We start from the raw sequence: 55195 nt of genomic DNA, 5'->3' as shown, positions 1-55195 counted from the left end.
CCGATATCGCCGGGCAGCTCTCGGATATCACCACGGCACGGGATGCCCTCTATGCACAGGAAAAGAAGCTGTCCGCGGGGTTGGGGCAGCTGCAGACTCGTGTGGAAGGCTTCCGTCTGCGCGCGGAGACCATTAGGGCCACGTATACGGCAGCCGAGGCGCAAAGCCGCATCGGCGAATCGCTGGGCGGTCTGAACAAGGAAATGACCGACGTCTCCTTGGCCATGGGGCGAGCGGAGGAGCACGCCCAACGGATGCAGGCCCGGTCGGCGGCGCTGGAGGAAATGTTCAGTACCGGTGCGCTGGAGGATCCGGCGAGACCGTTCCGAGACCCCGTGGCGCGCGAGCTCGATCGGGTCAGTGCCGACCACGATGTAGAGAGGGAGCTGGCCCGGCTTAAGGCGGACCGTCAGCTCAGGACGCTCGGCCCTGTCGGCACCGCCTCCGTCGGGCAGGGCGGCGCCGGACAGGACGCCGTGGGACCGGACGCCGTCGGGAGGGGCCCCGTCGGGCCCGGCGACGGCGGACGGCTCAATTTGTGATGCGCACGTCTCCTCTGCCGGTATCGAAACGGAAGGTCCGGGCACGCCTGACAGGGGAGCCCGCCGGGCCCGCTGTCAGCGTGAAGGAGACCATCGCACAGCCGGCCGCAACATCGGCCGCCGTCACGGTGTAGGTCAGGGACGGAAACAGCACGGGCCTGCCAGGTTCCACGGCGGCCGCGCTGCGGATGGGAGCGCCGGCGAAGTTCCCGTCCAGCAGCACGGCCCGTGCCCGGCCGCCGAGGGTGGCGGCCCGGCCGGAAAAGGCCAGGATGTCTCCGCTGAGATAGCCAGGCCGTGGCGGCCCATAGTTCAGCTCTTGTGATCTGCGGTCGGAGAGCACCTGAACCGCTTCCTCGGAGTAGCCCTGACCCATTTCCTTCCACACGGAGGAGGAAAAGCCGTCCTGCGGACCGGCCAGGGTGACGCTCGGCCCCACGGTCTGCCAAATCTCCGGCAGACCGGGGGAGATCGACCGCAGCTCCATATCGAAAATCACGTCGCCGTCCGCCTCCGCTTCGCCCGGGACGGCACACCGGAAGGACTCGCCGAGCAGCTCCCCGGCGTCCGGTAGTTCCCCAGCCTCGAGCAGTTCATTGGCGTCTACGGAGGTGAAGACGATCTCGCGGTAGCCCTGGCGCTCATACAGCACGCCGATCCGGCCGTCCGGGAGTCGGGCAGCGGTGGAGTAGGCCGAGCTTCCAGGGCAGAGGACCAACGCGTGCGGCCAGGAAGCGCCGTTGTCTTCGGACAGCTTGAGCACGGTGTTCCGGCGCAGGGCGGTGTCATGATTGTGGGTGGCAATAAGCCAGCCATCCATCCGTCCGAAGCCAGCCCGGTCAGTGCTGGCAGTCCGTCGAACCTGGCCACCGATCCGTTGTCGCTGGGGTCCGGGAGTTGAGGATGCGGGCGCGGGGCCGAGTAGGAGTGCCCGCCGTCGGTTGAGATTGCCGTCAGCCGGTACGGCGTACTGCGCGAATGCAGCAGAACGCGCCCGTCCGCGAGCCCCACGACCTTGTTCTCATTGGTCCCCGGTCCGACGAAGACGCCCAAGGTCCAGGTTTCGCCGTGGTCGTCGCTGTAGGCGGAAGCGGCCAGAATTTCGCCGGCTACAAGAACCACAAACTGCTGGATCAGCCGGCCCCGGTAAGGCCCGACGTGCAGCTGGATGCCTTGTCCCGCCGCGGCAAAGATGCCGGTGATCCGGTCCCGTTTGAGCTGGCCGGTGATCCTGCGGTGCTGCCAGCTGTCGCCGTCGTCGTCCGAAAAACTGTAGTCACAGTGCTGGACGGCGTCGGACGGTTCCAGCCCGGCCACCGCCTCGAAGAAGCCCGCCTGCGTGCCCGCAGCGTGGAACATGAAAATACGGCCGGTTTCCGCGTCCACCAGCAGGCTCGGATCCCCAAATCCTTCCAGCCCGGTTCCCGTGCGGACCACCTGCTGCGGACCCCAGGTCCGGCCGGCATCGGTGCTGCGGCGCAGGAGCAGGTCGATCGGGTTGGGCAGATCATCAAGATTGGGCCGTCCGTCGTAAGCAGCCAGCAGCGTGCCTCGCATACTCACCGCCAGCGCCGGGATGCGGTACTGCCGGTACCCGCCGGTTCCACGGGTGGCCAGAACACTTTCAAAGGAGGATGCCATGGTCCAATTTTAGGCGGGCCAGCCGACGGAGGACACGGCGGGGGAGCCGGCGGTGGTTGATCTGGCGGATATGGCGGCCTTGGATGGCCGTTGTTCGCTCAGGCGACGGTAATGCCCAGATGGTCCGCGAGCAGGGGAGCCAGCAGGCCCAGCTGGTAGTCGTCGATGACGGATCCCGCCAGATTGCCGATTCCGTGGATGGCTTTGAATTCGGAACTGCGCAGATCCAGGTCCTTGAGGGTGGCCTGACCGACATCGAGGGTGCCGATCCGGCAGTTCTTCAGCGCGACCCTGTTGACCGCGCTGCCACCGAGGTCGAGCTCGTTGATGATGCAGTCACTGATCAGCAGATCGGAGATTTTCGCGGCGCGAAGGTTGACGAAGTCCAGTTTGCCACCATCAATCCGCACCGACTGCCAGGTGCTGTCGTAGAGCTCGGCCGACCCCCAGCGCAGTGCGGTGATGACCACGTCCCGCCAGCTGGAGCGCGCAGCCGTGAACACGGGGGCGAAGCTGTCGGCGAGGAGGCAATCACGGAATCTGGTCCCGCGAAGCTGGGCCTCGTGGAATGTGGCGCCATTGAATTCGCATTCGATGAAATCGGCGGCCGTGATATCCAGACCATCCAGAGCGGGTCGATCGTAGCGCTCGCCATCGTAGCTGACCCCCGACTGAAACGACGCCTGTGGAGCATCCCGGAGGTCGTGGAGCCGCACGGCGGAGAGCCGCGGTGCCTGCAGCTTGCTGGATCCGGCGGACTTCGCTGCAGCCATCAGATATCCGCTGGACGCCCGGCAATGGCCGCGGTCGCAGGGACGGGTCGGGAAGCACCGGGCCGGGAAGTGCCCGATCTGGAGCTGCTGGGTCGGGAGGCGCCCGATCTGGAGCTGCTGGGTCGGGAGGCGCCCGGTTTGGAGGCGCCCGGTCTGGAAGCACCGATGGGACCGCGGGCGGAAAGACGTAGCACTGTTCCAGCTTATCGGCCATGCCGCCCTTGCGCGTCTGCAGGTAGATGGTCTCTGCACGGTGCACGGTGCACCGCTGCCCGGTCCTGTCCTGTGTTAAAGCCCTCGGCTGTGCGCGGATCGGCGCCTGCTGCCGTCTGAGGGTCTGAGGAGGATCGGTAGCACGGTGGTTCGCCTGTACGTAGTACCGAAACTTCCTCATGGGCCACACCGCTACGTCGTTGTGGTCGGACGCCGCCCTGGAGGACGCCCCTTGAACGTCTGATCGCTCCGGGGGTACCATGCCGGCATGGGGTCGATGACGCACCTGTCCAGCATGGTGCCGGTTAGGGACTGGGAGCGAGGCATGGTGTGGTTCGACCCGGACGGGAACCGGCTGTGGACAGCAGGACCTTCGACGGTCGGCTCCAGCTGCTTGAGTACGTCCCCACGGTGCTCAGCGGTCCGCCGGGCAGCGGTCCGAAGTGAGTCAATCCGTGAGGATTCCCTCGATCTGGAAGTCTAGGGGATCGTGGGCGTCCCGGCGCAGCAGGTGGTCGTACTGGCCGGCGTCAACCTCAGACCTGAACGGTAATGCCGGCCATATGCCTGGGCGAGCATCCTAAAGCCGTCGCAGTAAGGGATGGTCTATCGGGCCTCTGCCGGCGGTACGTCGTGAGGGACTGGACGTGGCAATCGCGCGGGATGACGAGAAAGAGTGTACTCATGCCGATCCTGCCAGCCGAGCGTGACCCCCGACTGATCACTGTGCGCCGCGGCGGAACATTGACAGACGAGCAGCACCGGCTGCTTGGGGAGTGGGCCGCCCTGTGCGCCGAACATGTCCTGCACCTTTTCGAGCAGGGGCAGCCGCGCGACACCCGCCCGCGTGACGCTATCGACATTGATCGTGCTTGGGTCCGCGGCGACGTGCGCATGCGTGATGCGCACCGGCCGCTTTCGTGGCGAATGCCGCCGCACGTGGACTGCCCGACCCGGCGAAGTTCGCCGCTCCTGCGGCCGGGCAAGCAGTGGCGGTGGCCCACGTCGCAGCCCACGACCTGAGAGCTGCGGCATATGCGATCAGGGCAGCCGTTGCTTCCGCTTTCGCCAGTGAGGCAGAGTCAGCACGCGTCCGGGAACGAGACTGGCAGCGAGAAAGAATTCCCACGGAGGTTCGAGAGCTGGTCCTTGATGACCAGCGGCGTCGAAGCCCGATCTGCTGGAACGTCTTCGACGACGGACCTCTGACATTCGTGGTCTCCCACTCCGACCGCGGCAGACCACCGCGGCAAAGTGTTCCGCGTCCTCTTAGCTGCCAGCGGTAATTTTTTCGATTTTCTGAAGCGACCGTTGTTTCGGGTTCAGGAGCCTCTCCCCGTCGGGGCGCAGTTCCCCAGTTGGGGAGACATGACGGTACAAGGTCTGCCGGGTAATGCCCAGCTCCTTGCAGAGCTCGCCAACTTTGGTTTCGGGCTGGGCCATGGAAGCCATGGCCCAGCCGAACCTTCGCCGGGGTCATCTTGAACGGGCGGCCGCCTTTGCGGCCTCGGGAACGGGCGGAGGCGAGGCCGGCGATGGTGCGTTCTGAGATGAGCTCGCGTTCGAACTGGGCCAGGGCGGCAAATATCCCGAAAACCAGTTTCCCGGAACCGGTGGTGGTGTCGATGGCTGCTCCCTGACCGGTGAGGACCTAAAACCCGACGCCACGTTCGGTCAGGTCGCGGACGATGTTGACCAGCTGGTGCAGGTCGCGGCCGAACCCGGCAGCCTGCTCATCACTTAGAAAATCGACCGCCATGCGCCCAATTCATCAGCTATGTGACCCCCAAACGTGAATTTCCGTACCGATCCTCCTCATACCCAGTTTCTGCCCCGCTCGGGGACGTGCTGGCCGTTTGACGGTTCGGGCGACACAATGGTGACATGACTGCCCCCGTGAAGACCGACAACTGGTACCTGAACCCGCCAGCGCGTGAATACCGCAGTGTCAGTGCGCCGGCGGGCGTGCTCGAATTCCACCGGCGGCTGCCCGGCTATGCGCCGACGCCGCTGCGGGACTGCCCGGAGCTGGCGGCCGAGCTCGGCGTGGGGCGTGTTTTCGTCAAGGAGGAAGCCCAGCGGTTTGGCCTGCCGGCGTTCAAAATGGTGGGTGCCTCCTGGGCTGTGTACCGGGCCCTGGCGGAAAGGACGCCGGAGCCGGAGCGGTCCTGGACCTTTCACGAATTGGCGGCACATTTCGACGGCAGCATCCGGCTGGTCTGTGCCACCGACGGAAACCACGGCCGGGCGGTGGCCCATACCGCCGGTCTGCTCGGGCTGCCGGCCCACGTGTTCGTCCCCGCGTCGATCGGCCAGCGCGCCAAGGACGGCATTCTCGGGGAAGGCGCCGTGCTGAATGAGATCGATGCACCCTATGACGACGTCGTCCGCACGGCCGAGGAGGCCGCGGCAGCGGGCCCCGCGGCGCTGCTGCTGCAGGACACCGCGTGGACAGGGTACGAGCAGATCCCCGGCTGGATAGTGGAGGGATATTCGACGATCTTCCGCGAAATCGACGCGCAGCTGCTCGATGCCCGCGCCGGCGGCCCGGACGTGGTGGTGACTCCTTGCGGCGTCGGCTCACTGATCCAGGCGACCGTGGCCCACTATCGCGGGGGTGACCGCGGTGGTGACAGTAGCGGTCATCGCGGGACGGCCGCGTCCGGCCCGTCGCTGCTGAGCGTGGAACCGGTGAACTCGGCCTGCCTGCTGGAATCCCTGCAGTCCGGGCGACCGGTGGCGGTGCGTACCGGCCCGACCCGGATGGCCGGTCTGAATTGCGGCACCGTTTCCAGCATCGCGTGGCCTGTCCTGCAGGGTGGAATCGACGCGGCTGTCACGATCACCGAGGACCAGGATCTGCAGGCGGTCCTTTCGTTGGAGCGGCTCGGGCTGGACAGCGGGCCGTGCGGGGCGGCATCATTGGCCGGATTCAAGGTCGCCGCCGCCAGCCCCGCGCTCCGGCAAGGGATGGGCGTGACCGGGGCGTCCGTCGTCGTGCTGCTCAGTACGGAAAGCCGCGCGGCCAATCCGCTGTCCTGAGCCGGAGGCGGCCGGGAGCCACTTCGGCTGGGCGGAGGACGGCGTCAGTTTCCGGGGCTGCCCAGGCCGCCGGCGAGCTCGCCTTCCAGATTCCGCTGCGCGGCCCGCAGCCACAGGCTTTGCGCCGCCGGGGTATGGAACAGTGGGTCCAGTTTGAGCAGTTCCCGGACGACGACGGCGCGCCCGGTGGCGAAGTCGGCGTCGCTGACGTGGGCGTAGTCTGCCCGGACGGCCCGCAGATATTGCCCGTACTGCTCGGGTGAGCCGCCGAGAACGGACAGATCGGCATCGCACAGCAGCGCGCCGCCGTCGTCCGCGGGTCCCGGAATGTGATTGGCAGTGAGCCGGACCAGCCGTGCCGTCTCGCGGATCTGAACCGCGGGCAGCCCCGCGTGCGTGAGCGCGGATTCCGCCAGCTGCGCCGACTGCTCCTCATCCGCACCGGGCACGCCCCGGTACACCGCGTCGTGGAACCAGGCGGCGAACAGGACCGGCCCTGCCGGCTCCGGATGCAGCAGCGCGAGGGCCTCCAGCACTGCCAGCAGGTGCGTGCGTCCGTGGTAGTGCCGGTGCGGCTCGCCCCACCGGCCGAGCAGGTCCCGGCCGATCTCCTCCCGGCCGGGCAGGAGCGCGGTCCAGCGCTGCAGCAGGGCCCGCTCGAGGGACTCATTGCGGTCCCGCGCGCGGACCCGCAGCCCACTGGAAATCAGCAGCCGGGCAAGGGTCTTGCCGGAGACCTCGACAGCGCCCAGGCGGACCAGATCCGCATACCGGCGCGCCGGCACATCGTAGTGGTCCCTGTCGAACGCCCGTCCGGGGATGCCGGCGTCGGCGGCGAAATCGTGCAGCTCCGTCAGCGACAGGTCCGAGACAAGATGTGAAAACACGGTGCCATGCGCCGGCCAGACCGGCGGGTCCAGATAGAGGGTCATCTGGCCGGGCCGGCCGGGTCCGGAGCACAAGCAACATCCGCCCGCCCAGCCGCGCCTGGCGGACCGGGAGCGAAAACGTCCAGCAGCTCCTCCATCCGGTCGAAGGGAATGGCCCCGGCAGCGGTCAGGGCACCGGCCGGAGCCAGCCCTCCGGTGAAGCCGAACACCGTCATTCCGGCGGCGTCGGCAGCCCGGACACCGGGAACGCTGTCCTCCACGACGGCGCAGCGGGCCGGGTTTACCCCCAGAACCCGGGCGGCGTGCAGGAACAGATCAGGGGCGGGTTTGCCGTGTTGAACCTCCGCGGCGCTGAAAATGCGGCCGCCAAAGTGCTTCGCCAGCCCGGTGAGTCCGAGGGTCAAGCGCATTTTGCTGTGCGATCCGCTGGAAGCAACGCAGCTGCGCTGGCCCCGCGATGCCAAGGCCTTAAGCAGCGACTCGATGCCGGGGACGGGGGCGAGCTCGTTGGCGAAGGCCCGCCGGATTTCAGCGCTGGAGCGCCGATCAAATTCGGCGGCCTTCTCCGGCCCAAGGATCCGTTCCAGCACTGCCGGGCCGTCGGCGGACGTGCGGCCCATGAAGGTGTCCACGACGTCCTGTTCCGAGTGCGGGGCGCCCAGTTCCGTGAGCAGGCGCGCCTCGATCGCCACCGTCAGCCGTTCGCTGTCCACCAGCACGCCGTCGCAGTCGAAGATGATGAGTTCAAATCCGTCCATGCCCTCAACGGTAGCGGTTGCCTGAAGCGTTCCCTCCATCGACTGAGCCGCAGAGCACTGTCCCTCTGTTTCCCATCCCTATCCCGTTCACCCCCTGTTCCGCTCACCCTCTGTTCCGCTCACCTCCTCGCGCTCACTTCCGGATCGGGCATTTGCTGCCCGGCCGATGACAGACCGCGCCCGGCGTAGACAGGGATTTCGCCGTGGGCAATCATGGGTAGCAGCGGACTCTTTTCTGAAGTTGAGCGTAGTACACTCAAGTTAATAGATGGCGCGTCCGCCTGGACGCAGTCGAATTGCCGCTTTGAAAGGAGCTCTCTGTGGACGCCAAATTCACGACCAAGAGCCAGGAGGCTCTGTCCGCCGCCGCGATGAACGCCTCAACCGCGGGCAACCCGCAGGTCGAACCCGCGCACCTGCTCAAAGCCCTGATGGATCAGCGCGAAGGCGTGGCGGTCGCCCTGCTGAAGGGTGCCGGCGTCGACCCGGATCAGGTCAGTCTTGGTGCCAGCCAGGCAATCAAGTCCCTGCCCGCCTCCTCCGGGACCAGCGTGGCACAGGCCCAGCTCAGCAGGAATGCGCTGATGGTGCTGCAGTCGGCCCAAAAGGAGGCGGACCGCCTGGGTGACAGCTATGTCTCCACCGAACACCTGCTGCTCGGCATCGCCGCTGATGCGGGCGAGGCCGGGAAGGTGCTGCGGGACGCCGGTGCCGGCACCAAGGCTTTGGAAGCGGCCCTCCCGAATGTGCGCGGCAGCGGGAAGGTGTCCACTCCGGATCCGGAAAACACGTTTCAGGCCCTGGAAAAGTACGGTGTCGATCTGACCGCAATCGCACGGTCCGGCAAACTGGATCCCGTGATCGGCCGTGACTCGGAGATCCGCCGGGTGATTCAGGTGCTCAGCCGGCGCACTAAGAACAACCCGGTGCTGATCGGTGAACCCGGCGTGGGTAAGACCGCCGTCGTCGAGGGCCTGGCGCAGCGCATGGTTGCGGGCGACGTGCCGGAGAGCCTGCGCGGGAAGACGCTGGTCAGCCTCGACCTGGCCGCGATGGTGGCTGGCGCTAAATACCGCGGTGAATTCGAGGAACGGTTGAAGGCCGTGCTGGAGGAAATCAAGAACTCCGAGGGGCAGATCGTGACCTTCATCGATGAGATCCACACGGTGGTCGGCGCGGGCGCGGCCGAGGGGTCCATGGATGCGGGCAATATGCTCAAACCGATGCTGGCCCGTGGCGAGCTGCGACTGATCGGCGCCACCACGCTGGATGAATACCGCGAACGCATCGAGAAGGACGCGGCGCTGGAGCGGCGGTTCCAGCAGGTCTACGTCGGTGAGCCCAGCGTCCCCGACACCATTGGTATTCTCCGCGGACTCAAGGAACGCTACGAGGCGCACCACAAGGTGGCGATCGCGGACTCCGCCTTGGTTGCCGCGGCCACCCTGTCCAACCGGTACATCGCGGGCCGGCAGCTGCCGGACAAGGCCATCGACCTGGTGGATGAGGCCGCGTCCCGGCTGCGCATGGAGATCGACTCCGCTCCGGAGGAGATTGACCGGCTGCGCCGATCGGTGGACCGGCTGACCATGGAGGAACTGGCGCTGACCGGGGAAACGGATGCCGCGTCGCGGGACCGGCTGGACGCACTGCGGGCGGACATGGCGGACAGGAAAGAGGAGCTGAACGCCCTGAACGCCCGGTGGGAGGCGGAAAAGGCCGGCCTGAACCGCGTTGGCGAGCTCAAGGCGAAGCTGGACGAGATGCGGTCCGTGGCGGACAAGGCACAGCGCGACGGCGATCTGGAGCAGGCGTCGCGGGTCCTGTACGGCGAAATCCCGGCACTCCAGCGCGAACTGGACACTGCAGCCGCGGAAGAGGAATTTTCGGACAAATCCCAGCTGATGGTCGCCGAGGAGGTCACCGCCGACGACATAGCCGAGGTCATCTCCGCCTGGACCGGGATCCCGGCCGGCCGGATGCTGCAGGGCGAATCGCAGAAGCTGCTGCAGATGGAGCAGGTGCTGGGAGCGCGGTTGATCGGCCAGTCCAAGGCCGTTGCCGCCGTCTCGGATGCGGTGCGCCGTGCGCGGGCAGGAATTTCGGACCCCGACCGGCCCACCGGTTCCTTCCTCTTCCTGGGCCCCACCGGTGTGGGCAAAACGGAGCTCGCCAAGGCGCTCGCGGACTTCCTGTTCGACGACGAGCGGGCCATGGTCCGGATCGACATGAGCGAGTACTCCCAGAAGCATTCCGTGGCCCGGCTGGTGGGTGCCCCTCCGGGATATGTGGGCTACGAGGAGGGTGGCCAGCTGACCGAAGCCGTCCGCCGTCGCCCGTATTCCGTTGTGCTGCTCGACGAGGTGGAAAAAGCGCACCCGGAAGTCTTCGACATCCTGCTGCAGGTGTTCGACGACGGCCGGCTCACGGATGGTCAGGGACGAACCGTTGATTTCCGGAACGTAATTTTGGTGCTGACCTCAAACTTGGGCAGCCAGTACCTGGTGGATCAGACCCTGGCTCCCGAGGCCAAGCAAAAACTGGTGATGGACGTGGTCAATGACTCCTTCAAGCCGGAGTTCCTGAACCGCCTGGACGACATCGTGATGTTTGATGCGCTGAGCGTGGACGAGCTGTCCAAAATTGTGGATCTGCAGGTTCAGTCCTTGGCTGCGCGCCTGCATGAGCGCCGTCTGAGCCTGGAGGTGACGGATGGAGCCCGGGCATGGCTGGCGATGACCGGCTACGATCCGGCCTACGGGGGAAGGCCGCTGCGCCGGCTCGTGCAGCGTGAAATCGGCGACCGGCTGGCCCGCGAGATTCTGGCCGGCACGGTCACGGATGGGGATACCGTCGTCGTCGACACCGCTGCAGACATAGAGGAGCTCAGCGTGGATGCGCTGGCGAATGGGCATGGCCCCACGGGACTGTCCGTCAGCCGCAAATGACCCATCCGCGGTCCGGCTAGCCCAGCAGGGACTCCTTAATGTTCTCGCCCGAATCGTCCACGATGATGCAGTCCACTCGGCGGTCGCCCTTCGACCAAGTGCTTTCCGACGGATATCCGGACTTCGGTTTGTAGGTGTAGTTATTGGCGGCGCTGGAGAGTTTGACGGCATTGCAGGTGTCGGTTGCCTTCGCTTTGAGGGCATCCAGTCCGGGGTAATCGGCACCCGCCGGGTAGGTGTAGGTCCCCACCAGCTGTGCGGAATGGGCAGCGGTGCAATCCACCACGTCGGCATTTTGGCTGGCGCTCTGAAAACTCTTCAGGCAATCGCCTTTCGCCCACTTCAGCGGCGGAACATTGGTTGCAATCACGCCGTTGTTGTTCGGCGACGGGGTCGAGGTGAGGGAAGGGGAGGCCGACGGGTTCGGGGTGTTGACCGCGCTGGAAGCTGCCGGGTTCGTCGCTGCAGACGTCTGTGCCGCGCTCGATACGGGGGCCTGATCCCGGGATCCGCTGAGGAGAGAGACGATCAGCCAGATTGCTCCGATGATCAGCAGCACGCCGATGACCGCGAGGCCGATCATAATGTACAACTTGGGGTTGCTGCCACCCGCCGGGTTGCCTGACCGGGTGGCGGCCGCAGCCGGGTGGGCCGGGACCGGGTGGGCCCCAGCCGGGTGGGCCGGGACGGTCGCGGATTTGCTCCACGGATTGCCTGCGGCCGGTGCTGCCGTGGGGTCGGTCGGCACTGTGGCTGCCGGTCCGGCGCCGCGTTCATTGTCCGCCGAAGTGGCTGCGGCACGCGGGGCCGTGGGGGTATTTCTGTCGGCATCGCCGCTGTCTGCATCACCCCTGGGCAAAGCGGGTGCCGGCGGCGCCTTAAACTCGTTGCCGGCCACCATGGTTCCGGTCGCCTGCGCTTCCTCGGCGACCCGCGCGGCCTCGGCCTCCACCTCATTCAACGAGGTGGATTGCGCTACCTCGCTACTGATTTCGGCAGCAGCAAGGTGCGGCTCTTCGAGCTGAATATTGGCGTCTTCGGACACTGCCGGCTCCGGCACGGAAGGAGGGGTCGGCGGAACCGCCGTACCGCCGTCGTCGTGCCCCTCATCGCCGCGCGCCTTCCCGCTCCGCGCTCCCACGCTCCGGTCGGCCCCCGTCTGATCGTCGTCCTGCTTGCTCATCGAAGAAAACACCTTTCCTGCCGGTCCACTGCTGCCATCCGCAGCCATCCGTCGCCAAGGAAAAACCGCCGGCGATCACGTCGTGCCTGCGGCCGACCGCCTGTTTCCGGCGCTGCCTCGGTTCCCTTGAAAACGACTCTACCGAAGATGCGAGGGCGCATGCGCGCACGGAGACGGGGGAAAGCATGTAATCTAGAGTTACGACAAATTGACCAAACATTCCGGGGCCTCGCTCTTAGCCGAGCGACCACCTCCGGTCCGAGTGCAAAAGGGGGTCACGCCATGGGGCGCGGCCGTCAAAAGGCTAAGGCAACCAAGCAGGCTCGGGACATCAAGTATTACTCCCCGAACACTGATTACACGGCGCTCCAGCGCGAACTGGGGGCCACCGAGAGGCGTGTCTCCAGCCGCTACACGGAGAGTCCCGTAGAGCCGGACTATTCGGCGTACGAGGACAAGTATGCGGACAAGTTTTCGGAGGACGACGACGAGGTGGACACCCGCCGTATCGGCTAGGTCCGCAGACCTGCCTGAGATGCAACAACACCCTGCCAGATGTGATGGTTCCGGTTACCGGGCCGACCAGGCGGGGTATTTGTTGTGCCCGGAAGGTTTCTGTCCGGGACCTCTTCCCAGCCGGACGTCGGAGTGCTTGGATGGCTTTGGGACCGCCGCCGGCCTGCTGCTGTGCGGGACACCAGAGGGTGCCTCTTCGGCACTTTCACATCCGCTCGGAAAGGATTTGCAATGCCCACCGTAGACAGCTATGCGCAAGGAACCCCCTGCTGGGTGGACCTCTCCAGCACCGACGTGGACGGAGCCAGGGCTTTCTACGCCGGAATCTTCGGTTGGGAGTATGCGGCCAATGTGATGAGCCCGGAGATGACGTATTACCTCGCGACCAAAAACAGCGGCAATGTAGCCGGCCTGTCGCAGCAAATGCCGGAGATGGCAGCTTCCGGGATCCCGTCCAACTGGACCACGTACTTGGCTGTGGACAACGTAGACGAAGCCGCAGCGCGGGTCACGGAGGCAGGCGGATCACTGATGTTCCCACCGGACGAGGTCCCGGGGAACGGACGCATGGTCATCGCCACCGATTCGTCCGGAACACCGGTGGGGCTGTGGGAAGCCAAGGGGATGATCGGTTCCAGTGTAGTTAATGAGCCCGGCGCGGTCATCTGGAATGAACTCCAGGTCGACGACGTGGCGGCTGTGCTGCCGTTCTACCGGTCCGTTGCCGGGCTGGAAGCCGAGACCGGACCTGCCGGGGACATGAGCGATTATACCCAGCTGATGGTCAGTGGCCGGAGCGTGGGCGGCGCGCTGGCTAAGCCGATGCCGGAAATGCCGAACAACTGGACCGTGTATTTCAACGTGGCGGATGTGGACGTGACCGCCGCGAAGATTGCCGAGCTGGGCGGTCACGTCATAGCTCCACCGTTCGATGTTTCGACGATCGGCAGAATGGGCGTGTTCAGCGATCCGCAGGGCGCCGTCTTCGCTCTCATGGCCGGGGGGATGGGCGCATAGGTGGTGGATAACGGGGTGGCCGGAGCCGCGGATGACGGGGTGGATGGAGCGACGAAGAAGCGGACGGTGCTCGGGTGTCAGGCGCAGGCCGCTCTGGTGGTCAGGCGTAGGTGCTGACCAGCCTGACAGCGCCGCCGTCGACTCCCTTGGCTCCCTGGACGTAGTCCGGGCCGGTCCTGTTCATGTCCACGGACTGCGCGGAGACGGTGCCCATCATCCAGGCGGGCAGTCCGCGTTCGGTGAGACGGGCGACGGCGGCGTCCGCGGCTTCGGCGGAGACGATCGCGATCATGCCAACGCCGAGATTCAGGGTTCGCTCGAGATCGGCCAGCGGGACGTTGCCCAGTTCCGCGACGAGCTTGAAGATGGCCGGCAGGCTCCAGGTGGAGCGGTCCACCGTTGCGACGAGGCCCTGCGGCAGCACCCGGGCCAGGTTCGCGGCCAATCCTCCGCCGGTGATGTGACTGAAACCATGCACACCGGCGGGGGATCCGACGGGCAAAAAGCGGGCCAGGTCCAGGCAGTCCGCGGCATAAACCCGCGTCGGCTCCAACAGCTCCTCGCCGAGCGTGCGGCCGAGCTCCGAGACCTGGCGGTCCAGTGCCCAGCCGGCATGATTAATCACCCGGCGCACCAGTGAATAGCCGTTGGAGTGCAGGCCTGAGGAGGCCATGCCGATCACCACGTCGCCCGCGCGGACGCGGTCCGGTCCCAACAGATTAGCCGCTTCCACCACACCGGTCGCCGCGCCGGCAACGTCGTACTCGCTTTCGCCCAACAGCCCCGGGTGTTCGGCCGTTTCGCCACCCACCAGCGCGGTGCCGGCCACCTCGCAGGCCGCGGCGATGCCGCGGACGATGTCCGCGATGCGTTCGGGGACCACCTTGCCGCAGGCGATGTAGTCCGTCATGAACAGCGGCTCGGCGCCTACCACTACGATGTCATCGACCACCATGCCGACCAGATCGAAGCCAATCGTGTCGTGGATGTCCATGGCCTGGGCGATAGCGACCTTGGTGCCGACACCGTCGGTGGAGGTGGCGAGCAGCGGCTTCGTGTAGGTCAACAGCCGGGAAACGTCGTACAGGCCGGCAAAGCCGCCCACACCGCCCAGCACCTCGGGGCCATGCGTCGCCTTGACGGCGCCCTTCATCAGTTCGACGGCCCGGTCGCCCGCCTCGACGTCGACACCTGCACTGGCGTAGGTAATCCCGGCAGCGCCGGACGGTGCGGAGTTCTGCCCAGCGGAAGTCATACTGTCTCTTTCTTTTGGTCATCGTGCGCGCCGGCGGTGTGCCTGTCGCTGGGTGTCAGCAGGGGTTCAAGCTCGGCGTCCGGCCCCGGGTCGCAGCCGGTGGAGGTGGTGTCATCGGCCGGATCGGTACGTTCCAGCAGATTCTTTCCGAGCCGGTCCGCCGTCGGCAGTTTGATCGGGTAGACGCCCGTGAAGCAGGCCGTGCAGAGGCGCTCGCGCGGCTGCAGGGTGGCATTGATCATGCCGTCCTCGGAGATGTAGGCCAGTGAATCGGCGCCGATCGACTTGCTGATCTCGTCAATGGCGGCCCCGTTGGCGATCAGCTCCGCGCGGGAGGCAAAGTCAATGCCGTAAAAACAGGGCCAGCGCACGGGCGGCGAAGAAATCTTGACATGCACCTCGGCTGCGCCGGCCTCACGGAGCATCCGGACCACGGCGCGCTGGGTGTTTCCGCGGACGATCGAATCATCCACCACCACAATGCGTTTGCCGCGGATGACGGATTCCAGCGCATTGAGTTTCAGCCGGATACCGAGCTGGCGCAGCGTCTCGCTGGGTTGGATGAATGTCCGCCCCACATAGGCGTTCTTGACGAAGCCGTGCGCAAACGGGATGCCGGATTCCTCCGCATAACCGACGGCGGCAGGCGTTCCGGACTCCGGCACAGGAATCACAATATCCGCATCGAAGCTGTTTTCCCGGGCCAGCTGCCGGCCCATTTCCACGCGGGATTCGTAGACCGAGCGGCCGGCAATCGTGGCATCCGGCCGGGCCAGATAGACGTATTCGAAGACGCAGCCGGCCGGGGTGGACGGCGCGAACCGCTGGCTCCGGACGCCGTCCTCGTCAATGGCAATAAATTCGCCGGGCTCGATGTCCCGGATGTAGCTTGCACCCACGGTCGCCAAGGCGGCGCCCTCGGAGGCAACCACCCAGCCGCGCTGCAGCCGGCCGAGCACCAGCGGCCGGACGCCGTGCGGATCGCGGGCGGCGTAGAGGGTGCCTTCATCCATGAAGACGAAACAGAACGCGCCGTGGATTTTCGGCAGCAGGTCCATTGCGGTGTCCTCAAGGGAACGGTCGTCGTCGCCCTTGAGCAGGGTGGTGACCAGCGCCGTGTCGGACGTATTGCCCTGCGCCATTTCGCCGGACGTCGGCTTGCCATGGCGTTCGAGCACCATGTCATAGAGCTCGGCGGTGTTGGTTAGGTTGCCGTTATGGGCCAGCGCCACGGTACCAGTTGCGGTGGCACCCAGGGTGGGCTGTGCGTTGGCCCAGTTGGACGAACCGGTGGTGGAATACCGGCAATGCCCGACGGCGATGTGCCCGGTGAGCGTATTAAGCGTCGTCTCATCGAAGACCTGGGACACCAGGCCCATATCCTTGTAGACGCTGATCCGGTTGCCGTCGCTGGTGGCAATGCCGGCCGATTCTTGTCCGCGGTGCTGTAGCGCATACAGCCCGTAATAGGTTAGTTTTGCGACCTCTTCACCGGGTGCCCAAACACCAAAGACGCCACAGGCATCCTGGGGGCCTTTTTCACCGGGTAAAAGATCATGGGAAAGTTTTCCGTCTCCGCGTGCCACCAGAGAATTATCTCACGTATTGCCGGGAGGGGGTCACGGAACCTGGTCTGCGGCCGGAGCGGCGTCGTCACCGGGCGCCCGTTCGAGCACAATCCGCTCGCTGCGGCGGATGCTGGCCCGGTCCAGCAGCAGGGCCAGAACGCCGCCCAAAGCCACCCCCGGCAGGGCCAGCAGGACGGCGAAGAACCCGAAAACCGTGCTGCGGTCGAAGTTAGCGCTGCCGGGACCGGCCACGGCTACTATCGCCGCGGCCAGTACGCCCACCAGGGCGCCGAGCACCAGGAACGGGACAAACTTCGGCGCCCGGCGCACGGTGGCCCGCCGCCGCTCGGGTGCCTCCTGGACCGGCTCGGATGCGTGCGGCTGGCTGCGGTTCGGCTCGCTGGAAGGCAGGGAAGTCATAGTCTTAAGCCTACCTGCGCTGGAGGCACCTGCACCGCGGGCGGCGGGCAGAGCGGGCGGATGGATGACGCGGGCGACGGTCAGAGCGGGAGCAGACCCGCCAGATCGGCCCGCAGTCCTGACGCGGCCACGCTCCCGGCGGCAACGGCATCTGCCCAGCTCAGCCGGCCCGCGGCCATCCCCAGCCAGGTGTCGGCGTCGCACTCAACGACATTGGGCGGTGTTCCGCGGGTATGCCGGGGTCCGGCTACGCATTGGGCCACTCCAAACGGGGGCACCCGGACCTCCACCGAATTCCCCGGCGCCCTGGCTGCCACCTCTTCGAGCGTGTAGCGGACTGCCGTTGCCAAGGTCCCGCGGTCCACCGGGCCGGCCTGCCAAGCCGCCACGGCGGCCAGGCCAACCACAATCTCCACCCGCCGCCTCGCGACCATCGTGGCCCTCCATTCCGCCCTCGAGTGGGGAGTCTGCCCCAGGAATAAGCTGTCGAAGGGCCATGTCGCCCCACTTGTCGGCCGTGTTTCACCGCTTCGGCTGTGTTGATTCAAAAGCCGGGCCAACCCCTGAATTCGGCTAATCCAACAGCCCGGCTAATCCAACAGCCCGGCTAAGCCAACAGCCGGGCTAGGCCATGAGTCGGCTAATCCAAGAGTGCGCTGACGGTCGAGCTCAGGCGCAGGCTGCCCACCGGACGTCCGCCGCCCGTAATGGGAGAGACCACGCGCTCCAGCACGCGCGCCACATCGGGTGCATCCACCGCCCCCGCAGCGGCCAGCAATGTCAGCCCCACCAATGTTGCCGCGCGGCCGTTTCCATCCAGCATTTTCAGTGCCACCGCGGCGCCTGTGGGGGTGGATATCGCCAGGACGCCCTCGGCACCGCGTTTGGTGAGAATTCCCAGTTCCTCCATCACCACCGTGTCCGATTTGCCGCTGCCGTGCACCGCCCACGGGTAGTCCAGCATCGATGTGGTGATGGTGGCGGCACGGGCATTTGCATTCTTATCGGCCGGGGCCTTCGCCAGCTTGGAGTAGGCCCTCGCCAGGCCGGTCAGTGACACCGCAGTGACGGGAGCTCCGCAGCCGTCCACGCCGGTATGCACCACCGATTCCTGTGTGTATTCCTCGATCACCGAGCGGACCAGCTGCTGCAGGGGATGGTTCGGCTCCAAATAGGAGCGCAGGTCCCAGCCGTTCTCGGTGCACGCCCAGAGGAAGGCGGCGTGTTTGCCGGAACAGTTCATCGCGATCTTGCTCTTGCCGCCTCCGGCACGAATCGTCTCGATCCAGGCCCGGGCGTCCTCCGGCCAATCCTCCGGGCAGCGGAGATCCTGCTCCGTAATCCCGCCGGCCCGGAGCATCCCCTCCACCACGTCCCTGTGCTCCTGCGAGCCCACGTGGCTGCCGCAGGCCATGGCAGCCTGGACGCCCCGCAGCGGGACGCCCGCCTGCATCGAAGCGAGGGCCTGCAGCGGCTTTAGCGAGGAGCGCGGGTACATCGGGGCGGAGATGTCGCCCAGCGATGTGACAACGGAACCATCTCCAGCCAGGACAACGGCGGAGCCGATGTGACGGGATTCGACAAACCCGCTGCGTTCGAGCACGGCTAGTTCGACGGCGGCGTCGGCGGAGAATGTTTGCAGCATCCGCTTAGTCTATGCAGGAGCGGCGGGTTTCCTGGTCCTGTGTCCCGTCACGGGCTGCCACACCGCCCGCTGCGCACGTTGAGCCCCCGCCCGTCGGGGCAAAGTACCCTTGAAGCGTGAAGGTTCTCGTGATTGGCCCCGGTGGCCGCGAACATGCCATAGTCCGTTCCCTGCTCAGCGACCCCAACGTTTCCGAGGTTCACGCTGCCCCCGGCAATGCCGGCATCGGCAAGCTGGTGCCGACACACAGCGTGGACGCTAATGACCCGGCAGCGGTGACGGCTTTGGCCACCCGCCTGACGGTGGATCTGGTCGTCGTCGGCCCCGAGGCACCGCTGGCCGCGGGAGTTGCCGATGCCGTCCGCGCGGCCGGCATCCCCGTTTTCGGCCCCGGCAAGGAGGCCGCCCGGCTGGAGGCGTCCAAGGCGTTTGCCAAGCAGGTCATGGCCGAAGCAGGCGTTCCAACCGCGATGGCCCGGGTCGCCAGCAATGCCGAGCAGGCCGCAGACGCGCTCGATGCCTTTGGCGCCCCGTTCGTAGTCAAGGACGACGGACTCGCGGCGGGCAAGGGCGTTGTGGTCACCTCGGACCGTGCCGAAGCGCTGGCCCACGCGCAGAGCTGCTTCGACGCCGGCGGCGAGGTGGTCATCGAAGAGTTCCTGGACGGCCCCGAAGTGTCGCTCTTCGTGCTCGCCGACGGCCGAAGCGTGGTTCCGCTGGCCCCGGCACAGGATTTCAAGCGTATTTTCGATGGCGACGAGGGCCCGAACACCGGCGGCATGGGGGCCTATTCGCCGCTGGACTGGGCGCCAACGGGTCTGGTCGAGGAGGTCATCTCCCGCGTGGCCCAGCCCACCGTCGATGAAATGGCCCGCCGCGGGACTCCCTTCGTGGGCGTGCTCTACTGTGGGCTGGCGCTGACCAGCCGTGGGATGCGGGTGATCGAGTTCAACGCGCGTTTCGGGGACCCGGAAACGCAGGCTGTGCTCGCCCGGCTGAAGACGCCGCTGGGCGGCCTGCTGATGGCGGCCGCGCGCGGCCAACTGGACGAGGCCGAGGACCTGCGTTGGTCGCCAGACAGTGCCGTCGCCGTCGTCCTGGCGTCCGAAAATTACCCGGACGCGCCGCGCATGGGCGACAGGATCCGCGGCCTGAACAAGGCCAACGCCCTGGAGCAGGTGCATGTGCTGCACGCCGGAACGGCGCTGGACGACGACGGCAAGACCGTCAGCGCGGGCGGCCGGGTGCTCGCCGTGGTTGCCTTGGGAATCGATCTGGAGGAGGCCCGCGAACGGGCCTACGACGGCGTCTCGCTGATCAAGCTGGACGGCTCACAGTACCGCCGCGATATCGCGGCGAAGGCGGCTCGCGGGGAAATCACCGTACCGGCGGCCAGCTGCACCGGTCCAATACCTGTCACCGGTCAGGGACAGGCGGACCGGCTGTGAGCGCGCCGCAATTGGCTGGCTGGCAGCACATATACTCCGGAAAGGTCCGGGATTTGTACGCTCCGGCGGACGAGAATCCCGTGACGGCCGGTGACGATGTGGTGCTCGTGGTGGCCAGCGACAGGATCAGCGCCTACGACCACGTTCTGGCCACCGGGATTCCGGACAAGGGGCGCATCCTCACGCAGCTGAGCCTGTGGTGGTTCGAGCAGCTGGACGTGCCAAATCATGTGCTCGGCAGCACCGTTGCCGACGGCGTGCCGGCGGAGGTTGCCGGCCGTGCGATGATCTGCAAAAAGCTTCGGATGTTCCCTGTGGAATGCATCGCCCGCGGCTACCTCACCGGCTCCGGGCTGCTGGAATACCGGCAGACGCAGACGGTCTGCGGCCTGCCGCTGCCCGCCGGGCTGACAGACGGCTCCCGGCTGGAGCGGCCCATTTTCACACCCTCGGCCAAGGCTGAGGTCGGCGAGCACGACGAAAACGTCACCTTCGCCGCCGTCGTCGATACCGTTGGCGCCAACCATGCGGCGTCGCTGCAGGCCCTTACACTGAAGATTTACGCGCGGGCGGAGCAAATCGCCCGGGCCCGGGGCATCATCCTGGCCGACACCAAAGTGGAATTCGGGATCGACTCTGCCACCGGCACCATCACGTTGGGGGACGAGGTGCTGACACCCGATTCATCCCGGTTCTGGGACGCGGACCAGTGGGCACCGGGCCGGACGCAGCCGAGCTTTGACAAGCAGTATGTGCGTGACTGGCTTACGGGGGCGGAATCCGGCTGGGACAAGTCCTCTGACGCGCCGCCGCCCGCCTTGCCGGACGCCGTCGTCGAGCGCACCCGCGGGCGTTATGTGGAGGCGTACGAAAAGCTGACCGGCCGCACGTTCGTCTGAGACGGAGGGCTGCCGGCTGGCTTCCGGCGGCTATTTCCGGCGGCCGCAGACGAAGTAGAGGATCGGGCTGGCGAAATTAATGAACGAGCACGCCACCCAGATCGCCTTCGGGCCGTTGACCTGGGCGGACGTCCGTTTCTTCAGATCCGCCAGCGCAGCGGCCTGCAGCCCGAGCTGGGCCGCCGTCAGCGCCAGTTTTGCCAGCCGTTTCCGGCCCGATGTGTTTTTCCCATTCTGCCTGCTCGCCATCACCGTCTCCTGTCGTTGGCTCCGCAGCTAGCCCATCCGGCCTGCCGCTCGGATTTCCAGTATATTATCCAACGCGAGAGCCACCCGGTCCGCTGCTCCGGCACTGGCAAACTGGTCCTTGGCCTCCGTCAGGAGTTCCATCGCCTCCGGGAACTGGCCCATCGCCTTGCGGGTCTTGCCCAGCAGCAGTGCGACCTCGCCGGCGGTATGCCTGGCTAAGTCGTCCCGCTGGCGGTAGATGTCCGAGAGAAGCTCGACGGCGGGCTCCAACGCCCCCGTCAGGTACAGCCAGCGCGCACGGATCAGCGCAACTTCAAGCTCGTCCGAAAGGTTTGCCCCCACCACAGACTGTGCCAGTTCGGCGCGTTCAATGGCTTCCAGGGTCTCCGGTTCCACCACACCCGCGGACAGGCGCACCGACGCCGTGGCCTTGTTGAAACGGGCCCACAGGGCCAGATCACTTGCCGGCGAAAGCAACCGTCCCGCCTTGGCGTGATTGGCGAGACCTTGCTCAACGTCGTTGCGCATGAAGGCGACATTGCCGATCACCCAGTACATTTCGCCGGCCAGCTGGGGGAGCATGGATTCGTCCTCCAAAGCGGACAGTGTCTGGCAGTGCACCCACGCGTCGTCGAGCCGGCCGCTTTCAGAAAGAGCCGCGATCAGAGTCCGCACGGCGGCGATGTAGGCATTTGACTCCTGCGGCAGGGAAGCGCCGCGGGTAACGGCCACGGTGGCATGCTCCACGGCCTCGGGCAGCTGCCCCAGCCCCAGGCAGGCCGAGGCCATCAGCTGGCGCGCACGGACCTCCAGCCCGGCCGTCTCCTGGGACAGCGGATGCCTTAGAACCGTGCCGATGACCTCTTTGCACTTGGCGTACTCTGCATTTTTCAGCAGTGAACTGGCATGCAGATGCGCCATGTTCCACCAGGACACAATGTCTTTGTTCTGCTGCGCCATCAGCGCTGCTTTTTCCGCGTGGAGTGATGCCAGGGCGTAGTCTCGCATATCCCAGGACTGGCGCGCGTAGAGGACCGCCAGCAGGTAGCCCGTCTCCTCCGCCGAGACCGGAGTGGTCCACTCCTGGACCGCATGCGGGGCAAGCTGGAGCTGTTTTGCCAGCTGAATTATGACCTCGGGCGTGGGTTCGCGCCGGGCGTTTTCAAGTAATGAAACGTAACTTGCGGAGTATAGGTCGCCTCCGAGCTCAGCCTGGGTCAGACTTCTGGCCAGTCTTTCGGCTCGTAGGCGGTCCCCGAAACTATTGCCCACTGTTTCCTCCTTGTTTGCCTCGCGGCCCGGCGCAAGGTCTGTAACTATTGTGACACCTGGTTTACACTCGATTTTACAATTGTTGTCAACAATTGAAAACCCGCACTTTCACCATCCAACCCGAAGGCTGATTTCATGAACAGGTTTGCAACATCTCTTACCATCGCTGGCGTCGTGGCTGTGGGCGCGCTTGCCGTGCCGGCAACGGCGAACGCGGCAGAGCCAGCGACGGTGTCTGGGGCAGCCACGCCTGCTCGGGTGGGGAATTGGCCGGATGCGTCGCCTGCTCGGGTGGGGAATTGGCCGGATGCGTCGCCTGCTCGGGTGGGGAATTGGCCGGATGCGTCGCCTGCTCGGGTGGGGAACTGGCCGGATGCGTCGCCTGCTCGGGTGGGGAACTGGCCGGATGCGTCGCCTGCTCGGGTGGGGAACTGGCCGGATGCGTCGCCTGCTCGGGTGGGGAACTGGCCGGATGCGTCGCCTGCTCGGGTGGGGAACTGGCCGGATGCGTCGCCTGCTCGGGTGGGGAACTGGCCGGATGCGTCGCCTGCTCGGGTGGGGAACTGGCCGGATGCGTCGCCTGCTCGGGTGGGGAACTGGCCGGATGCGTCGCCTGCTCGGGTGGGGAACTGGCCGGATGCGTCGCCTGCTCGGGTGGGGAACTGGCCGGATGCGTCGCCTGCTCGGGTGGGGAACTGGCCGGATGCGTCGCCTGCTCGGGTGGGGAACTGGCCGGATGCGGCCGTTTTGCCCTCTGCCCCGACGCTCGGTGCCTGGTGGACCACCGTTTGGGGACCCGCGTAGAAACTGGCGGGCGCGTACTCAGTCGCCCGTGAAAATCTGCAAAGTAAAGCCCGCTCCCGGATAACGGAAGCGGGCTCTTTTGCTGGTCGAGGTCCTTGCAAGTTACTCCAAGCGTGGTTGCCACAAAATGGACCAGCTCACTACGATCGCCGCTGCACTGGAGCACATGGATGCTAGCCGTGCCAGGCCACGCCCGCCGCAAGCCATGCCGAAGACGCAGCGCTACCGGATCGCCGATCGCTTCAGTTCGGATGAACTCGCCCAGCTCGTTGCTCGATACAAAGCCGGCGAGATGAGTACGACATTGGCTCACGAAAACGGCATCGCCAAGTCAACCTTCCTGCGCTTACTAACTGAGCATGGCGTGCGCGCCAGGCCTCGGGGTCTGACGCCAGCCAAGGAGAAGGAGATTCTTCGTCTCCGCAAGCAGGGGATGGTCATCCGCGACATCGCCAAACGGGTCGGATGCAGTTATGACACTGCCAGACTTTTCCTGCTGAGTAGGGCTGCAGGCGAGTGAATGTGTCGCTAAGAATGTCCGGCAAGTGGAAGTGCGCCGTTTGGCCGGATAATAACCACCTGATGCCGTGCCCGCGTGATGCCAACCCTCAGGAGGCGTCGGGCTGCAAAGCGCTCCGCCTCCGAGTCGTTGTCCCGGAAGAAGGTGCCCTGATATTGGCCCTCTATCAGTAATACCCCGTCGAATTCTTTGCCTTTTGCTTTGTGAATGGTCATGAGCACGCAACCTCGGGCATCGCGTTGGTCCGACTGGAGTTTGCCCGCTTCGAGCGCTCGCCGCACAAGATCGATCGCGCGGCCGTAGCTGCCGTGTTGGTCCCAGGCCGAGGCAAGACGACTCCCGATCTCATCGGTGGCACGGAAGAGCCTCACGAATTTGGCGTTCGCTAGTAAATCCGCCAGGTCATTCCCAGCAGCAAGCAGGTCGCGCGCTTGAAGCCAATCCTTAGCCGGATCACCCTGTAGCACCAGCCCACCTTCGTACGTAGCGGTAAGTGTCTTGGCGCTGGTGAGCCGCTGTGCATCACCTTTGCGTGCTCGCTCGGCAGCCGTCCTATATCGCTCGCCGGCCTGTCGTGCCGCCTGGCTGGAGCTGACGGCATTTTTCACCTCAAAGTAGTCGGCTATGCGGTCGAAGGTTTGGCTGAGCGCGGCATCCTTGGCATGGCTTTCCCATTCAAGGATGGATGCCACCACCAGTGCGGCGGCCGCTGTGAGATCGGCATCCCATAGGACATCGTGCTCGACTGGGCGAAGCGTTCTTCCATTGAAGGTGTGCTCTTGACTTAGAACTCCCGACAGTTTGCCGACCAGTGAGTTTGTGCGCGCGAGCACCACGACTGAGGGGTGTACGACGCCAGCCTTGCGCAGCGAGGCGAACATCCAGATGACAGCAGCATGTACGGTGCTATCGAAAGCGTTTGCCCAGTAGGAGTGCGTGATGACATCCCTTGTTTCTGGCAAGGCGCGATTAGTGAGGACGGCGTTAGCGTACTGTAGAATTCCCGCGTCCGGGCTGCAGTGATTTTCGCCGCTTAGGTCGAACTCTGTCGGGCTGAGGTGCTCGCGTAAGTGATTCAGGCGCTCTGGGTCTACGCGGGCGTCGTAGTCGAAAATCCGCTGATCTGGGTCAGCCATAAAGACGGTCTTTGATCTGACCGAGAGTGCCTTTACGAGCGCCCATTGTGCATCATCTGTGTCTTGGAACTCATCCAGGATGATCACTGGGTATCTGCTTGCTATGAGGCTGGCGATCGACTCCGTATCGGCGACGAGTTGGGCGGCGGCAGCGGCGAACTGACTAAAAACGTAGCGGCCGTCATCGCGAGCGAGCCGCTCAGCTTCGGCGCTCCAGTCGCCCTGGAAGGAAGCTTTTGTGAGGTTCTCGGCTCCTGGATAGACGATGCGAGGAGTGCGGCCCGTAAGTAGTCGTCCGTGTGCTCGCAGGATGTCCATCGCGAAGGCGTGATAAGTGCGCACGGCAATCAGACGCCGCTCTTCTGTGCGCAAGATATCACGGCAGCGGATCTCCACCTGGCGGACTGCGGCACGAGAGAAGCTGAGGAAGAGGATCTCCTGACCAGGCTGCATGGCATGGAGCATTGACTGAGCTTTTAGGAGCGACAACGTAGTTTTTCCTGAACCTGGCCCCCCGAGCACGAAGATCGGGCAGTCGTGCTCCAGTGCACTGCGGGCATTCTCAGAGAGTTGCACCTTCACGATGTCTACTCCTCGGGTTCCAGGGCGTCTTCCCGTATAGGGTCATCCTCATCCAGGGCGAGCTCAGGCTCATGTGCGAGTTGCTGATCTATAACCAGAAGCGCATTGCGTATGAACGCGGGCAGGTCTGCTTCTGTCTGGCATTGTTCGATGAGTGTGCCTGTATAGCCGAAGCCAAACGCATCACCCTTACGAGCCTTTAATACCTTCGCCGTCAGATCAGCCACTTCATCATCCGCAACCTGCGCTGCTACGTACGGATGACTTGTCGGATAGTCGTCGCGCTGTACTACCTCATCAAGAAAGCTTCGTAGCACGCGCGTTGGAACCTGCTTTACGAGGATCTGTTCAATGCCCGCCTCGGGCGACTCCCAAAAACTGTCGAAAGATTCGATATTCTCCGCGGCGTCCGCTGCATCTGGAACATTCAGTTTGTCGCGCATGCCGTAGACCCGCTTGCCGAGTGCTTTGAAGATCGGCGCGTATCGAGGCACTTCGCGGTCGCTCCCCGCATTGAATAGGGATACGCCGCTGAGGTCGATGTGCGAGTAGTCCTCTCGGAAATGTTCAAGCGCGGTCGAGACGGCGTGTACTGCAACCATCTCTGTCTGGCCCTCGAGAACGAACACGGCGCGACTCAGGATTCCTTCCGCGAATTGTCGGCGCTGCGAGCGATAAGTCTTCGGCTTAACGCTCGCGGTGTTTATCGGTGTGCCTGAGAACGTATTGCCGTCGCGCGAGAGAATAACCACGTTCTCTGGGTCGAACTGCTCGATCACGTAGGGCGAGTGAGAGGTGACGATTGATTGTCCCATTTGCTGCACTACATACTTAGTGACGCGCCGCTGGGTGTGGGGTGGAAGAGCGATCTCCGGCTCCTCCATTACGAAAATGACCGATTTATCCTCCTTGAGATCGGCGATAATCGTTAGCAGAGCGAAGACCAACAGGTTGATCGAGCCGGTGCCTTGCTTGGCGAAGGGCACGGAGTGGTTGCTTGGCTGGGTTGCGACGAAGAGCCTGACAACTTCGCGCAGGTGCTCGCGTGTAAGATCCGACGCAAAGAAGGCGGCGGAATCTTCGCCTGGCGCAAGATTGACGAACTTACCGAGGCGAGTCCGGATCCTCTCTCGAATCGCCTTGAGCTGCTCGATCTCTCCGATTGCTGGGTCCAGGGCCTGCAGCGACCCGAGTGCATCCTGCCACATCTCTGACGCGCCATCGCCACCGATCCGAAGGATGGTGTCTAGTGGTGTGTCTCCAAAATAGTTTATGACTTGTGGATTAAACTGGGAACATGTCGAATCCAGCTCCCGCATTGACCCTCACCGACGCCCAGCACGAGGTCTTGGAGGCCCTGTCCAAGTCTCGGCTTGCTTCACATCGCGAGGTGCAGCGGGCGCAGGTTCTCCTGATGGCTGCCGAGGGCCTGGCTAACGAGTGGATCTCCCGGGTGGTGGGTGTAAGCCCGGCGACGGTGCGGGCTTGGCGTGCCCGGTTCGTAGGGGAAGGGCTGAAGGAGTTCGGCAAGGTCAAGGAGGGGCGGGGGCGCAAGCCGGCGATCCCGGAGTCGAAGATCGCCGAAATCGTTGAATTGACGCGGTTTTCCAAACCGGAGGGTGCGACGCATTGGTCGGTGCGGTCCATGGCGGCACGTGTCGGTGTGTCTCCGGCGCAGGTGCAGCGGATTTGGGCGGCACGTGGGCTGAAGCCGCACCTGATCAAGACGTTCAAGCTCTCCACCGATCCGAACTTTGACGAGAAGCTCATTGATGTGTGCGGGCTGTACCTGAATCCGCCGGAGAACGCGATGGTTTTCTGCATGGATGAGAAGACCTCGATCCAGGCTCTTGACCGTTCCCAACCGTCCCTGCCGATGGTCAGGGGTCGGGCCGAGACCGTAACGCATGACTACAAGCGCAACGGAACCACCACGCTCTTCGCGGCCTTGGAGGTCGCCACGGGAAAGGTCCTGGGATCCTGCGTGCCCAAGCACCGGCACGATGAATTCCTGGGGTTTCTAAAAACCATCGAGAAGGAGGTCCCCAAGGGCCTTCAAATCCACCTCATAGTGGACAACTATGCGACCCATAAGCATTCGAACGTGAAAGCGTGGCTGGAGAAGAACCCGCGGTTTCACCTGCATTTCACCCCAACCTCCTCCTCCTGGCTGAACCTGGTGGAGCGCTGGTTCAGGGACCTCACGGAGAGGGCACTGCGCCGCGGGGTCTTCCACTCGGTGCCGGATTTAATCGAGAAAATCGAAGCCTACATCCGCGTCAACAACGAGAACCCCACGCCGCTGATTTGGACAGCGACCGCCGACTCCATCATCGAAAAAGTCCGCCGCGGACGCGTAGCCCTCCAAGCCACAAAACAAAACTGAGACACTACACTAGTGGTGTGTCTCCAAAATAGTTTATGACTTGTGGATTAAGCTGGGAACATGTCGAATCCAGCTCCCGCATTGACCCTCACCGACGCCCAGCACCAGGTCTTGGAGGCCCTGTCCAAGTCTCGGCTTGCTTCACATCGCGAGGTGCAGCGGGCGCAGGTTCTCCTGATGGCTGCCGAGGGCCTGGCTAACGAGTGGATCTCCCGGGTGGTGGGTGTAAGCCCGGCGACGGTGCGGGCTTGGCGTGCCCGGTTCGTAGGGGAAGGGCTGAAGGAGTTCGGCAAGGTCAAGGAGGGGCGGGGGCGCAAGCCGGCGATCCCGGAGTCGAAGATCGCCGAAATCGTTGAATTGACGCGGTTTTCCAAACCGGAGGGTGCGACGCATTGGTCGGTGCGGTCCATGGCGGCACGTGTCGGTGTGTCTCCGGCGCAGGTGCAGCGGATTTGGGCGGCACGTGGGCTGAAGCCGCACCTGATCAAGACGTTCAAGCTCTCCACCGATCCGAACTTTGACGAGAAGCTCATTGATGTGTGCGGGCTGTACCTGAATCCGCCGGAGAACGCGATGGTTTTCTGCATGGATGAGAAGACCTCGATCCAGGCTCTTGACCGTTCCCAACCGTCCCTGCCGATGGTCAGGGGTCGGGCCGAGACCGTAACGCATGACTACAAGCGCAACGGAACCACCACGCTCTTCGCGGCCTTGGAGGTCGCCACGGGAAAGGTCCTGGGATCCTGCGTGCCCAAGCACCGGCACGATGAATTCCTGGGGTTTCTAAAAACCATCGAGAAGGAGGTCCCCAAGGGCCTTCAAATCCACCTCATAGTGGACAACTATGCGACCCATAAGCATTCGAACGTGAAAGCGTGGCTGGAGAAGAACCCGCGGTTTCACCTGCATTTCACCCCAACCTCCTCCTGGCTGAACCTGGTGGAGCGCTGGTTCAGGGACCTCACGGAGAGGGCACTGCGCCGCGGGGTCTTCCACTCGGTGCCGGATTTAATCGAGAAAATCGAAGCCTACATCCGCGTCAACAACGAGAACCCCACGCCGCTGATTTGGACAGCGACCGCCGACTCCATCATCGAAAAAGTCCGCCGCGGACGCGTAGCCCTCCAAGCCACAAAACAAAACTGAGACACTACACTAGTAGAGAGCCGCGCTGCATACTGAGTGCTCGAGTTCCAGTGCGCAGAGCTCGAAGGAACACAAATGCACAGAGGCGCTTGTGACCGCGAGTGAATGGTGCTCTGCCGCCGCCGAGTGAGGCGCGCTCATCCTCGTCGAGTTCGTCCAGCTCTGGCGTTGGGTGGTCAAAGAACGTCTCACCGATAAAGTCGTCCTCATCGCGGTCGTAGCGCCCGATGAACACGACAGGAAGCGCCCAAGTTGTGCCGTCGCCATCTGCTGATGCGAGTCCGCCCGGCTCCTCGTCGAGGAAGGAGAGGCTTGCATCATCCCAGCGTCGGACATGTTGGAAGAAGCGTCGCAACTGCTCATCTGATAGGTCCGTCAGTACGGCACGAACGCGTATCTCACGGGGGTTGTCGCCGTCGCCCCGATAGTCACCGCGAAAGAAATCATGCTCGTCAATAACGGGTCGACGGTAGAGGCGCTCCGGTCCTAGCACGAGTTCCAGCGCCTCGCATACGGTGGACTTGCCGATATTGTTTCCACCAACCAGCAGCGTGTGCTGTTGGAATACCACGCGTCCCGTCGCGATGCCCCGGAAGTGTTCTATTTCTAATTGTCTAACCCTCATGCACCAAGCTCCTCTCACTGGGCGGCGCTGGGCTGATCGGCGCCTCTTCACTCAATACAGCGCGTACAAGTACCAAGGAGATAACTTCGTCGACTACTTGCCGAGCTTTCGGACGTTGCCAGATTTGTCGGCTAGCGGGTACAGAGTGGCCTTGATCTCGTCGCGCTCCAGTCGAGATTGTTCATCTGGCGCGAGTTTGGTGAAACGATTCTCGACGAGTCGGTCTATGACTTGCCTGATCTCGTCCTTAGATAGTGGATTGAATCGAACCAGAGAATCGAACCGAGAATAGAGGGCGTCGCCGAGCGCCTCGCGGATATTGTTCTCGGAGCTGTAGTTCGAAGTGCAGATGATCAGGGATGACCCAAGCTGCACGCTATAGTTCTTGTCCTCAAATACGCCGCTGTCAAAGAGTTGATAGAATGCGCTGTGGAAGACGGAGTTCGCCTTATCGAACTCGTCGATCAAAATGACACCAGATTCTCGGTCGAGCAGGTCGTGTGCGAATGAGGCTTCCGAGTGTGTTCCCCCGAACAGATACGAGGCGAACTTCTCGTTGTGGAACATGGAGAACTGCTTGCGCATCAGCGTGCCGACAAGTAGGTCATTGACGAACTGGGCAGTCTCGGTTTTGCCGACTCCGGACGGGCCGTAGAACATCAATACCACCGGCTTGGTATGTCGGGTCGTAGTGAGCGGATACAGTGCGGCGAGCAAGGATTCCTTTACGGCAGCCTGACCAACTAAGTGGCCTGCAAAGCCATCACGAAATCGGACGAGGGTCTCCCGCGTCACCGCGGGGTATTCGTACCGTTTCACGTCGGTAGGGAAGGCACGTTCAAGCTGAGCGTGAACATTCGCCGGAGGGTTGTGTAGATGCAGGTGCTCGGGATTGACTGTGCGGATCAGCCCCGCGAAATTCGTGATGACGTGCTCGTTCAAGCTCGCATAGTCGCTGGACTCTGACACAACGCGCTTCGGCCGAGGTGCGGTTTCCTCAGGATCAGGCGCCTGCTGGCCTTCAACGACGTGGGTGTGGCGGCGGTTGGCCTCGTCACGCTCGTTGACGATCTCAAATAACCCCTCGCGCTTCTTCTTCCCGAGCTGCTCCTCGAACCACGACATCGGACCGTAATAGAGGGTCACCTTGATATCACCCGTCATGCTGGACTCCTGCGAGGATCACGTCGTAGACGTCGAGGAGATCATCACTTTTGGCGAGCTTGCCATCGACGAGTTCAGCCGCGGTCAATGGCTGATTGTCTGTTTCGACCGACATCTCCGCCTGCATGCCGAGACCATGTTCTGTTGTTTGTCCGACGAGAACGCCATGGAAGACGAGCCGCATCCGGCTGAGGTCGGTCAGGCCGTAGTTGTTCCGGAACGCTTTGATGTTGAATCGTAGTACGCGCTTCGAGCCATTTGCATCCTCACCAAGCAGTTCGTAGTAGCCTTTAGCGCCCGCGAGGGCTTCGTCGAGCCGCGCTAGATCGATGCCCTGGTCCTCGGTTTTGGCGATGACCATATACGGCGTGAACATCTTCATGTACGCCATTGAGTCCTCGGGGGCGGTCACGCGCAGACCGCTCAGCCGCGTAATCCGCTCGTCGTCCGTGACCTGCGCGAGATAATCAGTCAAGATTGTGTTGGACAGCGTCTTACTAAGAAGGCTCCGTCCAGCGCTTGATACATCAACTCCGGCGCTTGTCTCGGCCGACGCACCGATAAAGGGAAGCCAGCTAAGCTTCGCCGCCACGCTCGTCTCGACCCGCGCCTGCATGTCCCTGGTGCGTTCCTTGACATGCTCGCTGGTCGAGACCGACTTACCGCCAACGGAGATGTCAAGGTAATCCGAGGCCGACTCCTCATCGAAATACACGATCTTGATCATGGAAGAAGGTTTGGATGTCATCACTCGCCTCCGCCTGAGCTGAGTCCAAAGAACCGCTCGAAGAAGGCGCCTAGTTTCTCAAGCACACGCTGCTTCTTCTCGCCATGACCGCCCTTGGCTGAGAATCGCGACACTGGAGGGAGTACCTTCGTGATCGCAGTGCCTGTTGTCTGGATGCTGCCGTCACGGAAGGCTGTCTCGACAAACACGCGGGTCTCTTCCGGTCTCAGGCTCTCAGACTCGATGATCGCATCAAGTTCGGCTTCTTTGCGGCCGGCGATGAAAGCGCGCCACTCTTCGTCGATTTCACCGGTAGCCGAGACCGAATCCACGAACGCTTCGATGAGATCCTTCTTGTTGCGTAGGCTCGGGCTGGCATCGACGGCACGCGAAATTTCAGCGCGGATTTCCTTGTCGTCGCCATCACCGCGCTCGTCGCGATACTTTTGCACAAGCATGAGGATGTAATCAACGTTGATTTCAACCTGTTTGATGAGCTCAATTTCGAACACGACATCGTCATTTATCGACTCCTTGGCCGAGTCCTTGTCGCGGCGGAACTCGGCATAAAGGTCCAAGTAGACGCTGCGGTAGTCCTGGCCTTGTCGATCTGTCAGAATCTCTTGGCCGGCAAAGTCGTCAAAAGACGTCAGGATATTCTGGAGCCGAAGGATGGTGCCGAAGAGGGCGATAAACGCCTTTTGTGCCGCCTCGCCGACGATCGGCGTACCGAGCGGGAAGTTCTCCAATAGCTCAGTGACTTTGTCGGCGTACTCGTCGTAATACTCGGCGTATGGCTTGAGGATCACGATGCCCTGGGCATTCTTGTTACCAAAGAGCGCAATGGCGTCGTTGGTCTCTTCCTCGAGATCGCGGAACGTGATGATGTTGCCGTAGGTCTTGACTGAGTTGAGAATGCGGTTGGTTCGCGAATATGCCTGAATGAGACCATGTGCCCGCAGATTCTTGTCGACGAAAAGCGTGTTCAGTGTCGTGGCGTCGAATCCAGTAAGGAACATGTTGACCACAATGACGACGTCGATCTCGCGCTGCTTGAGACGCAGCGAGAGGTCCTTGTAGTAGTTCTGGAACTTGTCAGCGGAGGTGTCAAAGCTGGTGCCGAACATGTCGTTGTAGTCCTGGATTGCGTCCTCCAGGAAGTCTCGCGACGAGGCATCGAGTGCAGTTGTTTCGAAGCCCTCCTCGTCCAGAGCGCCATCTTCCACTGCTTCGTTCGCTGCGTAGGAGTAGATGAGACCAACCTTTAGCTGACGAGCTGGCGGGAGGTCACGTTGCTGTATGAAGAACTGATTGTAGTAGCGCTTGGCGGCCTCAATCGAGGCGGTCGCGAAGAGCGCATTGAAACCATGCATTCGCTTGCCAGCGAGCGAGTAGTGCTGAGCTCGCTTCGTTTTCTGGTCGAAGTGCTCAAGTATGTAGGCGGTGACCTGCCGTAGCCGCTCCGGTGCAAGCAGTGCCTGCTCTGTGTCGATGGCGGACACCTGTTTGTCCGTGAGACCTTCCGGAAGCTTGATGGTGTTGACGTAGTCAATACGAAACGGCAGAACATTTTTATCGGTGATCGCGTCAACGATCGTGTAGGTGTGCAACTTGTCGCCAAACGCCTGCTCAGTAGTCTTTAGCTGCGGGTTGCCACCGCTGCCCGCATTTGCGGCGAAGATTGGCGTGCCAGTGAAGCCGAAGAGGTTATAGCGCTTGAAAGCCTTAGTAATCGCGGTATGCATATCACCGAACTGTGAACGGTGGCATTCGTCGAAGATGATCACAACGTGGCCTGAGTAGATCTCGTGTCCGGCGTTCGCCTTGATAAACGTCGCAAGCTTCTGGATGGTTGTGATGATAATCCGCGCCTGGGGGTTCTCAAGCTGCTTCTTGAGTACTGCTGTCGAGGTGTTTGAGTTGGCTGCGCCCTTCTCGAACCGGTCATACTCGCGCATCGTCTGATAGTCGAGGTCCTTGCGGTCCACGACGAACAGCACCTTGTTCACGGTAGGAAGTTTCGAGGCAAGCTGCGCGGTCTTGAAGCTCGTCAGCGTCTTGCCCGAGCCTGTGGTATGCCAGACATAGCCGCCTGCAACGACGGAACCCAGCTGCTTGTAGTTTGTCGAGATGTCGATCTTCTGCAGGATCCGCTCCGTGGCCACGATCTGGTACGGCCGCATGACCAGCAGCATCCGGTCAGCTGTTAGGACGCAGTATTTCGTGAGCAGGTTCAAGATGGTGTGCTTTGCAAAGAACGTTTTTGCAAACGCTGTCAGATCCTGAATCGGCTTATTCTGAGCGTCGGCCCACCACGAGGTGAACTCAAATGAGTTCGATGTCTTTCGCGCTTTCTTCAAGCCGGCGGCATCGGCCAAATGCTGACGACGAGTCGTGTTGGAGTAATACTTCGTCAGCGTCCCGTTACTGATGACGAACAGCTGCACGTACTCGAACAAGCCGGACCCAGCCCAAAAACTATCGCGCTGATAGCGGTCGATCTGGTTGAACGCTTCGCGGATATCGACACCACGGCGCTTCAGCTCGATGTGGACCATAGGAAGACCGTTGACCAGCACGGTTGCGTCGTAGCGTGTGGAACGTGCAGCACCGCCTTCGCCCTGTCCGATCTCGTACTGGTTTATGACCTGAAGGCGGTTGTTATGGATATTCGCCTTGTCGATGAGCAGGATGTTCTTCGTCGAGCCGTCATCGCGTCGCAGTAGCTGAACGTGGTCTTCCTGAAGTCGTAGGGTCTTCTCGGCAATGCCATCATTAGCGCCTATAATTCGCTCCGTGAAGAAGGTATCCCATTCGCTGTCGCTGAAGGTGGTGCGATTCAGTACTTCCAGCTGCGCACGGAGGTTCGTAATGAGTTGCGGCTCGCTCGTGACGGGCAAGTACTCGTAAGCCTGAGACTGCAAGAGCTTGATGAATTCACGCTCAAGATCGGCCTCAGATTGATAGGCCGCATCGATTGGACTGTCCGGGATGTACTCGGCAACGACCGTACTTTCACTACTGACTGCAATCGGGTCATATTTTCTAGTCATTGCTTCACTCATGCCGCGATCTCCTCAAACGTAAGCACCTTCTCGCGGTAATACTCGTATTGCTTTCGACGGGCGGCAATTTCCCCTGGAAGACCGGTGCTGAGGTCGTTCACTAACGAACTGAACTTGTCGAGAATTGCGACGATGCGTTCTTGCTCGCTGACTGGTGGTAGGGGGATCGCGATCTTCGCGAGGCTTTTGGCCGACACGTCGATCACCTTTGTGCCCGATGCGTATTTTCGCTTTGCGACTGCGAACTCGGTTGTCTGAAAGTAGTACGCAAGGTATTTAGAATTTTGTTGGTGTTTAATAACAGTGGCATGGCCACCCGTAACAGCTTGCTCCTGTCCAAGCCAAGCCACTGTTTTGCCGACGTCTTCCAGGTTTTCGCTCGTATTTGTAATTACCAAGTCGCCGGGGTCTACCTTGGCAAGCTTGGTTGCTTTCTCGGGAGATACGAAGGACATGGTCTCCGTAGCTGAGGTGCCGTAATGGGTGTAAATCTGTCCATAGTGGATAGCCGCAACGCCAGAGTCGGTGAAGTCGGTTTTTGGCATACCGTTCCCACGGACAAGAGTCGAGAACTCACCTAGGGGGAGCTTTGGAGTGTCCGAGTCAGTAAACGCCAAGAGAGAGTCGCGGTAGTGTGCATACTGCCGGCGACGAGCATCCAACTCCGTTGCGAGCTGCGATTCCAACTCCGATTCGAGCGTCGCGAATGCGTCAAAAACGCTCACAATTTCCTGTTGGACTGCAACGGGCGGAATGGGGATGCGGAATGAGAAGAGTTTGGCACTTTCAATCGACGAAACCGATCCGCCAGTCTTGCGAGCGAATCGAAGGATTTCCTGTCCTCGTGCGCGTAGTTGATGGAGAATATAACCCGGCAAAATGTCTTCTCGGGGCACTACTGCTTTCATATCCTGGTTGAGCGCAGCAGGGACAGGGACTAGTGCGGTGGGTAGGATCCGATCGAGGATGCTAGAGCGGACGACCATGGCGATTGAATTGGCTGGTACGAGCCTAGTTGCAGATCCCTGAACGGCGGCCTCGGTGATGTGGTCGACAGTTGAATCGATGATTGACCTACCGCTCATATCCTTCGGTGAGATCCAAGGTATGGTGCCGTTCTCCCAATAAGCCGTTCGAGCTTTCGAAGGTGTACCACCTCCAAACCATTCACCTATACCAGACAGGGGTTCGTACCGAACGCCTTCGGGGCAGAGTTCTTGGACAAGCTTGTCGATTCGGTTCACAGAGAACCATCCAAGCTCGCGATGATTTCATCTATGGCTGTGCGAAGTTCCTGCTGGCGCGTAACACCCTGGGCGATACTCGCGTTCAATTCGGTGATGTCGGTTACTTCACGCGTGTCTAGTTGCTCTACATAGGAGGAAACTGCAATGTTGTAGTTATTCGCAGATATCTCTTCGTTCGTGACAAGCCGTGTGAAATGATCGATTTCTCCGCGCGCGATGAAGCCCTCGAGAATTTTTCGCTGGTTTTCCTCAGTAAGTTTGTTCTTATTTCCACCTCGCACAAACTCTGCTGAGGCGTCGATAAAGAGGACTGCATTATCCTTCTTGGATTTCTTCAAAACGATGATGCAGGTCGCAATTGTGGTGCCGAAGAAGAGGTCGGGCGGGAGCTGAATCACTGCGTCGACATAGTTGTTGTCGATGAGGTACTTGCGTATTTTCTGTTCCGCTCCGGATCGGTAGAGCACTCCGGGGAACTCGACGATCGCGGCCGTTCCGTCCACGGCGAGCCAAGACAGGATGTGCATCGTGAAGGCTAGATCAGCCTTCGATTTGGGCGCCAGAACACCTGCGGGAGCGAAACGAGGATCGTTGATTAGGAGCGGGTTCGAATCGCCATCCCACCTGATCGAGTAAGGAGGGTTGGAGACGATCGCTTCAAAGGGTTCGTCGTCCCAATGCGCGGGATCGATTAGGGTATCGCCGTGGGCGAGATTAAACTTTTCGTAGTTGAGGTCGTGTAGGAACATGTTGATCCGGGCGAGGTTGTGGGTGGTCAGGTTGATTTCCTGGCCATAAAAGCCCTGGCGGACGTTTTCCTTGCCAAGTACTTTTGCGAACTTTAGAAGTAGGGAGCCTGAGCCACAGGCCGGGTCGTAGACCTTGTTCACGGATGTCTTGCCTACCACCGTGAGGCGGGCGAGTAGCTCTGACACCTCTTGAGGGGTGTAGTACTCACCACCGGATTTACCCGCAGCTGATGCGTACATCTGCATGAGGTACTCGTAGGCATCACCGAAAGCGTCGATTGTGTGGTCGGAAAAATTGCCCAGCGTAAGATCACCGATGGCGTCAAGAAGCTTCACGAGCTTTTCGTTCCGCTTGGCGACCGTGTGACCGAGCTTGCCAGAGTTGACATCGAGGTCGTCGAAGAGACCCTTTAGATCGTCCTCGGCATCAGTACCGACGGCCGAGCCCTCTATGTTCTTGAATACGTTTTCGAGCGTCTCGTTGAGGTTTTCATCGTTCGCAGCGCGCTTACGTACGTTGGCGAAGAGCTCAGAGGGGAGGATGTAGACACCCTTCTCAGCGACTGTCTCTTTGCGCCCAAACTCGGCTTCCGAGTCCGCTAGTTCTGCATAGTCGAAGTCCGGGTGACCGGCCTTTCGCTCACCCTCGTTGATGTAGGCCGTGAGGTTTTCTGAGATGTAGCGGTAGAAGAGGATCCCGAGCACGTAGCTCTTGAAGTCCCAACCATCGACGCTTCCGCGCAGGTCGTTCGCGATCCGCCAGATCGTCTTGTGTAGCTCCGCGCGCTGCGCTTCCTTGGTGACTCCGGCCATGGTTGTGTCTAAACTCCTTGCGCGTGCGCGCTTACGTGATCCCCTGAGGCTTCGTAATCAACTTAGCAGCGAGCACTGACAGATCTGTGCAGCAGTGCACCGCGTGCTCTTCAGGTGGAGCGTCGCTGCCCGGGAGCTTTGCTCCCACCGGACGCGACATCTGCTCTGATTTTAACCTGAATTGCCTTTTTCGTAAATCATTGGGTGAGGCGGCGGTCAGTAATTCGCTTCATATCATTTCGCTGACACCGCCGACTCTGTATTACGGGTCTTAAATTCGACGCGACGGACATCTATTCGGGCCGAACTGTTACGCTCTACGCTTACGGTCGCAAAGAGGCCAGGGTTCATGAAGTGAGCACCAAGCATCCAACTCACCCAAACGGGCATAACCCAGTGAATTTCTATAGTCGTAACCGGCTCGTCGAGGTCCGGCCCAGAAGGATCGAGAGAGACACTGATCGACTCGAATGCTCTTAGCATGTGGGACAAGTTTGATTCCCCAAGCGCGAAAGGAAGATCTTGCTCCACGCCCTCGATAAACACCTTCGGCCGGCGATATGCCATGCCCTCCGGCACCTCTATGCTGATGCCAACCGAAGATATGCTCTCGCTCTGGTTCTCAACTTGAGCTGCATATACATTACCGAGCGGACGGTCATATAAATACCCGTCGCGGATTATCTCGCTGAGTTGAACGGCACCTCTGTCACTGCGGCGAAGAATTGTACGCTCCGTCACGAAGCGCTTCCGGGAACATTCCTTAAGTCGCTGGTCAAGGTTGTCTCCTGCGGTATCCATCCCACTCGTCTCGAAGAACGCGCGGATCGTGCCGTCCTCGCCGTCGTCGTGTATAGCCGCAAGGTGCATAAGTACATCGAACGTCTGCTCCTCGCTCCCGTGCCCGACGAAGTCTGTCAGCTGATCGTGTCCCGACAATCGCTGCCGTGTGAGCGGACCGAGGCCGCGCCGAAACGTCCGTAGCTCCTTGTGGATCTCCTCTCGTATCGGGTCATCTGCCATCAGTCGTTTCCTGCGGTTCGTCCTTGCCGGCTGTTTGTGAACAGCCCCAGTAGGGTGTCAGTTTAGTGTCAGTGACGCCGCCACTATGCTACTGCATGCTGGATGTACGGCTTTCGCTCAAGAGGGCGAACCGAATTTCTAAGCAGGAAGGCATACCGATGTCTGAACTTATTCCTCGCCCAAGTGGCAAGATCACCCCCTTCAGCGCCCCCGAGGGGTTCTCGCGTTCCGAGGGCAAGTCTCTCCAGCGCCGCCAGAACGCCGAAGTGGCCAACGGCCTCGTCACAGCGGCGCGTGTCCAGGCCGCCGGCTATGTCGCCGCAACAGGTATGCACCTGACCGGTATGTTGAGCCGGGAGGTGCAGTTCCAGTCCGACGGCGATCCGCGCACATCGGAGCGGCTCAACTACATCGCAGATTCCTTCGCCGAGTACGCGGCGTGGGAAGTACGCCGGCTCCAGCGGTAGCGGGGTTCGGCCATGAAGCACGAATTTGTAAATCCGCTGAAGCCCATTGACTACATGGAGCCCGAAGTGCTGCAGCACGAGGCCGCTGTCCGTCTGTTTATCGGGCGGATCGCGACGCTGGTGGATGAGTTGGACTCCGCAGCGAGGGCAGTCAAGGCTGACTCGCCAGCGACAGCGCGGCATCTGCGCTTAATTTCGCAGCAGATGTCGGCCATGGCTCTGACGGCGCTGGAAACCTGGCCGAAGGGGCCGCGGCGGTCATGACTGCCATCTTCTGGATTGCCATCATGATCACCTGCGCAGCTTCCATTGCGGCCGCGTACCTTGTCGTTGCTGACTACTGGCGCGACCGGATGGCTCAGTCTCAGGATCAGATTTTCGGCATCACCGAGGATTCCCACGAAACGGTTAGCCGCCTCGATGCGGCGTATCAACAAGCCCTGCGGGACATGCGCCGGCGTCAGTAACGGCTGGCCGCTAAGTTCGATAGCTCGGCTGCTACACCACTTTTTACATGCCTCTAGAAAGGGGTTACTTGTCATGCCCGAATCATTTACGTCAAGTGAGCTTGTCGCAGCGCAAAAGCGACTCTCTGACTATGTCATCGACCAGGCCCACAAGATTGAGGGCCGTCTGTACTTCGGATGGGAACCGGCAAATGACGCGCCGGAAAAGTACAAAGATCTGTGCGAAGCCTTTGCCGCCTCGCAGAAGAATGGACGCCCGCTACCTGTCTCCAACGAGAACAGCAGCAGCGTGGTTTTCGGCTCGCCGGAGGTCAATATGGCCTACCGCTACGTTCACGATGTTGCCCACGTTGAGCAGGGTTTGAGCTTTTCGTCTCCGAATGAGTTCGAGCTGGCGCGCTGGCTGATGCGGCGATTCGAACGCGCGGGATTTAGCCGGAACGATCTTGAATGGCATCTATTCGAAGGCGACGCCGTCGGCCAAGTCATGTTCTATGCCGTCACGAAACAGTACGTCGGGGATCAGCTGCAGTTCGCACTCGACTGCGTGAGGCACGGTTTGAACACAGGCATTTACCTGGAAATGGAGCGTCAGCGATGAGCGTTGATCCGAATCCCAGGTCCTGGTTTGACCGGGTGATTGGCGCCTGCATGTCAGTTCTGCTGGCCGTTGTCGCACTTTACTGCGCGATTCAGGTGCTTCAGTCCATCCTGCCGTTTCTGATCGCCTGCGTCGGCGTCGTTGCCATCATCTGGGCGGTATGGGCAGTCATCCAATACCGCCGAAATAGGTACTAAATCCATCGCCGCAGCGCGGCAACTACAGCTCTTCCAGTCGGTGTTGTGATTTGCGCAAAAATGCTTGAACGTTCAACTTATTGAACGCATACTAAGCCTCAGACATCGTTCAATTTGTTGAACGTTTGCCGCCAATCACAACACCGAAGGAAGGAGGGAATCAACTATGTCTACTAGCAACAAACGTCCTGGCCGGAGTCGTCAGGCTAGACCGCGTAGAGGCGGCCGGATTGTCGTCCGGGGAGTCGAGCGCGATCGTCCTGACCTTCGTAAGTTGAGTCGCGCCGTCATCGCCATGGCTCAGGCGGAAGCAGAGCGGGAAGCCCAAATTCAGCACGAGCAGAAAAGCGTCCAGCGTACTGCGGAGGATTCGAACGATGAATAGTTCCGATCCTATCCTTCGACAATTAGTGTGGCAGGAGATTTTCTGGCCCCGCCCGCTCGACGATGAGCAGGCCATCAACCTGCTGCGTGTATGGAGTTCGCAGAGTCACGCACCGCAAATCATTCTGGAGGCCCGAGCGGATAAACAGGGCATCCGCTACATGGTTGGCACGCAGCGACGACAGGCGCCTGCAGTCCGCCGGGACATCGAACGTCTGGTCGTTGGGGCCATCGTTGTCGCCGATGATGCTTCCCGGTTACCGGCCCAGTCCGCCCGCCGGGTTTCCGTCAACATGCCTGCACAAGCTCTAGAGCCTCGGGATCCGGAAGGTTCAACACGAGCTGTCTTGGCTAGCCTGACGGCCGTCCATGGAAACGAAAGCCTGGTGGTCCAGATCATATTGGGGCCGAGGTTCATTCCTCAGCTGACTCCTCATGCTGTTGCCCAAGTCGATCAGGGAATCACCTCGCTTATCCTCACTGGCGTGCAGCCGGAGCAGCGTCGGGCGATCAGCCGGCGCATCGAAGCGAAGCAAGGCGACCATGGCTTCGCTACCTTCGTTCGCATCGGCGTCAGCGCATTCGAGGAAGATCGTCGGCGAGCCCTAATAGGCGGCGTGGTCAATGCATTCCGCTCGATGGTGGCGCCAGGGCTCCGCTTTCGTGTCCGCTTTGATCAGACCCATAAGCTGAACAACCCTAGTTCTGAGTGGCCGCGCTTCGCTTCCGGTCAGCGGCTGTCTGCCGTCGAGGTGGGCCTGCTCAGCGCATGGCCGGTTGGTGAGGGTAAGGTTGCCTACCCTGGGCAGCCGCCAGCTCATCCACGGCAGATCCGACCGTCTTTTACGGTGTCGGACGCAGATCGAATTGTGGGTCGGGCGACAGCCCCCGGTGCTGGCGATGCCCGGCTGGGCCTAGCGCCAAAGGATAGCTGCCACCATCTGTGGGCAATGGGACCCACCGGTGTGGGCAAGAGTTCCATGCTGCTCTCACTCATTATCGGGGACATGAAAGCTGGGCGCAGCTGTGTCGTCGTCGAGCCCAAAGATCTGATTCGCGATGTACTAAAGCATGTTCCCCCGGAGCGGCAGGCTGATGTCATCGTGCTGGATCCGTTAGATGACGTGCCTGTAGGGATCAATCCACTCGATGGCCACGGGCGGAGTCCGGCTCTCGTCGCCGACCAGCTATTCGGCACGTTCCACGCTCTCTACGGTGACCAGCTCGGTCCTCGAAGCTCGGACATTCTGCGGCACTCCCTATTGGCACTCGCCCAGCGGGAGGACGCCAGCTTGGCCATGCTGCCCATTCTGCTCAACAACAGAAAGTTCCGGCAGTCGGTCACCCGCCAGATCGCGAGTGATGACCCATTTTCGGCGGGACCCTTCTGGCACTGGTATGACCAACTATCCCCAGAGGCCAGTGCGCAGGTGACGGCACCGCTAATGAATAAGCTACGCCCGTTGCTTGATCCGCATCTTCGTCACGTATTGGCGCAGCCAACGCCACGGTTCAATCTTCGCCAGGTGCTGACGGAGCGGAAGATTCTGCTCGTCCCACTTCAGAAAGGGGTGCTCGGACCCGAGGCCGCTCAACTATTAGGAGCCATGGTCGTCGCCGAACTGTGGCAGGCCATTCAGGAACGCGCCAGCATTGCAGCCAAGAAACGCCACCCGGTCATGATCTACCTCGATGAGGTGCAGGAGTATCTGCGACTACCGACCGATATGGGGGATGCACTGGCAACTTCGCGCAGTCTCGGCGCTGGGTTCCATGTGGCCCACCAGTACCTCGACCAGTTGCCCCAAAGCATGCGCACGGCATTCGAGGCCAACTGTCGATCCCGAGTCTTCTTTCAACTCGCATCCAGGGACGCCAAGGCGGCCGCCGCCATGGCACCTGGTCTTGAACCGGAAGACTTCATGGCGTTGCCGTCGCGTCACATCTACGCGCAGCTTGTCCGCAAGAGCGCAGTGACTGACTGGGCATCCGGCGTCACGTTAGACATCCCGAAGCCAAACTCGTCACCGGACAAGATCCGGGCCCTAAGTCGCAGCCAGTTCGGTCAATCAAAAGACGTCATAGAACGTAGGCTTCGAAGCATTCTGACTCCTTCTCCTGAGTCCGGCGCAGTTGAGGGTCGCCGTAGAAGGAGCCATCCATGACTGTCGAGCGGACTCTACCGGCCGGCTACCCGACCGCGTCGATGCCAGCGGATACATCTGCGCAGGTCAGCGAAGAATTAGCACCAATTGGGGCGCCGAATACCGGTGCTGTACCTAGCGCCGGAGCCCATACTGGCCCGCGCATAAGTCGGCGTTGCTTGAACGATATTGAAGGCCGGCTCAGTGAACGCGATCGCGCTGTCCTGTGGTCTGTGGAGCGCTATCGCTTCTTGACGGCGCGTCACATCGAAACCTTGCATTTTGCCGAGCACGCGACGGCAGAATCGGGTGCTCGAACCTGCCGCCGAGTCCTGGCAAGACTACGAAGCCATCGCATTTTGGGCGTCCTCAATCGGCGGATAGGTGGTGTCCGGGCAGGTTCGGAGGGGCTGGTTTACTTCATCGATACAGCCGGCGAACGCATTCAACGGAACCAGGAGTCTAGTCGCCGACGTAAGCGCTTCGACGAGCCATCGTCACGATTCCTTGATCACACTCTGGCCATAGCCGACGTTGCTGTCAGCATCATCGCCGCTGCATCCGAATCGGGCGCAGAGGTCGTAAAGCTGGCTCCGGAAGGCGAGGCCCGTCGCCACTACACGGACCGCCTTGGCGTCGGTCAAGTGCTTCGACCAGACCTGTATGTTGAGCTCGCTGCCCATCCCGGGGATCAGGATGTTGAGGCGTTCTTCGTTGAAGTGGACCTTGGTCACGAGAGCCTGCCGACCGTCCTCGGCAAGTGCCTGTTGTACGAGGAATATCTCGACACGGGCATCGAACAGCGTGAATTCGGCGGCTTTCCAAAGGTCGTCTGGGCTATGGATGCCTACCGCCCAAACGTGGCAGAGCGCCGCCGCCAAGCATTTCTGACGGCAATGCAACGGAACGCCAGGGTGACCCGGGGGCTTTACCGCATCACCGCCTTGGAGGAGGTCGCCGCTCAGCTCATCCGGGAGGTTCGCCATGACTGAACCGGTCAACGTCTTGTACGTCGGGGACGCTTTGGACCAGCTCCGAAAGCTCCCGACCGGATCGGTGGATATGTGCCTGACGAGCCCACCATACTTCCGATTACGTGACTATGATGCCGACGGCCAGATGGGGCTCGAAGCAGATGTGGAGGCGTGGGCTGGCGTGATTCGGGCCGTTGCACGCGAGATCGACCGCGTCTTAGTCCCGACGGGCACCTTCTGGCTTAATCTCGGCGATACGTACGCCAACCATCCTCGCCAAGGCGCGCCGTCCAAGAGCCTGCTTCTGGTGCCAGAACGCGTAGCTCAGCTACTGCAGGACGATGGATGGATAGTCCGCAACAAGATCATCTGGGCCAAGCCGAATCCCATGCCAACCAGCGTGCGCGACCGGCTGACAGCGGCCCATGAGGTGATCTACCTGTTCGCGAAGCAGGAACGCTACTACTTCGACCTCGACGCCATTCGCGTGCCGCATCTGTCGAAGCCTGGTCGGCCACCTCGTGCCTCATCGCGACGTCCCGCCAAGGAAAGGTGGCGGGGGCCCAATGCCGATTCGACGACCGGTCTTGCGGACATGAAAGCTCGTGGAATTGTCGGCCATCCCCTCGGCAAGAACCCTGGGGACGTCTGGACAATCGCCACGGCCGCTGGCAAGGGCAGTCACCACGCCACATTTCCTGAACCGCTTGCTATCCGTTGTATTCAAGCCGGAACCCCAGAAGCACGTTGCGCCATCTGCCGCGCACCGTGGCGACGACCAATCCGCAGGCTAGGGCAGACCGCCATGCGGCTGGCACTTCAGGCGGGCTGCAGTCACGACGAGGATCCAGAGCCCGGCATCGTCCTTGACCCCTTCATTGGCAGTGGCTCGACCGCCGTCGTCGCTGAATCGCTCGGCCGTAATTGGTTGGGTATCGAGCTGAATCCCACCTTTGCTCGGGAAGCGCAAGAGCGGATCACAGCAGCTCGTTCGCGTTCGCCACCAAACGGATAGCGCCCAGACAGCTCGTCGGTGCGCTGCGGCCGGTGACGAGGATTCCATTCCGGAGTCCCGCCGGTCGCACAATCCGAGGAGTTGTCATGACGACACCTACCACTGGCGGGGACCGCCAGAACCCGGCAGGAGTGAAGACTCTTGCCATCCGGCTCGAACCGGAGGTCCACATCCAGCTGACGCTCATTGCGCAGCTGCGGGGAAGCACGATCACGGATGAGATCAGAAAGGCCTTGATGGCGCACATCGCCGGCATCAAGGAGAACACTGATCTGGCATCTCAAGCCGAATCCGCCATCGCGGAAATCGACCGAGAAGCTGCTGCCCGACGGGAGGCTATCGCTCAGCTGTTCGGCACCGATCAGGAAGCGGCCAAGCCCCGCGCGGCACGCGGACGCTAGTTCGAGCACCACCGGCAGGGACGGCGTGAGCAGCGCTCTATCGAGAGCGCCTCCGCTGTCCTTGCCACCACCCACCGCATAAACGAAAGGAGGACATATGAACCACGAACAACTACCCGAGCCCACTCCAGAACGAGACAGGGGCACCACCCCCGCCATCTACGTCGCATCGCTGGCTGACTACAACAATGGGCGACTGCTCGGCACCTGGATAGACTGCACTGGCCGAAGGCATCACCAAATATGGCCCCGCCTTCGCCGCATGGGTGGACTACTCCGGCCTAGACGCCGAAGATTGGCACTACTTCGAAGAGGCCTACCTCGGCGAATACCCCACGCTGGAGGCATACGCCGAGCGGATCATCGATGACATGGGATGGCAGCAGGAAGTTGACGCACACCTGCCAGAGTCACTGAAGCCGTACGCCAAAATTGACGCGGACGCGATGGGCGAGGACTTGCGACTCAGCGGTGAGATTTACGTGATCGAATCTGACTCCGGAATCTACGTCTTCAATAGCCGTATTTGACCTTCCGGAATATTAGGAAGGCCTTCCTGCCTTGACGAAATTTCTGTTGTGGAATTCGCTTAAATCGTTGAAGGAATTGAACGATCGATTCATAATACAAACAGAAATTGGAGACAGAACAAATGCAGAAAAAAGACATTCAAGGCTTAGCCGAAACAATCCGGAAGCAGCGGCAGAGGCTGGGTCTTTCCGCGAGCGAAGTCGCCCGGCAAGCAGGGGTCGCGAAGGGAACGATCACCCGGCTAGAGCTGGGACAGATTGCCAATCCCCGCATGGACAATCTTCGCGCCATCGCCGACGTTCTCCAGCTTCCACTGACCGACATCCTGGCCGAATCGAGCATGCTGCGCGGCTCCGACCTACCAACGCTCAATCCGTACCTACGCACGAAATTCAAAGGCATGCCGGACAGCGCAGTCCGTGAGATTGAAGAGCATTTTCGCGATGTAGCCGCCCGGCACGGCATCAATATAAATACCGGGCCCGCACCCGGCGAGGACGAATAACCAACTACTTCTCAGAGAAAGGAGAAAGCCATGACCAACGAACATATCACCACATATATCGAACGGAGCGTTCTGGCTACTCTCCGCGCGCTCATCCCGAACCGAGAGGTTCGTTCCCACTCTGAGGCAAGGCAGGTGGCCGAGCACCAAGCCATCCGACTCTTGGCGCTCCACGGCATCGAGGACGGTCCAGTGCCAGTTGAATTCATCGCCGACCTGCCCAAGGTTGAAATCGAGATGATCGACGCTCCGGTCTCAGGGGCCAGCTTCTGGAACGGAAGCAACTGGATCATCCAGCTCAACAAGCACGAGAATTACAACCGTCAGCGTTTCACGCTTGCCCACGAGTACAAGCACATCATCGACCACAATCGTGCCGACGCTTTGTATATCGGAAGTCGTGACGCATCTCCTGCTGAACAGGCCGAGCAAGCGGCTGACTACTTCGCCGGATGCCTGCTCGTTCCGAAAAAGCTTCTCAAGCGTGCCTACTACGGTGGCATGCAGCGAACGGCTGATCTCGCAGCACACTTTCAAGTATCCGAAGCTGCGATGACCGTGCGACTGCGCCAAACAGGCATCGCCGAGCCCGTCCCCCGTTGCACACCCCAAAGCACGCCGTTCTCCCGTTCATGGCAGTACCGCATGAATCACCGCACCCAAACACAAGGAGTATGACTATGACCATCGAGGAAATCGAGGCACTGAAACCGCGTAAGGCAGTTCTGTATCTTCGGGTATCGAGCAAGAAGCAGACCCAAACAGCTGTTGATATCGATAAGGACGGGAACTCCATCGCGACGCAGCGTGACATCTGTGGTCAAAAGGCCGAAGCGGTCAACGCCGACATCATGGAGGAATTCGTGGAGCCCGGTGTGTCGGCCCAAACGATCGAGAAGCGACCCGTTTTCCAGGCTCTGCTGAAGTTCCTGCAGGACAACCGCGACGTTGACTATGTGATTGTTTACGCCCGCTCGCGTGCGTTTCGTAACTTCACCGATGCGGCCATCACGCGGCGTCATCTCGACAAGCTGGGCGTGCGCTTACTTTCCGCCCGTGAGGACTTCGGTGAGGGCACGTACGCGGAAGCTATGGAAGCCGTCACCGACATCATGAACCAGGTGCAGAACCAGCTCAGCGGTGAAGACATCCGGATCAAGATGCGCAACAAGGCCATTAATGGCGGCACGGTCGGTAAGGCCAAGATCGGGTACCTCAACATCCGAAAAGACATCGACGGACGCATGATCAACAGCGTCGGGCTCGATGAAACTAGAGCGCCGCTCGTGCTCAAGGCCTTTGAACTGTACGCCACCGGGAAATACTCCATCGAGCGGCTGGAAGCGACGATGGCGGACCTCGGTTTGACGAGCCGTCGGACAGCTCGATACCCGGAGAAGCCAGTCTCCGCCAGCCGGCTGCATCAGATGCTCAAAGATCCGTACTACGTCGGTTACGTCGTCTACAAGGGCGATGCTTATCCGGGACGCCACGAGCCGATCATCGGGCAAGACCTTTTCGATGAGGTCCAGGAGATCATGAGCTCGCGCAGCGGATCAGGCACCAGGGATCGCATTCACAATCACTTCCTCAAGGGGATGATCTACTGCGGCAAGTGTCATCGGCAGGGTCGGGAAAGCCGCGTCATCTATACGCAGGCGAAAGGGCGCGGAGGTACGGTTCACGAGTACTTTTTCTGTCGTGCTCGGCAGGAAGGTCAGTGTGATCTTCCATATTTACCCGCCTACCTCGTCGAAGATAGTGTGGCCGAATCCTACGGTCAGCTCGTGCTGGACAAGGAGTTCGAGGAGGACATTCGCGCCAGACTCGAAGAAGCCCTTGTTGGTGAACAGCAGGACATAAAGGAGATGTACGCGAAGTACAGGAACCAGCTCAAAGAAGTTGAGGCCAAGGAGAGCCGGCTCGTTGACATTGCGGCCGATGGCATCCTGCCGCAGTCGAAGGTCCGGGAGAAAATGCATGAGCTGCGCGTTCAACGTTCCCGCATCGAAGACAGCCTGGCGAACATCGGCGAGCAGATCGCGGTAGGTGGTCAGCTTCTTGCCAAGGCGATTGATCAGATCGCCGACCCGAAGTCTTACTACGAGAAGGCGACAGATAAGGTCCGGCGGCTACTCAACGAATCCTTTTATCACCGATTCCTTGTGGATCAGAACGGCTCGGTTGGAACAGACATGAATCAACCGTTCGATGACATCTTCGCGGCCCAAACGGCCTACCGATCGATCAAACCCGCGTTGGCGATGTCCGTCCATGGATCGACCCAATCGTCCGAACAAGGGGTCATTTTGGGCGTTTCAGGCGTACTTTCCAACCAGTTCCCGGAAAACAAAGATGGCGCCGATTTCTCGACGCCACCTCTGTTGTTTCAACTAAAGTCGATCTACTTGAACCATGGTTCGAATAAAGAGACTCTGGTCGGGGTGACAGGATTTGAACCTGCGGCCTCGTCGTCCCGAACGACGCGCGCTACCAAACTGCGCCACACCCCGATCCGCTGTCCCTCCCCGTCCTTTTTCAAGTTCGGGAAAAGCAACCTCTCAAGAATAGCGGATTTTGTGCGGCATCGCGAAACGAGACCATCCCCGGCCAAACTGGGTCGCAGTTGCGGCACTCATACCGGAGTTTGAGTGCCGCAACTGCGACCTAGTTGGGGGACGGGAGGGGAAGGGGGGTTGCGACCCAGTTGGGGGAGCGGAGCGGACGGGAGGGGAAGCGGGACTAAGACGGCCGGCGCACAGCCAGATGGCGGGCAGTCTACCCTCCATAGCCCGCCATGCAGCGACGAATTAGGCCCGGGCGGTGAGCGTGAGCAGGACCGCTTCGGGTCGGCAGGCGAACCGGATGGGCGCGGTGCTGGAGGTACCGATGCCGCCCGAGACGTTGACCGGCGTCGTCCGGCCGTTGTGTTCCCAATCGTTGAGGCCCTTGGCCCGCCAGGTGGGCAGATCGCAGTTGCTGACCAGCGCTCCGTAACCGGGGATGCACACCTGCCCGCCGTGTGTGTGTCCAGCCAGGATCAGATCGGCGCCGTCCTCCGTGAAGCGGTCGAGCACGCGCTGGTACGGGGCGTGCGCCACCGCAATCCGCACGTGCGGGGAAGCGTTTTGCCCCGATCCGGCGGGCCAGCCGGCAAAGCGTTCCCGGTTCAGATGCGGATCATCGACGCCCGTGAACTCAAAGCGGACCCCGCGGAGTCCCATCGACTGGTGGCGGTTGGTCAGATTGATCCACCCTGCCATGCCGAAGCCAGCGTGCAGGCCTTCGGTGTCCAGCCTCTTGGGCTGGCGTTTGGCAATTTTCCCTTCGGCCAGCTTGGACGGACCAGTCAGATACGACAGCGGGTTCTTCAGCATCGGGGCGAAGTAGTCATTGGATCCCGGAACGAAGACCCCGGGAAACTCCATCAGCGGGCCCAGTGCCTCCAATAGCGGCGGGATGGCGTTGACATGGCTGAGATTGTCGCCGGTGTTCACCACCAGATCCGGGCTGAGTTCAACAAGACTCTGTAGCCAGCGTGTCTTCTTGCCCTGTCCGGGGCTGAGATGGATGTCGGACAGGTGCAGTACCGTGAACGGGCCGGACCCGGCAGGCAGGCAGGGTACGGTCTCTCGGCGCAGCTCAAACCAGTTGCGTTCCACCAGCGCTCCATAGGCGGTGCAGGCGGCAGCCGTCCCCGCCGTCACGGCAAGGGCGGCCAACCAGCCGTTGGGCCGGTGTGCGGATGTTTCAGCCATGCCGGCTACTGCTTTGGAGCCGTGGTGGCGGGAGGACTGCTGGACGGTGGCGTGGACCTCCCGTTGGATGGGGGAGCCAACAGGTTCGTTGGTGGCGCCACGAAGGTACCGCCCGGGTAGAACTGGACCGCTTGTTTCATATAGTTCTGCCACTGCGGCCCGGCAATGTAGGCACCGTCAACCTGCGGGTAGAACTTGCCTTTGTAGGTGTAGTCCGTCGCGTACCGGGTGGCGCCTTCCTTCCAATAGCCCCACCAGGACGCCGTCGCCAGCTTCGGCGTGTAGCCGATAACCCAGGTCTGCTCGGAGCCGTCGGTGGTGCCGGTCTTGGCTGCTGCTGGCGTGCCGATGCCCAGCCCGTAGGCGGAGCCCTTGGTGACCACATCCTGCAGCGCGTAGTTCACGCCCGCCGCGACCTCGGGTTTGATGGTCTGCTTGCAGTCCGCGCCCGGGACGGGGTACGTCTTGTTCTGGTAATCCGTGATGGAGGTGATGGCCGTGGGGTTGCAGTACACGCCGCCGCTGGCAAAGGTGGCGAAGCCGTTGGCCATCGTCAGGGGCGAGACGTTCTTTCCGCCACCAATCAGGCTCGAGATGGTGCTGGTCCAGTCCAGCGCCGTTCCGTTGCCGGCATCGTGGAGGCCCATCGCCGTACCCATGCTGTTGAGGCCGCACAGATCCAGCTTGGCAGCCGAGGCAAAGGTTGCGGTGTTGATGGACTTCGTGATGCCGTTCAGCACCGTCATCGGCGAGTAGTAGCCCGGTTCATCGTTGGGCAGCAGGAAGCTGCCGGGCTCGGACGGATCATAGGCGCCGAAGTAGTGCTGGTCCGGCACACAGGTCGCTTTCCAAGGGAAATTGCCCGGGTAAAGTCTGCGGCTCGCGTCAACCGTCTCATTCATCGAGTGGCCCTCGTTGAGCCATTCGGCAAACGTAACCGTCTTCATGGTTGACCCGGGCTGGAACCCGGCGCCGCCGCCGTCGCCCTGGTCCACATTGAAGTTCAGGTTCGTATTGCCGAGCGCTTCGACATTGGAATAGATGGTGTTCTGGGCCATGGAGAGGATCTTGCCGGTCCCGGGCTCCACCGTGGTCAGCGAGGTTCCCTTCTGATTCGGGTCATCGGCAGGCTGGGTGTCATTGACCTGATTCTGCGCCGCAGTCTGCAGCCGCGGGTCCAGGGTCGTCTGGATGGTCAGACCCCCGCGGTCCAGGAACTTCTGGCGCTCCTCGGGTGTGCTCCCGTAGGCCGAGTTGTTCAAAATCGTGTGCCGGACGTAATCGCAGAAGTACGGCGCCGACGCGGCGGAGATGCAGCCCTGTTTGCTGGGCTGCAGGTTCAACGCAATCGGGCTGGCGACGGCGGCGTCGTGATCGGCCTGGCTGATCTTTCCAGTCTGCAGCAGCTTGTCCAAAACCAGGTTGCGCCGGGCCAGTGCATGGTCCGGCTCCTTGACCGGATCGTAGTACGTAGGACTGTTGACGACGCCGGCCAGCATGGCGGCCTCCGGCAGCGTCAGATCTTTCGCGGAGACGCCGAAGTACAGGTTCGCAGCCGCCTCGATGCCGTAGGCGCCGTTGGCGAAGTAGACGATGTTGAGGTAACCCTTGAGGATATCGTCCTTGGAATACTTCTTCTCCAGGGCGATGGACAGCTTCATCTCGCGGACTTTGTCGCCGATGGTCTTGTCGGCTCCGAACTTGATCTGGTCCGACTGCCCGTTGGCCTCCTGCGTGGCGATGATGACGTTGTTGACGTACTGCTGTGTCAGCGTGGAAGCGCCCTGCCGGCCGCCCTGCGCAGTGGCGACCAGTGCACGGAGAATACCGGTGCTGTCGATGCCGCCGTGCTCGTAGAAGCGGGAGTCCTCAATGGCAATGACACCCTCCTTGATAAAGGGGGACATGGCATCGAGCCCGACCTGCACGCGGTTCTGGTCGTAGAACGTGGCGATGACCGAGCCGTCATTGGCGAGGACCTTGGTGGACTGCGAGGGAGCGTCGATCTTCAGCTCGCTGGGCAGATCATCGAAGTAACTGATGGAGTTGCTGGCAGTTGTTCCCGTCACCGCCACCGCGGGAACCATCAGGCCAGCGACCAGGACACCGCAAATACCGCTGACAGCAAGGAACCCCAGGATCTTGCCCAGGGTCGTCGCCGTGTCGAAAAGAGGGTTCTTCAATGCTGCCATTTTCCCAGTTTACCGGTAAGGGCTACGCTTTAGCTCATGACCAAATGGGAGTACGCCACGATTCCGCTCATCATCCACGCCACGAAGCAGATTCTTGACCAGTGGGGCGATGACGGCTGGGAGCTTGTGCAGGTCATCGCCGGACCGGACGGCAAGGGTCTGGTCGCTTACCTTAAGAGGGAGAAGCAGTAGCCGTGACGGAGAACGAAAACGCAGCTCAGACGCGCGAAGCCGCCCCGGCGTCGTCGGCCGTTGAAGCCCGCCTGCGGGAGCTCGGACTGACCCTGCCCGACGTCGCTGCCCCGGTTGCCGCCTACGTACCTGCCGTGGTGTCCGGCGACCACGTTTACACGTCCGGGCAGCTGCCCTTTATTGACGGCAAACTCACAGTCACCGGCAAGGTCGGTTCCGCCGGCGTGTCCGCCGCGGAAGCGAAATCGCTGGCCGCCGTGTGCGCCGTGAATGCGCTGGCCGCGGTCAAGAACGCGATCGGCGATCTGGACCGGATCACCCGCATCGTGAAGGTGGTCGGTTTCGTCTCGTCTGACCCTGCCTTCACCGGACAGCCCGGTGTTATCAACGGCGCGTCCGAGCTGCTGGGCCAGGTTTTCGGCGAGGCCGGCGTGCACGCACGGTCCGCGGTGGGCGTGGCTGTGCTGCCGCTTGATTCACCCGTCGAGGTTGAGCTGATTGCTCAGTTCCAGTAGACCCGCGGGGACGCGGACGTTCCGGCTGCTCCCCGATCAGCTGGCGGCGGCCCGGACGTGGGTGGAGTTCGGCGAACGCACCCCGAGTAAGCCGCGGTCTGCGTCGTCGGTGGTTCTGCTCAAGGACGGTCCGGACGGGTTGCAGACGTATCTGGGGTACCGCAATGGGGTCTCACCGCTGGGCCGGGTGTCGTTCCCCGGTGGCAGTATTGAGGCGCACGACGACGACGCGATGGACTGGGTGGGCCCGTCGCCGGCGACGTGGGCCAGGAGCATGGGAATGGCCGACGAATCGCTGGCCCGCCGCCACGTGGTGGCCGCCATCCGCGAGACCTTCGAGGAGACCGGCATACTGCTCGCGGGCCGGGATGCGTCCTCGCTGGTGGAAGGAACCCAAGGGGCGGAGTGGATGGCCGCCCGGGAGGCGATCGCGGATCAGGACAAGACCTTCCCGGAGATGCTGGCAAAGCGCGGACTGGGCCTGCGCACCGATCTGCTCAAGCCGCTGGTGAACTGGCTCAGTCCGGACTTCGCCCATCGCCGGTTTGATACCCGGTATTTCGCCGCCGCCGCGCCGGTGAACCAGACCCCGTCGCTGCTCTCCAGCAGGGGTGTCTGGGCACGCTGGGCCAGCGCCGCGAAGCTGGTCTCCGGCCGTGAAGGGGTGTCCTTGGGGGACGAAATCGGGCAACCCGATACGGTGGGCCTCACCCTGTCCGAGCTGACGGTACCCGGTTGCGAAATCATTTTGGAAAAGATTGCGTCCGCGCGCGGCTGCATTGCCTATTTGAACCATAAGCGTTCCGCGGTGGCCTACCAGCCGCGCCTGGTCGAGAAGGACGGGGAGTTCTGGCTGGAGGTTGCCTCGGCACCGGTCTCCGAGGGGGCAGTCAGCCGGGAACGCTGACGGGCTACCGGGCATCCGCCCGGATTGGCAGCAGATACGGACGGGCACCGCGCTTCAGCAGGGGTGCCCGTCCATAATTGGTGCGCCTCTCAGCGGGTACCGCCGTGGCAGCCGCAGCGGCGACCCGGGCGCCGCCGTCGTACTGGCTGGCAAGAGGCCAGCGGCTAACGCGAGCGCTGGCGCAGACGGTTGATGTCAAGAATGACGACGGCGCGGGCCTCGAGGCGCAGCCAGCCACGTTGAACAAATTCGGCCAGAGCCTTATTGACGGTCTCACGCGACGCTCCGACCAACTGGGCCAGCTCCTCCTGCGTGAGTTCATGGGCCACCAACACACCGTCCGTGGCGGGGCGTCCAAACCGGTCCGCCAGATCCAGCAGCGCCTTGGCCACGCGGCCGGGAACGTCGGAAAAGACCAGATCCGAGAGGTTGTCGTTCGTGCGCCGCAGGCGGCGCGCCAGGGCCTGCAGGAGCTGCATGGAAACTTCGGGGCGGTTGCCCAGCAATGCGTTGAGGCTTTCGTTCTTCAACCCGGCCAGCCGCGTCTCGGAGACCGCGGTTGCGGTCGTGCTGCGGGGCGCCGGATCAAACAGCGCCATCTCGCCGAACAGCTCGCCCGGGCCGAGGATGGCCACCAGCGATTCACGGCCGTCCGGAGACGTCCGGCCCAGCTTGACCTTGCCGGAAACGATGAAATACAGCTGGTCGCCCTGGTCGCCCTCCCGGAAAACGGAGGCCCCCCGGGAGAGGTCCACCTCAGCCAGCTCGTCCGTTAACAGACGGAATGCCTCGTCGTCAAGCGTGGCAAACAACGGTGCCCTGCGCAGTACCTCGATGTCCATGAAATCTCCTGTTGGAAGTGGGCGAATAGTGGCGTTATGACAATTGTTTCAGAATTCTCACCGTTTTGTGACCAACTTGGCATCAGCACCGGTTGTGCGGCTGCCGGAGGGCGCCTAAAAGACTCCCAGGACGGGGTCGCCCCCACGGCTGCCGCCCGGGACGTCGTCGGGCAGTGTTTTCCGGCTAAGGGGCTGCGAACCGGCTCATCACCGCGGCGGTGGTTGGCCGCCGTCGGGCAGCGTTTTCCGCCCGGCGGCACTGCGACCCTGCGGTCCCTCCCGTGGCGGGACGGAATCCGCCTTCCCCGCCATGCGGGCGGCAGTGGGCAGACGCTCAGGTTTCGTCCCGGTCGGGGAGGCTAAACTTGGCAGTCCGGACCCGATCGTGGCCGGGGCAAGGACGGGCATGTTCGGATTCACTGTGCTGGACCTGGTGTTGCTGCTGTGGCTCATCGGTCAGCTTATCTACGGCCTGCGTGTGGGACTCGTGGTGAGCCTTGGCGGCATCCTCGGCTTTGTGGCCGGCGCGGCGGCTGCGTTCTTTGCCGTTCCCTTTGTGAGTTCGCTGGCCGGCGACAGCGGCTGGCGGACGGTGGCCGTGATCGCGGCCGTGCTGGTGCTCGTGGTGCTGGGCCATACGCTGGGAATCCGGCTGGGCACGCTGATCGGGCGGCGGGTGAAGTTCCGCCCGGTGCGTGCGGTGGACCGGCTGCTCGGCGGGGCGCTGAACCTGGGCGTGGGGGCGCTGATGATCTCGGTGCTCGCCTTCAGTGTCTCCAACCTCGGCATCCCGTTCGTCTCCACGCAGCTGGGCCAGTCCAAGGTCATCGGCACCAT

Annotated in this window: 54 protein-coding genes, 1 tRNA gene and 3 pseudogenes (2 of these 58 cut by a window edge); 30 read left to right on the top strand and 28 right to left on the bottom strand. The window is 62.1% G+C overall.

What is annotated here, in order from left to right:
- Positions 1-542: the 3' portion of a PspA/IM30 family protein gene (locus tag ACLLJI_RS19175; protein ID WP_434615730.1), read on the top strand. 283 nt of this gene lie to the left of the window's left edge; the window shows 542 of its 825 coding nt (coding positions 284-825); its start codon lies beyond the left edge, outside the window; the stop codon is at positions 540-542.
- Here ACLLJI_RS19175 and ACLLJI_RS19170 read toward each other — a convergent pair.
- From ACLLJI_RS19170 to ACLLJI_RS19160, 3 genes are all read right to left on the bottom strand, one after another.
- Entirely contained in the window at positions 532-1194 is a 663-nt protein-coding gene (locus ACLLJI_RS19170) for a hypothetical protein (RefSeq protein ID WP_434615727.1), read from the bottom strand. The two genes, ACLLJI_RS19175 and ACLLJI_RS19170, sit on opposite strands and share 11 nt — an antisense overlap.
- Complete coding sequence (locus tag ACLLJI_RS19165; protein WP_434615724.1) at positions 1146-2183, bottom strand: sialidase family protein; 1038 nt, start codon at positions 2181-2183, stop codon at positions 1146-1148. Before ACLLJI_RS19165 ends, ACLLJI_RS19170 begins: the two co-directional genes overlap by 49 nt.
- A gap of 98 nt (positions 2184-2281) precedes the next feature.
- Positions 2282-2956, bottom strand: coding sequence for a pentapeptide repeat-containing protein (locus ACLLJI_RS19160; protein ID WP_434615721.1), 675 nt, complete (start codon positions 2954-2956; stop codon positions 2282-2284).
- Between the two features lie 570 nt (positions 2957-3526).
- Between ACLLJI_RS19160 and ACLLJI_RS19155 the strand changes: the two are divergent.
- Both ACLLJI_RS19155 and ACLLJI_RS19150 read left to right on the top strand, forming a co-directional pair.
- Positions 3527-3616: pseudogene (locus ACLLJI_RS19155) on the top strand (dihydrofolate reductase family protein); the annotation flags it as partial.
- Between the two features lie 105 nt (positions 3617-3721).
- Positions 3722-4455, top strand: a pseudogene (locus ACLLJI_RS19150) (putative immunity protein).
- On the opposite strand, the gene ACLLJI_RS19145 reads toward ACLLJI_RS19150, so the two are convergent.
- Positions 4439-4621, bottom strand: coding sequence for a hypothetical protein (locus ACLLJI_RS19145; protein WP_434615718.1), 183 nt, complete (start codon positions 4619-4621; stop codon positions 4439-4441). The pseudogene ACLLJI_RS19150 and the gene ACLLJI_RS19145 sit on opposite strands and share 17 nt — an antisense overlap.
- A 432-nt stretch (positions 4622-5053) precedes the next feature.
- Between ACLLJI_RS19145 and ACLLJI_RS19140 the strand changes: the two genes are divergently transcribed.
- Entirely contained in the window at positions 5054-6211 is a 1158-nt protein-coding gene (locus ACLLJI_RS19140; RefSeq protein WP_434615715.1) for a pyridoxal-phosphate dependent enzyme, read from the top strand.
- Between the two features lie 44 nt (positions 6212-6255).
- Here ACLLJI_RS19140 and ACLLJI_RS19135 read toward each other — a convergent pair whose 3' ends face one another.
- Together ACLLJI_RS19135 and ACLLJI_RS19130 are read right to left on the bottom strand one after the other, a co-directional pair.
- Positions 6256-7143, bottom strand: coding sequence for a DUF4031 domain-containing protein (locus ACLLJI_RS19135; RefSeq protein WP_434615712.1), 888 nt, complete (start codon positions 7141-7143; stop codon positions 6256-6258).
- On the bottom strand, positions 7140-7898 hold the full coding sequence (locus tag ACLLJI_RS19130; protein WP_434615710.1) for an HAD family hydrolase: 759 nt from the start codon (positions 7896-7898) through the stop codon (positions 7140-7142). The genes ACLLJI_RS19135 and ACLLJI_RS19130 overlap by 4 nt, the downstream gene beginning before the upstream one ends.
- Before the next feature lie 281 nt (positions 7899-8179).
- Between ACLLJI_RS19130 and clpB the strand changes: the two genes are divergently transcribed.
- On the top strand, positions 8180-10807 hold the full coding sequence (gene clpB, locus ACLLJI_RS19125) for an ATP-dependent chaperone ClpB (RefSeq protein ID WP_434615707.1): 2628 nt from the start codon (positions 8180-8182) through the stop codon (positions 10805-10807).
- 16 nt (positions 10808-10823) lie between these two features.
- Here clpB and ACLLJI_RS19120 read toward each other — a convergent pair whose 3' ends face one another.
- A complete protein-coding gene (locus tag ACLLJI_RS19120; RefSeq protein ID WP_434615704.1) occupies positions 10824-11990 on the bottom strand; it encodes a septum formation family protein in 1167 nt (388 codons plus the stop codon).
- Between the two features lie 282 nt (positions 11991-12272).
- Here ACLLJI_RS19120 and ACLLJI_RS19115 point away from each other — a divergent pair, with 282 nt between their 5' ends.
- Positions 12273-12506 (top strand): DUF3073 domain-containing protein, encoded by a 234-nt coding sequence (locus tag ACLLJI_RS19115; protein ID WP_434615701.1) that lies wholly within the window; start codon positions 12273-12275, stop codon positions 12504-12506.
- 231 nt (positions 12507-12737) lie between these two features.
- On the top strand, positions 12738-13523 hold the full coding sequence (locus ACLLJI_RS19110) for a VOC family protein (protein ID WP_434615698.1): 786 nt from the start codon (positions 12738-12740) through the stop codon (positions 13521-13523).
- Between the two features lie 100 nt (positions 13524-13623).
- On the opposite strand, the gene purM is transcribed toward ACLLJI_RS19110, so the two are convergent.
- The 5 genes from purM to ACLLJI_RS19085 all read right to left on the bottom strand — a co-directional run bounded on the left by purM (position 13624) and on the right by ACLLJI_RS19085 (position 18411).
- Complete coding sequence (purM, locus tag ACLLJI_RS19105) at positions 13624-14778, bottom strand: phosphoribosylformylglycinamidine cyclo-ligase (protein WP_434615695.1); 1155 nt, start codon at positions 14776-14778, stop codon at positions 13624-13626.
- Entirely contained in the window at positions 14775-16364 is a 1590-nt protein-coding gene (gene purF, locus ACLLJI_RS19100; RefSeq protein WP_434615692.1) for an amidophosphoribosyltransferase, read from the bottom strand. Before purF ends, purM begins: the two co-directional genes overlap by 4 nt.
- 33 nt (positions 16365-16397) lie before the next feature.
- Positions 16398-16766, bottom strand: a complete 369-nt coding sequence (locus ACLLJI_RS19095) for a hypothetical protein (RefSeq protein WP_434615689.1) — start codon at positions 16764-16766, stop codon at positions 16398-16400.
- An 80-nt stretch (positions 16767-16846) separates the two neighbouring features.
- Positions 16847-17200: a sterol carrier family protein gene (locus ACLLJI_RS19090; RefSeq protein ID WP_434615686.1), complete on the bottom strand. Its 354-nt coding sequence runs from the start codon at positions 17198-17200 to the stop codon at positions 16847-16849.
- A 206-nt stretch (positions 17201-17406) separates the two neighbouring features.
- Complete coding sequence (locus ACLLJI_RS19085; protein ID WP_434615683.1) at positions 17407-18411, bottom strand: asparaginase; 1005 nt, start codon at positions 18409-18411, stop codon at positions 17407-17409.
- Between the two features lie 116 nt (positions 18412-18527).
- Here ACLLJI_RS19085 and purD point away from each other — a divergent pair, with 116 nt between their 5' ends.
- On the top strand, positions 18528-19859 hold the full coding sequence (gene purD, locus ACLLJI_RS19080; RefSeq protein ID WP_283559039.1) for a phosphoribosylamine--glycine ligase: 1332 nt from the start codon (positions 18528-18530) through the stop codon (positions 19857-19859).
- Complete coding sequence (locus ACLLJI_RS19075) at positions 19856-20758, top strand: phosphoribosylaminoimidazolesuccinocarboxamide synthase (protein ID WP_434615680.1); 903 nt, start codon at positions 19856-19858, stop codon at positions 20756-20758. The genes purD and ACLLJI_RS19075 overlap by 4 nt, the downstream gene beginning before the upstream one ends.
- Before the next feature lie 30 nt (positions 20759-20788).
- Here ACLLJI_RS19075 and ACLLJI_RS19070 read toward each other — a convergent pair whose 3' ends face one another.
- Positions 20789-21007 (bottom strand): hypothetical protein, encoded by a 219-nt coding sequence (locus ACLLJI_RS19070; protein WP_434615677.1) that lies wholly within the window; start codon positions 21005-21007, stop codon positions 20789-20791.
- Positions 21008-21034: 27 nt separating this feature from the next.
- Positions 21035-22279, bottom strand: coding sequence for a helix-turn-helix domain-containing protein (locus ACLLJI_RS19065; protein ID WP_283559036.1), 1245 nt, complete (start codon positions 22277-22279; stop codon positions 21035-21037).
- 931 nt (positions 22280-23210) lie between these two features.
- Here ACLLJI_RS19065 and ACLLJI_RS19060 point away from each other — a divergent pair.
- The gene (locus ACLLJI_RS19060; protein WP_434615674.1) at positions 23211-23603 is read left to right on the top strand and encodes a helix-turn-helix domain-containing protein; all 393 of its coding nucleotides are present in this window, start codon (positions 23211-23213) and stop codon (positions 23601-23603) included.
- Positions 23604-23611: 8 nt separating this feature from the next.
- Here ACLLJI_RS19060 and ACLLJI_RS19055 read toward each other — a convergent pair whose 3' ends face one another.
- Together ACLLJI_RS19055 and ACLLJI_RS19050 are read right to left on the bottom strand one after the other, a co-directional pair.
- Positions 23612-25321 (bottom strand): UvrD-helicase domain-containing protein, encoded by a 1710-nt coding sequence (locus tag ACLLJI_RS19055; RefSeq protein ID WP_434615671.1) that lies wholly within the window; start codon positions 25319-25321, stop codon positions 23612-23614.
- A 5-nt stretch (positions 25322-25326) separates the two neighbouring features.
- Complete coding sequence (locus tag ACLLJI_RS19050; RefSeq protein WP_434615668.1) at positions 25327-26529, bottom strand: ATP-dependent nuclease; 1203 nt, start codon at positions 26527-26529, stop codon at positions 25327-25329.
- A gap of 89 nt (positions 26530-26618) precedes the next feature.
- Here ACLLJI_RS19050 and ACLLJI_RS19045 point away from each other — a divergent pair, with 89 nt between their 5' ends.
- Together ACLLJI_RS19045 and ACLLJI_RS19040 are read left to right on the top strand one after the other, a co-directional pair.
- On the top strand, positions 26619-27707 hold the full coding sequence (locus ACLLJI_RS19045) for an IS630 family transposase (protein ID WP_434615665.1): 1089 nt from the start codon (positions 26619-26621) through the stop codon (positions 27705-27707).
- 60 nt (positions 27708-27767) lie between these two features.
- Complete coding sequence (locus ACLLJI_RS19040) at positions 27768-28853, top strand: IS630 family transposase (protein ID WP_434615662.1); 1086 nt, start codon at positions 27768-27770, stop codon at positions 28851-28853.
- A gap of 4 nt (positions 28854-28857) precedes the next feature.
- Here ACLLJI_RS19040 and ACLLJI_RS19035 read toward each other — a convergent pair whose 3' ends face one another.
- From ACLLJI_RS19035 to ACLLJI_RS19005, 7 genes are all read right to left on the bottom strand, one after another.
- Entirely contained in the window at positions 28858-29478 is a 621-nt protein-coding gene (locus tag ACLLJI_RS19035) for an AAA family ATPase (protein WP_434615659.1), read from the bottom strand.
- 93 nt (positions 29479-29571) lie between these two features.
- Positions 29572-30642, bottom strand: coding sequence for an AAA family ATPase (locus ACLLJI_RS19030; RefSeq protein WP_434615656.1), 1071 nt, complete (start codon positions 30640-30642; stop codon positions 29572-29574).
- Positions 30632-31369, bottom strand: coding sequence for a DUF6414 family protein (locus ACLLJI_RS19025; RefSeq protein ID WP_434615653.1), 738 nt, complete (start codon positions 31367-31369; stop codon positions 30632-30634). The genes ACLLJI_RS19030 and ACLLJI_RS19025 overlap by 11 nt, the downstream gene beginning before the upstream one ends.
- A gap of 20 nt (positions 31370-31389) precedes the next feature.
- Entirely contained in the window at positions 31390-34434 is a 3045-nt protein-coding gene (locus tag ACLLJI_RS19020) for a type I restriction endonuclease subunit R (protein ID WP_434615650.1), read from the bottom strand.
- On the bottom strand, positions 34431-35678 hold the full coding sequence (locus tag ACLLJI_RS19015) for a restriction endonuclease subunit S (RefSeq protein ID WP_434615647.1): 1248 nt from the start codon (positions 35676-35678) through the stop codon (positions 34431-34433). The genes ACLLJI_RS19020 and ACLLJI_RS19015 overlap by 4 nt, the downstream gene beginning before the upstream one ends.
- Positions 35675-37243: a type I restriction-modification system subunit M gene (locus tag ACLLJI_RS19010; protein ID WP_434615644.1), complete on the bottom strand. Its 1569-nt coding sequence runs from the start codon at positions 37241-37243 to the stop codon at positions 35675-35677. The genes ACLLJI_RS19015 and ACLLJI_RS19010 overlap by 4 nt, the downstream gene beginning before the upstream one ends.
- 234 nt (positions 37244-37477) lie before the next feature.
- Complete coding sequence (locus ACLLJI_RS19005; protein ID WP_434615641.1) at positions 37478-38266, bottom strand: hypothetical protein; 789 nt, start codon at positions 38264-38266, stop codon at positions 37478-37480.
- Positions 38267-38424: 158 nt separating this feature from the next.
- Between ACLLJI_RS19005 and ACLLJI_RS19000 the strand changes: the two genes are divergently transcribed.
- From ACLLJI_RS19000 to ACLLJI_RS18935, 14 genes and pseudogenes are all read left to right on the top strand, one after another.
- Entirely contained in the window at positions 38425-38733 is a 309-nt protein-coding gene (locus ACLLJI_RS19000) for a hypothetical protein (RefSeq protein ID WP_434615638.1), read from the top strand.
- A 12-nt stretch (positions 38734-38745) separates the two neighbouring features.
- Positions 38746-38997, top strand: coding sequence for a hypothetical protein (locus ACLLJI_RS18995; protein ID WP_434615635.1), 252 nt, complete (start codon positions 38746-38748; stop codon positions 38995-38997).
- Positions 38994-39200, top strand: coding sequence for a hypothetical protein (locus ACLLJI_RS18990; RefSeq protein ID WP_434615632.1), 207 nt, complete (start codon positions 38994-38996; stop codon positions 39198-39200). Before ACLLJI_RS18995 ends, ACLLJI_RS18990 begins: the two co-directional genes overlap by 4 nt.
- A gap of 73 nt (positions 39201-39273) precedes the next feature.
- Positions 39274-39801 carry a hypothetical protein gene (locus ACLLJI_RS18985; protein ID WP_434615629.1) on the top strand — a complete coding sequence of 176 codons (528 nt, stop codon included), beginning with the start codon at positions 39274-39276 and terminating at the stop codon, positions 39799-39801.
- Positions 39798-39998 (top strand): hypothetical protein, encoded by a 201-nt coding sequence (locus ACLLJI_RS18980; protein ID WP_434615626.1) that lies wholly within the window; start codon positions 39798-39800, stop codon positions 39996-39998. Before ACLLJI_RS18985 ends, ACLLJI_RS18980 begins: the two co-directional genes overlap by 4 nt.
- 377 nt (positions 39999-40375) lie before the next feature.
- The gene (locus tag ACLLJI_RS18975) at positions 40376-42547 is read left to right on the top strand and encodes a type IV secretory system conjugative DNA transfer family protein (RefSeq protein ID WP_434615623.1); all 2172 of its coding nucleotides are present in this window, start codon (positions 40376-40378) and stop codon (positions 42545-42547) included.
- Positions 42548-42705: 158 nt separating this feature from the next.
- Complete coding sequence (locus ACLLJI_RS18970; protein WP_434615620.1) at positions 42706-43518, top strand: replication-relaxation family protein; 813 nt, start codon at positions 42706-42708, stop codon at positions 43516-43518.
- Positions 43511-44515 carry a DNA-methyltransferase gene (locus ACLLJI_RS18965; RefSeq protein ID WP_434615617.1) on the top strand — a complete coding sequence of 335 codons (1005 nt, stop codon included), beginning with the start codon at positions 43511-43513 and terminating at the stop codon, positions 44513-44515. The genes ACLLJI_RS18970 and ACLLJI_RS18965 overlap by 8 nt, the downstream gene beginning before the upstream one ends.
- Before the next feature lie 86 nt (positions 44516-44601).
- On the top strand, positions 44602-44916 hold the full coding sequence (locus ACLLJI_RS18960; RefSeq protein WP_434615614.1) for a hypothetical protein: 315 nt from the start codon (positions 44602-44604) through the stop codon (positions 44914-44916).
- Positions 44917-45013: 97 nt separating this feature from the next.
- Entirely contained in the window at positions 45014-45286 is a 273-nt protein-coding gene (locus ACLLJI_RS18955; protein ID WP_434615611.1) for an antirestriction protein ArdA, read from the top strand.
- The gene (locus ACLLJI_RS18950; protein WP_434615608.1) at positions 45183-45446 is read left to right on the top strand and encodes an antirestriction protein ArdA; all 264 of its coding nucleotides are present in this window, start codon (positions 45183-45185) and stop codon (positions 45444-45446) included. Before ACLLJI_RS18955 ends, ACLLJI_RS18950 begins: the two co-directional genes overlap by 104 nt.
- Before the next feature lie 122 nt (positions 45447-45568).
- Entirely contained in the window at positions 45569-45952 is a 384-nt protein-coding gene (locus ACLLJI_RS18945; RefSeq protein ID WP_434615605.1) for a helix-turn-helix domain-containing protein, read from the top strand.
- A gap of 30 nt (positions 45953-45982) precedes the next feature.
- Positions 45983-46630, top strand: coding sequence for an ImmA/IrrE family metallo-endopeptidase (locus tag ACLLJI_RS18940; protein WP_434615602.1), 648 nt, complete (start codon positions 45983-45985; stop codon positions 46628-46630).
- A pseudogene (locus ACLLJI_RS18935) lies at positions 46585-47442 on the top strand (recombinase family protein); the annotation flags it as partial. The gene ACLLJI_RS18940 and the pseudogene ACLLJI_RS18935, both read left to right, overlap by 46 nt.
- Positions 47443-47688: 246 nt before the next feature.
- Here ACLLJI_RS18935 and ACLLJI_RS18930 read toward each other — a convergent pair.
- The 4 genes from ACLLJI_RS18930 to ACLLJI_RS18915 all read right to left on the bottom strand — a co-directional run bounded on the left by ACLLJI_RS18930 (position 47689) and on the right by ACLLJI_RS18915 (position 51902).
- Entirely contained in the window at positions 47689-47934 is a 246-nt protein-coding gene (locus tag ACLLJI_RS18930; RefSeq protein ID WP_434615599.1) for a hypothetical protein, read from the bottom strand.
- Between the two features lie 454 nt (positions 47935-48388).
- Positions 48389-48465, bottom strand: a tRNA-Pro gene (locus tag ACLLJI_RS18925).
- A gap of 297 nt (positions 48466-48762) precedes the next feature.
- Positions 48763-49710, bottom strand: a complete 948-nt coding sequence (locus ACLLJI_RS18920) for a metallophosphoesterase (RefSeq protein WP_434615596.1) — start codon at positions 49708-49710, stop codon at positions 48763-48765.
- A gap of 5 nt (positions 49711-49715) precedes the next feature.
- The gene (locus ACLLJI_RS18915; RefSeq protein ID WP_434615594.1) at positions 49716-51902 is read right to left on the bottom strand and encodes a transglycosylase domain-containing protein; all 2187 of its coding nucleotides are present in this window, start codon (positions 51900-51902) and stop codon (positions 49716-49718) included.
- A gap of 36 nt (positions 51903-51938) precedes the next feature.
- Here ACLLJI_RS18915 and ACLLJI_RS18910 point away from each other — a divergent pair, with 36 nt between their 5' ends.
- Genes ACLLJI_RS18910 through ACLLJI_RS18900 form a run of 3 tightly spaced genes read left to right on the top strand, consistent with a single transcriptional unit; the run spans position 51939 to position 53516 of the window.
- Entirely contained in the window at positions 51939-52094 is a 156-nt protein-coding gene (locus ACLLJI_RS18910) for a hypothetical protein (RefSeq protein WP_283559033.1), read from the top strand.
- Between the two features lie 2 nt (positions 52095-52096).
- The gene (locus tag ACLLJI_RS18905) at positions 52097-52609 is read left to right on the top strand and encodes a RidA family protein (protein WP_283559032.1); all 513 of its coding nucleotides are present in this window, start codon (positions 52097-52099) and stop codon (positions 52607-52609) included.
- Positions 52593-53516, top strand: a complete 924-nt coding sequence (locus tag ACLLJI_RS18900) for an NUDIX hydrolase (RefSeq protein WP_434615589.1) — start codon at positions 52593-52595, stop codon at positions 53514-53516. The genes ACLLJI_RS18905 and ACLLJI_RS18900 overlap by 17 nt, the downstream gene beginning before the upstream one ends.
- A gap of 164 nt (positions 53517-53680) precedes the next feature.
- Here ACLLJI_RS18900 and ACLLJI_RS18895 read toward each other — a convergent pair whose 3' ends face one another.
- Positions 53681-54358: a Crp/Fnr family transcriptional regulator gene (locus ACLLJI_RS18895; protein ID WP_283559031.1), complete on the bottom strand. Its 678-nt coding sequence runs from the start codon at positions 54356-54358 to the stop codon at positions 53681-53683.
- Positions 54359-54764: 406 nt separating this feature from the next.
- Here ACLLJI_RS18895 and ACLLJI_RS18890 point away from each other — a divergent pair, with 406 nt between their 5' ends.
- Positions 54765-55195 carry the 5' end (the start) of a MarP family serine protease gene (locus ACLLJI_RS18890; protein WP_434615586.1) on the top strand. Its footprint extends 754 nt past the window's final position, so only the first 431 of its 1185 coding nucleotides appear in the window; its start codon is at positions 54765-54767; the stop codon falls past the right edge of the window.

The organism is Arthrobacter sp. A5, assembly GCF_051131705.1.
Lineage (GTDB): Bacteria > Actinomycetota > Actinomycetes > Actinomycetales > Micrococcaceae > Arthrobacter_M.
Note: the sequence above shows the minus strand (reverse complement) of the source record. Positions and strands in the feature narration are given on the sequence as shown.

What these genes read in the sequence shown, in the direction of transcription:
- ACLLJI_RS19165 (WP_434615724.1), bottom strand. Translation starts at nt 2,183, where the DNA reads ATGGCATCCTCCTTTGAAAGTGTTCTGGCCACCCGTGGAACCGGCGGG.
- ACLLJI_RS19160 (WP_434615721.1), bottom strand. Translation starts at nt 2,956, where the DNA reads ATGGCTGCAGCGAAGTCCGCCGGATCCAGCAAGCTGCAGGCACCGCGG.
- ACLLJI_RS19145 (WP_434615718.1), bottom strand. Translation starts at nt 4,621, where the DNA reads ATGGCTTCCATGGCCCAGCCCGAAACCAAAGTTGGCGAGCTCTGCAAG.
- ACLLJI_RS19140 (WP_434615715.1), top strand. Translation starts at nt 5,054, where the DNA reads ATGACTGCCCCCGTGAAGACCGACAACTGGTACCTGAACCCGCCAGCG.
- ACLLJI_RS19135 (WP_434615712.1), bottom strand. Translation starts at nt 7,143, where the DNA reads ATGACCCTCTATCTGGACCCGCCGGTCTGGCCGGCGCATGGCACCGTG.
- ACLLJI_RS19130 (WP_434615710.1), bottom strand. Translation starts at nt 7,898, where the DNA reads ATGGAGGGAACGCTTCAGGCAACCGCTACCGTTGAGGGCATGGACGGA.
- ACLLJI_RS19120 (WP_434615704.1), bottom strand. Translation starts at nt 11,990, where the DNA reads ATGAGCAAGCAGGACGACGATCAGACGGGGGCCGACCGGAGCGTGGGA.
- ACLLJI_RS19115 (WP_434615701.1), top strand. Translation starts at nt 12,273, where the DNA reads ATGGGGCGCGGCCGTCAAAAGGCTAAGGCAACCAAGCAGGCTCGGGAC.
- ACLLJI_RS19110 (WP_434615698.1), top strand. Translation starts at nt 12,738, where the DNA reads ATGCCCACCGTAGACAGCTATGCGCAAGGAACCCCCTGCTGGGTGGAC.
- purM (WP_434615695.1), bottom strand. Translation starts at nt 14,778, where the DNA reads ATGACTTCCGCTGGGCAGAACTCCGCACCGTCCGGCGCTGCCGGGATT.
- ACLLJI_RS19095 (WP_434615689.1), bottom strand. Translation starts at nt 16,766, where the DNA reads ATGACTTCCCTGCCTTCCAGCGAGCCGAACCGCAGCCAGCCGCACGCA.
- ACLLJI_RS19090 (WP_434615686.1), bottom strand. Translation starts at nt 17,200, where the DNA reads ATGGTCGCGAGGCGGCGGGTGGAGATTGTGGTTGGCCTGGCCGCCGTG.
- ACLLJI_RS19085 (WP_434615683.1), bottom strand. Translation starts at nt 18,411, where the DNA reads ATGCTGCAAACATTCTCCGCCGACGCCGCCGTCGAACTAGCCGTGCTC.
- ACLLJI_RS19070 (WP_434615677.1), bottom strand. Translation starts at nt 21,007, where the DNA reads ATGGCGAGCAGGCAGAATGGGAAAAACACATCGGGCCGGAAACGGCTG.
- ACLLJI_RS19060 (WP_434615674.1), top strand. Translation starts at nt 23,211, where the DNA reads ATGGACCAGCTCACTACGATCGCCGCTGCACTGGAGCACATGGATGCT.
- ACLLJI_RS19050 (WP_434615668.1), bottom strand. Translation starts at nt 26,529, where the DNA reads ATGTGGCAGGATGCACTCGGGTCGCTGCAGGCCCTGGACCCAGCAATC.
- ACLLJI_RS19045 (WP_434615665.1), top strand. Translation starts at nt 26,619, where the DNA reads ATGTCGAATCCAGCTCCCGCATTGACCCTCACCGACGCCCAGCACGAG.
- ACLLJI_RS19040 (WP_434615662.1), top strand. Translation starts at nt 27,768, where the DNA reads ATGTCGAATCCAGCTCCCGCATTGACCCTCACCGACGCCCAGCACCAG.
- ACLLJI_RS19035 (WP_434615659.1), bottom strand. Translation starts at nt 29,478, where the DNA reads ATGAGGGTTAGACAATTAGAAATAGAACACTTCCGGGGCATCGCGACG.
- ACLLJI_RS19030 (WP_434615656.1), bottom strand. Translation starts at nt 30,642, where the DNA reads ATGACGGGTGATATCAAGGTGACCCTCTATTACGGTCCGATGTCGTGG.
- ACLLJI_RS19025 (WP_434615653.1), bottom strand. Translation starts at nt 31,369, where the DNA reads ATGATCAAGATCGTGTATTTCGATGAGGAGTCGGCCTCGGATTACCTT.
- ACLLJI_RS19020 (WP_434615650.1), bottom strand. Translation starts at nt 34,434, where the DNA reads ATGAGTGAAGCAATGACTAGAAAATATGACCCGATTGCAGTCAGTAGT.
- ACLLJI_RS19010 (WP_434615644.1), bottom strand. Translation starts at nt 37,243, where the DNA reads ATGGCCGGAGTCACCAAGGAAGCGCAGCGCGCGGAGCTACACAAGACG.
- ACLLJI_RS19005 (WP_434615641.1), bottom strand. Translation starts at nt 38,266, where the DNA reads ATGGCAGATGACCCGATACGAGAGGAGATCCACAAGGAGCTACGGACG.
- ACLLJI_RS19000 (WP_434615638.1), top strand. Translation starts at nt 38,425, where the DNA reads ATGTCTGAACTTATTCCTCGCCCAAGTGGCAAGATCACCCCCTTCAGC.
- ACLLJI_RS18995 (WP_434615635.1), top strand. Translation starts at nt 38,746, where the DNA reads ATGAAGCACGAATTTGTAAATCCGCTGAAGCCCATTGACTACATGGAG.
- ACLLJI_RS18990 (WP_434615632.1), top strand. Translation starts at nt 38,994, where the DNA reads ATGACTGCCATCTTCTGGATTGCCATCATGATCACCTGCGCAGCTTCC.
- ACLLJI_RS18985 (WP_434615629.1), top strand. Translation starts at nt 39,274, where the DNA reads ATGCCCGAATCATTTACGTCAAGTGAGCTTGTCGCAGCGCAAAAGCGA.
- ACLLJI_RS18980 (WP_434615626.1), top strand. Translation starts at nt 39,798, where the DNA reads ATGAGCGTTGATCCGAATCCCAGGTCCTGGTTTGACCGGGTGATTGGC.
- ACLLJI_RS18975 (WP_434615623.1), top strand. Translation starts at nt 40,376, where the DNA reads ATGAATAGTTCCGATCCTATCCTTCGACAATTAGTGTGGCAGGAGATT.
- ACLLJI_RS18965 (WP_434615617.1), top strand. Translation starts at nt 43,511, where the DNA reads ATGACTGAACCGGTCAACGTCTTGTACGTCGGGGACGCTTTGGACCAG.
- ACLLJI_RS18960 (WP_434615614.1), top strand. Translation starts at nt 44,602, where the DNA reads ATGACGACACCTACCACTGGCGGGGACCGCCAGAACCCGGCAGGAGTG.
- ACLLJI_RS18955 (WP_434615611.1), top strand. Translation starts at nt 45,014, where the DNA reads ATGAACCACGAACAACTACCCGAGCCCACTCCAGAACGAGACAGGGGC.
- ACLLJI_RS18945 (WP_434615605.1), top strand. Translation starts at nt 45,569, where the DNA reads ATGCAGAAAAAAGACATTCAAGGCTTAGCCGAAACAATCCGGAAGCAG.
- ACLLJI_RS18940 (WP_434615602.1), top strand. Translation starts at nt 45,983, where the DNA reads ATGACCAACGAACATATCACCACATATATCGAACGGAGCGTTCTGGCT.
- ACLLJI_RS18930 (WP_434615599.1), bottom strand. Translation starts at nt 47,934, where the DNA reads ATGCATTTTCTCCCGGACCTTCGACTGCGGCAGGATGCCATCGGCCGC.
- ACLLJI_RS18920 (WP_434615596.1), bottom strand. Translation starts at nt 49,710, where the DNA reads ATGGCTGAAACATCCGCACACCGGCCCAACGGCTGGTTGGCCGCCCTT.
- ACLLJI_RS18915 (WP_434615594.1), bottom strand. Translation starts at nt 51,902, where the DNA reads ATGGCAGCATTGAAGAACCCTCTTTTCGACACGGCGACGACCCTGGGC.
- ACLLJI_RS18910 (WP_283559033.1), top strand. Translation starts at nt 51,939, where the DNA reads ATGACCAAATGGGAGTACGCCACGATTCCGCTCATCATCCACGCCACG.
- ACLLJI_RS18895 (WP_283559031.1), bottom strand. Translation starts at nt 54,358, where the DNA reads ATGGACATCGAGGTACTGCGCAGGGCACCGTTGTTTGCCACGCTTGAC.